Source organism: Pseudomonas sp. IT-P4 (assembly GCF_949767755.1).
Classification (GTDB): Bacteria; Pseudomonadota; Gammaproteobacteria; order Pseudomonadales; family Pseudomonadaceae; genus Aquipseudomonas; species Aquipseudomonas monachiensis.
The window spans coordinates 1-57,671 of the sequence record NZ_CATKPX010000022.1 but is presented as its reverse complement, the minus strand read 5'-3'; the positions used below and the strand labels follow the sequence as shown (position 1 = coordinate 57,671).

The following is a 57,671-nucleotide window of genomic DNA, read 5'->3' as shown; positions in this document are numbered from 1 at the left end:
GCCCAGTCGTCTGGAGGATGATTCCATAATGGAACAAGTTGGTTGTTACCGTCGCAAAATGCCGATTACCTTAGGTTTTTTTGTTGATATCAGGCAACACCCGGGTCAAGGCAGGTGCGCAATTGTCGATGGGCAAGAGTGGTTGTTTAATGATGTCGCTTATAGCTATGAAACATTCATTTGCGACCTGTGCGCACTCAAGTTAGAGCGCGATATTGATAACCGGAACACGCCATACGGCATGGTTTGGCAAGTTCAGGCCTGCCGCTCCGAATAGGATACGAGGGTGAAGGGCCTGGCATTGACCGGTGGTTGAAACCGGCTTTGCCCGACTTGAAAGGCAAAGGCTTCGATCAGGGTGGCCTGTTCGCTGTCGTCGAGACTGAGCTGTCCGGTGGTCTGGTCAATGAGTTCGAGTTGCCAGGCAATCAGGGTCAGGCAGTCTTTCAGGGCACTCAGCGCCTCGTCGTGCAGGCTCATGGTGTTCTGTGCGTGGTTCAGCAGGCCATGAATATGCAGGGAGAATTCAGACACGGCCGCCAACGCCAGGGCATCGGCCTTGTTGGCCAGCTTGAGCAGTGTGCTGAGCAGACAGTCGATGGCGTCCTTGTCATTGCTGATGAGTTGCAGATGACTCAGGCATTCCTCGGTTTTAGCCAGGAGTGTTTCAGCCTCGACTAGAAACTCCGGGAGCCTCAGGGCCCACTCTTTACGGTCGTTCGGCATACTTATCTCCACAGCGTCATATCAAATGAGGGGATATCGTGTGTGTCGACGAGGGCGGTCGGAACCCCGGCATTGCCGAGTCGTCGGGTGAACGACTTGCGGCTGGCCCGCAGGCAGGCTGGGGAACACGAGAGGGTGGTTGGCCACTGGCTTGCGATCGCACACAAAAGCCTGACTCCGTTCATGCAATGAGAATGGCGTCACATTAATGGCTATTGGATATTGCGAATATCAGGTTGTACCTGATTGTTGGTAGGGGGATCCCTTACGCAGGGGAACCTTTCGCGAGAACCGGGGTCGCGTGGCGCGGAAGTACGGCAGATGTAATCACAGCGCCAGTAAAGCATGATGTTAATGTGACATCAATGGCCGGGCGTGGCATTTTAGAGAGGGTCAAGCTTCGGCAAAAACAGCCGATAACCTTCCTTAAGTGAATTCATCCGAACAAGACCTGGAGTCATTGATGGCCGGCATTCTCGACACGGTAGACCAACGCACGCAACTGGTGGGTGAGAATCGCCTGGAAATTCTCATGTTCCGGCTCGCCGGACGGCAATTGTTCGCGATCAACGTCTTTAAAGTGCAGGAAGTCCTGCAACTGCCAAAGTTGACGCTGATGCCGCAGCGCCATCCGTTTGTGTGCGGCGTGGTCAACCTGCGTGGCCAGACCCTGCCGGTGATCGACCTGTCCCAGGCCATCGGCATGCGCCCGTTGGTGCCGGGGCCAGGCAGCACGATTATCGTCACCGAATACAACCGTTCGGTTCAGGCCTTCCTGGTCGGTGGCGTGGACCGGATCGTCAACATGAACTGGGAAGCCATCCTGCCGCCCCCGAGCAGTGCCGGCCGCCAGCACTACCTGACGGCCATCAGCAAGGTCGATGACCAATTGGTGGAAATCATCGACGTCGAAAAGGTCCTGGCCGAGATCGTCCCTTACAACGCCAAGGTCTCCCGCGCCAAGCTCGAAGATCCGGTTCTGGAACGTGCCCGTGGCCGTGAGGTGCTGCTGGTGGATGACTCCAACGTGGCCCTGACGCAATTGCGCGATACCCTGGGACAACTGGGTGTGAAGATGCACATCGCCAGCGACGGGTTGAAGGCCTTGAACATGCTCAAGGCCTGGGCTGATACCGGCGTGGACATGACCGAAAAACTGCTGATGGTCTTCACCGATGCGGAAATGCCGGAAATGGATGGCTATCGCCTGACCACCGAAATTCGCAACGACCCGCGCCTGCGCGGCTTGTACGTGGTGCTGCACACCTCGCTGTCCGGCAGCTTCAACGACTCGATGGTGAAAAAGGTCGGTTGCGACAATTTCCTTTCCAAATTCCAGCCGGACAAACTCGTCGACGTGGTTCGCCAGCGCCTGATGCTTGACGAAGTACCGGCCTGATCAGGCCTGCCCCCCACCGGGGCAGTGTTTGCTCGTCAGCCTTTGATTCGGCCGTAAAGCTCGTATAGGGTGGCGTTTTTACCTGACAGGGAGTGGCCATGTTGCGACTGAGCGCGCTGTATCGTTATCCGTTGAAGTCCGCCAAGGGCGAGACCTTGCAAGCGATCGGTCTGGATAAGCTTGGGCTGGACGGCGATCGCCGCTGGATGCTGGTGGACGAGGCCAGCGGGCGCTTCCTGACCCAGCGTGCGGTAGCGCAGATGAGCCAGTTGTCGGCACTGTGGAATGCCGAAGGTGGCTTGACCCTCAGCGCGCCTGGCCATTCGCCGATCGACATTGCCTTGCCCGGTAACGATGCAGAGTTGCGTGGCGTGACGATCTGGCGCGATACCTTGCGAGTCCCCGATGCAGGTGATGAAGCAGGGGCCTGGGTCAGCCGATTCATCGGCAAACCGACACGCCTGGTGCAAGTGCCGCTGGATCGGGCGCGGATGACGGAGGCTGGCTACGGCAAGGATGACGACCAGGTGGCGTTCGCCGATGGCTATCCGCTGTTGCTGATTGGCCAGGCCTCTCTCGCGGATTTGTCGCAACGGGTCGGGCGTCCGTTGGAGATGCTGCGTTTCCGGCCGAACCTGGTGATCGAAGGCAGTGAGGCGTTCGCCGAGGATGGCTGGAAGCGTATCCGTATCGGCGAACTCGAGTTCCGCGTGGTCAAGTCCTGTTCACGCTGCATCCTGACCACCATCGACCCGCAGACCGGGGAGCGCAGCGACGACCGCGAACCCTTGGCCACCTTGCAGAAATACCGTGCCCAGGCGGACGGGGCAATGTTCGGCCAGAACCTGGTCAACGATGGCAACGGTCGACTCGAAGTCGGCATGCCGGTGGAGATCCTCGAGTAACTTTGCGCAGAATAAAAAATGCCCGTGTCGAAAAACACGGGCATTTTTATTGCGGCGACTTTTTGGTGCAGGCCCCGCAGGCTTAGCCGCGGTATTCGCACAGGTAAGCGGTGTCGACGGCGACTTTCAGCTGGAACTTGCTGTTGGCCGGTACGTTGAACTGGCTGCCGGTGGCGAAGGTTTCCCAGTCGCTGCTGTCTGGCAACTTGACGGTCAATGCGCCGCTGACCACGTGCATGATTTCACGCTGGCTGGTGCCGAATTCGTACTCGCCCGGTGCCATGACGCCGATGGTCGCTGGACCTTCTGCGGTGCCAAAGGCGATCGACTTGACGGTGCCGTCGAAGTACTCGTTGACTTTAAACATGGGCGATTCCTCGAAAAGGGCTAAAAAGGGCTGGCCAGTATGCACAAGGCCCCGGGAGTCGTCACCTGTCTAAAGCGGAAGAACCAGCGGCAGCAGGCGCGCGGTATTGCGCGCATCCTCCAGCGCCCGGTGTTGCTGGCCGGTGAACTGCAGGCCGGCCAGTTGCAGGGCGCCGTTGAGCCCCAGCGGGCGTTCCAGGCGTCGGGCCTTGGCAAAGCGCTGTTTGAGGTTCATGTGCGGCACGTTGGCCAGCACGCTGGCGAGTCCCAGGCGCTGCCACTCCTGAAGCAGTTGTTTGCGATCGTAATCGCCCCAGCTGACCCAGCCTTCCAGTCGTGTGTGGTGATGGCCAAGCCAGCGCTCAAACGCCGGCCAGACTTCGCCCAGCGGTTGTGCGGCATCGATGTTGGCTTGGGTGATGTGCGTCAGCTCGCGGCAGAACGGCGTCAGTAACGGCCGTCGCAAAGGCCGGACGAAGCGCTGGAAGTGGTCCAGTTCACGTCCCTTGCGGTCCACCAGGGTGGCGCCGATTTCAATGATTTCCATATCTGTTACGGGCCATCCACCCTCATCGGTGGTGGCCTCCAGATCAATGACCAGCCAATGAGGCATTGCAGGGTTCCTGATATCCGCGTCCTGTAGGGTTTGAGCGTAGCCAAACCCGGCGGTTCCGCCTAGCGCCTTATTCGACCTCCAACAGAATCTGCCGGTTTTTCACCTGATCCCCGACTTTGACCTGCAAGCGTTTGAGCACACCGTCGATGCCCGATTTCAATGGGTGCTCCATTTTCATCGCCTCCAGTACCACCAGCAGTTGGCCCTTGGTCACTTTGCTGCCTTCGTTGACCAGGACGTCGACAATCGCCCCGTCCATCGGTGCCTTGAGGGTGCCGGAGCTGACACTGGCCTGGCCGGTAACCTGCGCCTGAGTGCGATCCACGAACTGCAGACTGCCCGGCCGGGTAAACAGCCAGAGGCGCCCGGCCTCCAGGCGATAAGCGTGGCGTTGGCGAACGCCTTCGATTTCCAGGCTGACCCAGCGTCCGTCGCTGTGGATGATCTTCAGTTCGAGGCTGCGCTCGGCGACCTGAATGCACAACGGCTGGCCCGGGATCGCCTGTAACGCTACCGGCCAGTCCCGATCCTCAAGGCCGATGCGATAGTGCAGCGGCACACTGGCGTTGTTGCGCCAACCGCCAAGCGGGGCCGGGTGAGCCTGTGCCGCCGCCTGATAGAACAGGGCGGCGGCGATGGCCAAGTGCTGCGCGTTTGGGGGCTCGGGATGCAGGCAGGCGTGGTCGGCGAAATGCTGCGCGATGAAACCGGTACTGAAATCTCCACCAGCGAACTGCGGGTGTTCCAGCAGGCTGGCAAGCAGGCGTTGATTGCTTTGCAGCCCCAGCAGCACGCTGTCTTGTACCGCCCGCAGCAATTTGCGCCGGGCTTCTTCGCGGGTGGCACCGTGAGCGATGAGCTTGCCGAGCATCGGGTCGTAGAAGGGACTGATGACCTGGCCTTCGATCAGTCCGTGGTCGATCCGCACACCGTCCTGCAATGCCGGCTCCCAGGCCACGACTCGCCCGGTTTGCGGCAAGAAGCCTTGGGCCGGGTCTTCGGCATACAGGCGCACTTCCATGGCGTGGCCTGTGAGTTGCACCTGTTCCTGGCGCAAGGGCAGCGGTTGCCCTTCGGCGATGTTCAGTTGCCAGGCCACCAGGTCCAGCCCGGTGATCAGTTCGGTCACCGGGTGCTCCACTTGCAGCCGGGTGTTCATCTCAAGGAAATAGAACTGCCCACGCGCATCCAGCAAAAACTCCACGGTGCCCGCGCCCACGTACTTCACCGCTCGCCCGGCCTTGAGCGCCGCTTCGCCCATGGCCTGGCGCAGCTCAGCGGTCATCACCGGGCAGGGCGCCTCCTCAATGACTTTCTGATGCCGGCGCTGCACCGAGCAATCGCGCTCGCCGAGGTAAATCAAGTTGCCATGCCGGTCACCGAACAACTGGATCTCGACGTGGCGGGGTTCGATGAGTGCCTGTTCGAGAATCAGTTCAGCGCTGCCAAAACCGTTCAAGGCTTCGGAGCGCGCGGTGCGAATCTGTTCCAGCAAGTCGCTGGCGTCGTGCACCAGGCGCATGCCGCGTCCACCGCCGCCGGCGCTGGCCTTGATCATCAAGGGATAGCCGATGCGCTCGGCTTCGCGGCTCAGGGTGGCGTCGTCCTGTTCGGCGCCTTGATAACCGTTGATGCAGGGCACACCGGCTTCGATCATGGCGATCTTCGACAGGCGCTTGCTGCCCATCAGTTCGATGGCCTCGGGGCTGGGGCCGATGAAGGTGATGCCGGCATCCCTGCACGCGAGGGCAAACCCGGCGTTTTCCGAGAGGAAGCCGTAGCCCGGATGGATCGCATCCGCGCCTGTGCGCCGGGTTGCGTCGAGGATGGCCGGGATGTTCAGGTAAGACTGTTGCACCGGGGCCGGGCCGAGCTTGACCGCCTCGTCGGCCATCCGCACGTGCAGCGCATCGGCGTCGGCATCGCTGAACACGGCGACGGTGCGATAGCCCAGTGCCTGGGCCGTGCGCTGGATGCGGCAGGCGATTTCACCGCGGTTGGCGATGAGGATTTTTTTGAGTCCGGGCATGGTTAGGCTCTCTGAATTTCGCGGTGTCTGGTCGGGCCTCATCGTGAGCACGCTCGCGAAGCTTTTAAGAGGCCCACCCCGGTTTGCGTTTTTGCAAGAAGGCCATCGTTCCCTCGATGCCTTCGGCTCCGGTCACCGCTTCGCTGAACCATTCAGCCGCTTGATCAAGCAACTCATCCGACGGCTGTCCGGCACTGGCCAGCAAGAGTTTCTTGGTCGCCGCATTCGCCCCCGGCGCGCAACACAACACATGGGCCAACACCTCGTCGAGCCGTTCGGCCAGTGCCTGCGGATCATGCTCGACAAAATGCACCAGCCCCATGCGCCGTGCCTGAGTACCATCAAAACGTGCCGCCGTCAGGGCCAGGCGCCGGGTCTGGGTCAAGCCGATGCGTTGCACCACGAATGGCGCTATCTGCGCCGGCAGCAGGCCGAGGCTGGTTTCCGGCAGGCCGAATTGCGCCTGATGATCGGCCATGGCGATATCGCTGACACAGGCCAGGCCGAGACCGCCGCCGAGTACCGCGCCCTGCAGCACAGTAATCACCACTTGCGGTGCGTGTTGCACCTCCTGCAATAGCGCGCCGAACACCCGGTTCAGGTCCCGGTGCGCAGTTGGGCCTTGAGCGCGGGCATTGGCCATGTCCTTGATGTCGCCGCCGGCACAGAAGTGCCCGCCGACGCCGCCGATCACCAGTGCGCGAACCCCGGGTTTATCGCGTACCGCGGCCAGCACCGAGCGTAACTCGGCGACCATCTGCAAGCTCATCGCATTGCGGCATTCCGGGCGGTTGAGGGTGATGTGCAACACGCCGTTGTGCAGTTCCAGCAGCAAAGTCTGGCAAACCGGCAGGTTGTTCATTTCTTTTTCCCCGGCAGAATGCCCATGAGTTTGCAGATGATCCCCAGCATGATTTCGTCGGCGCCGCCGCCGATCGACACCAGACGTACATCGCGGTAAGCCCGGGCCACCGGGTTGTCCCACATGAAGCCCATGCCGCCCCAGTATTGCAGGCAACTGTCACTGACTTCGCGGCCCAGCCGCCCGGCCTTGAGCTTGGCCATGGAGGCCAGGCGCGTGACGTCCTGGCCTTTGATGTATTGCTCGGTAGCCTGATAGACCAGCGCTCGCAGGCATTCGATTTCGGTTTGCAGTTCCGCCAGGCGGAAGTGGATCACCTGATTGTCGATCAGCGCGTTGCCGAAGGTCTTGCGTTCCTTGCAGTATTCGATGGTGCTGTCGACGCAGTACTCCAGGCCCTTGATCATGTTGGCTGCGCCGAACAGGCGTTCCTCCTGGAATTGCAGCATCTGCATCATGAACCCCGCGCCTTCATGGCCGATGCGGTTGCGCTGCGGCACGCGCACGTTGTCGAAAAACACCTGGGCGGTTTCCGAGCTGCGCATGCCGAGCTTGTCCAGGTGCGAGCTCAAGCTGATGCCCGGTGTGTTCATCGGCACCATGATCAGCGACTTGTTGATGTGCGGCTTGTCGTCCGAGGTGTTGGCCAGCAGGCAGATGAAGTCGGCGCTCGGCGAGTTGGTGATCCACATCTTGCTACCGTTGATCACGTAGTCGTCGCCGTCCTTGCGCGCGGTGGTTTTCAGCCCGGCCACGTCGGAACCGGCGCCGACTTCGGAGACGCCGATGCAGCCGACCTGTTCGCCGCTGATGGCCGGGCGCAGGAATTGCTCGCGTAGCTCATCGGAACCGAACCGTGCCAGCGCCGGTGTGCACATGTCGGTCTGCACGCCGATGGACATTGGAATGCCGCCGCAACGGATAGTGCCGAACTCTTCGGCGGCGACGATCGAATAGCTGTAGTCGAGCCCCATGCCGCCGAATTTTTCCGGTTTGGAAATGCCCAGCAAGCCGAGGTCGCCGGCCTTGCGGAAGATGTCGTGGATGGGGAAGCGCCCGGCCTTTTCCCACTCATCGACGTGGGGGTTGATCTCGTGCTCGACGAACTGGCGCACGGTGCGGCGCAGTGCTTCGTGTTCCTGGGTGAAGATCATTTTTATTGTTCTCCTGTTAGTCGGCTTAGAACCGCGCCACACCAAAGCTGTTGGTTTGCAGAGGCCGCACTTCGGCCTCGTGACAGATATCCAGCAGATAACCCAGCAAGGTCCGGGTATCGCGCGGGTCGATCAAACCGTCGTCCCAGAGGTTGGCGCTGCCGTAGAGCGCCGTGGACTGGCTGTCGAGTTTCTGCGCGGTGACCTGTTCGAGCATGTCGAGCATTTTCGGGTCGGGCACCAGGCCGTCCTTGGCCTGTTTGGCCTCGGTGACGATGCGCAGCACCTTGCCCGCTTGCGCGCCGCCCATCACGGCGGTGCGGCTGTTGGGCCAGGCGAAGATGAAGCGCGGGTCGAGGCCGCGTCCGCACATCGCATAGTTGCCCGCGCCGTAGGAACCACCGACGACGATGGTCAGCTTCGGCACCCGGGCGTTGGCCACCGCCTGAATCATCTTCGCACCGTGTTTGATCACGCCTTGCTGCTCCGATTCGGTGCCGACCATGAACCCGGTGGTGTTGTGGAAAAACAGCAGCGGCGTCTGGCTCTGGTCGCACAGCTGGATGAACTGCGCGGCCTTGCTCGCGCCTTTTGGCGTGATCGGGCCGTTGTTGCCGATGAAGCCACAGGCGCGGCCCTGAATTTTCAGATGACCGCACACAGTCTGCTGATCGAACTCGCCCTTGAATTCAAGAAAGTTCGAAGCGTCGGCGAGACGGGTGATGATTTCGCGCACGTCGTAGGGTTTTTTCGGGTCATCCGGGATCAGGCCCAGCAACTCGTCGATGGGGTAGAGCGGCTCCTCCCAGCGACGTTCGGGGAGTGGGGGCAGTTGTTCGTTCCACGGCAACAGGCTGACAATCTCGCGTACCTGGCGCACGCCGTCGGCGTCGTTTTCAGCCAGGTATTCGGCGGTGCCGGCGGTTTGTGCGTGCATTTCGGCGCCGCCCAGTTCTTCATCGGTGGCGACTTCGCCGGTGGCGGCCTTGAGCAGTGGGGGACCTGCGAGAAACAGCTTGGCCTTGCCGCGCACCACCACCACGTAATCCGACAGCCCCGGCTGATAGGCGCCGCCCGCCGTGGCCGAGCCATGCACCACGGTGACTTGCGGCAAGCCCATGGCCGACATCCGCGCCTGATTGGCAAAGCTGCGCGCGCCTTCGACGAAAATCTCCGCCGCGTAATTGAGATTGGCGCCGCCACTTTCGGCGAGGGTGATCACCGGCAGTTTGTTTTCCATGGCGATCTGTTGCAGGCGCAGGGATTTCTTCAAGCCGCTGGGAGAGATGGTCCCGCCCCTGATCGCGCTGTTGTTGGCGACTACCAACACACGTACGCCGGACACATAGCCGATACCGCCGATCAAGCCGCCACCGGCGCAGCTGCCGTCCTTGTCATCATGCAGCTTGTAGCCGGCCAGGCTGGCCAGCTCAAGAAACGGCGCGCCGGGATCCAGCAGCAGATTGAGGCGCTCGCGAGGCAGCAACTGGCCGCGCTTTTCGAACTTCGGCTTCGCTTCGGCCGCCTTGTTCAGCAGGTTCTGTTCGAGCACGCGAACTTGCTCGATGGCGCTCAGCATTGCCGCACGGTTCTGGGCGAACGGCTCGCTGTGGGGGTCGAGTAACGACTGAATCACCGGCATGGGTTATTCCTTGTCCTTCAACACGTCTGGTATATAGGCGCGGTGGAAACCGTTGTACGACTCGCTGTTGGTCGCCTTGTGGATCGGCCAGGCGCGGCCGCCGAGGCTGGCGGCGCCATCGATGCGCAAGGTGCTGCCGCTGACAAACGCCGCTGCCGGGCTGAGCAGGAAAACAATCGCCGCGCTGACTTCCGATTCGGTGCCGATGCGCTTGAGCGGCACATGTTCGCGCAAGGTCGGGATCACGGCCTTGAAGGCGCCTTCGTAGGTGTCCATGCCGCTGGAGGCAATCCACCCCGGCGCCACGGCGTTGACCCGCACCCCGGCATGACCCCATTCGTACGCGGCAGTCTTGGTCAGGTTATCCATGCCCGAACGTGCCGCACCGGAGTGGCCCATACCTGGCATGCCGCCCCACATGTCGGCGAGCATGTTGACGATGGCGCCGCCGTGCTTGCTCATGGACTGGTTGAACACTTCCCGGGCCATCAGGAAACCGCCCACCAGATTGGTGCGCATCACGGTTTCGAAACCCTTCTGATTGATCGAGGCCAAGGGCGACGGGTACTGCCCGCCTGCATTGTTGACCAGGCCATGAATGGGGCCATGCTTGCGGATCAATTCGCTGACCAGGTGTTCTACCGATTCTTCCTCGCGGATATCGCAAACCGCCCAATCGGCCTTGCCACCGTCGTCGGCGATCTCCGCCGCAACGGTTTTCAGTTTGTCGGCCTTGCGCCCGACCAGCAGCACATGGGCGCCGAGGGCCGCCAGTTCGTGGGCGGTGCAGCGGCCGATGCCACTGCCACCACCGGTGACGATGATGTTTTGGCCGGCAAACAAATCGGCTTTGAAAATCGAATCGTAGGCCATGGCGGCAATCCTCTAGTTGAACTGGTCGGCGATGCGCTGCGGCACCGGGATCTGGATTTCCAGCAGTTGCTGGGCGAAGGCCTTGCCTTGCGGATCGATGCGCAGGCTGGCGACACCGCCGCCGCCGAGGGCGTTTTCCAGCAGGAAATTCAGGCTGTGGCTGGCCGGCAAGTACCAGCGTTCGACCCGCCCGTGGATGGGGTCGAGGACGTGGCCCATCCAGTCGACGATCACTTCCGGGGTCAAGGCCTCGGCAATCCATGGCAGGAACTCCGGCTCGCGGGCCATGACGCCGATATTGCTGTGGTTACCCTTGTCGCCCGAGCGTGCAACCGCCAGTTTGACCAGGGCCACGCTGGCGTCGGCCAGGCCAAGCGGTTTCGGCGGCGCGAGCGGGGCTGGCAGGTCCAGCGGGTCGAGCACATCGAGGGCGGGCAGGGCATACGGGTGGCGCTGGCCCATGAAATCAATGTCCAGCGTGCAGGCGGTTTTGTCGATCAGGAACGAGAACAGCCGGATCAGCGGATACACCGTCGGCCGGCCACCGACAATGCCGGTCAGCCCCGGCGCCATGCCGGTGGCGGCCTGGGCGATTTCCCGGGAGAACACGATCAATGCCTGCTTGTCCGGATGACGCACCGCGAGTTTGATCACCACTTCGCGGCTGTCATGGCGCTGGCCGTGGGGGCCGTAGGTGGCCTCGCTGCCCAGCAACTCGATACTCACGTCGCTGTAGGGCGCCCAGCCGCGCTGGCGGAACATTTCCGAGGTCTTGTTGATGATCGCGTCACCGACCCGTCGCGCCTTGTCGACGGCATCGATGCCGGCGATCAGGCAACTGGCGGTGCAGCGGAAACCATCGGGGTACGTGGCGCTGACCTTGTATTGAGCGGTCGGCGGCAGGCCTCTGGCGCCGTGCACCTGCACCGCGTTCCTGCCCTGTTGCAGCAGTTTGACCTGAGTGAAATCGCACACCACGTCGGGCAGCAGGTATGCGCGAGGGTCACCGATTTCATACAGCATCTGTTCGCCCACCGTCAGCGGCGTGACCAGCCCGCCCGTACCTTCAGGTTTGCTGACGATGAACTGGCTGTCGGCGCTGACTTCGACGATGGGAAAACCGATGTGTTCGTAGTCGGGCACGGCGCGCCAGTCGGTGAAGTTGCCGCCCGTGCACTGGGCGCCGCATTCGATGATGTGCCCGGCCAGTGCCGCCTGGGCGAGCTTGTCGTAGTCATGCCACGACCAGCCGAACTCATGCACCAGCGCGGCGCTGACCACCGCACTATCGACCACGCGCCCGGTGATCACGATGTCCGCCCCCAGGCGCAGGGCTTCGACAATGCCGGGTGCGCCGAGGTAGGCATTGGTCGAGACGCACATCGATGGCAGGGGCGCGCCGCTGAACATTTCACGAATGCCCAGGTTGCCCAGCTGTTTGAATTGCGGCTGCAGATCGTCACCCAGCAGCACGGCGATCTTCAGCGCCACCCCGGCCTTGTCGCAGGCCGCTTGCAGGGCGGCGGCGCAGGCTTGGGGGTTGACCCCGCCGGCATTGCTGATGACCCGGATGTTCTGCTGCGCGAGCTGCCCCAGCAAGGGCGCGAGCACTTCGATGAAGTCGCCCGCATAGCCGGCCTGGGGATCTTTCATCCGTGCGCCGGCCATGATCGACAGGGTGATTTCGGCCAGGTAATCGAAGACCAGATAGTCCAGATGCCCGTGTTCGACCAGTTGCGCGGCAGCGGTCGAGGTATCGCCCCAGAAGGCGCTGGCGCAACCGATGCGAATTGTTTTAGGCGCAGTCCATTCCATAGCCACCTCCAACCGAAGTGTGTCGACATTACCAAGCAAGCGCTTGGTTTGTAAATGACTTGATTTTCTTCTGCCCAAGCGCTTGCTTGGTTGCATCCTTGCGCTTAAATTGCCCGCGCAACCCCACTGTTTTCGGGGGGATCGGCGTTATTGATTGAACGACTGTAGGAGAGAACGGGTGGACGAGCAAAAAGCCCTGAGGGTGATGCGCCAATTGGTCGACGACGGCCAACTGACCGACCCGGACAGCGCCCGTGGCAAGCTGCTGCAAGTGGCGGCCCACCTGTTTCGCAATAAAGGCTATGAACGCACGACCGTGCGCGACCTGGCCGGCGCCGTGGGCATTCAGTCCGGGAGTATTTTCCATCACTTCAAGAGCAAGGACGAAATCCTGCGCGCCGTGATGGAGGAGACCATTCTCTACAACACCGCGTTGATGCGTGCGGCCATCGCCGAGGCCGGCAGTGTGCGCGAGCAGGTGCTTGCGCTGATTCGCTGTGAGTTGCAGTCGATCATGGGCGGCAGCGGTGAGGCCATGGCCGTGCTGGTCTACGAATGGCGCTCGCTGTCCGAAGAGGGCCAGGCCAAGGTCCTGGCGCTGCGGGACATCTACGAAGACATCTGGCTGCAAGTGCTGGGTGAAGCCAAGTCCGCGGGGTTTATCCGTGGCGATGTGTTCATCACCCGCCGCTTCCTGACCGGTGCATTGTCCTGGACCACCACCTGGTTTCGTGCCGGCGGCAGCATGAGTCTCGATCAGTTGGCCGATGAAGCGCTGATTCTGGTGCTGGAAGACCGGCAATAAGCTTGTATTGGCCAGCATTAAACTGGCTAACTTGTCGAAACCGCCTAGCTTGAATGCATGGGTACCGTTTTATTGGGGAGTGGGGCGTTTTGATGGGTTCGCCAATTCGGTCAGCCTCGCGGCTTTTGCTGGCGATGCTTACGGCGTCAACGATGATGCCGTCCCAGGCTGCGCAACTGGTGCGCATAGGTGCCGCGCACTTTCCGCCCTATACCGTGCGCCCGGAATCCGGGGCCGATACCGGGTTGCTGCCGCAACTGGTCGAGGCCCTGAATGCATCGCAAACTGACTACCAGTTTGTCCTGGTGCCCACCTCCATTCCTCGGCGCTTCGGTGATTTCAAGCAGGGCCGGGTCGACATGGCCATTTTCGAAAATCCCGCCTGGGGTTGGGAAGAGATCCCCCACACGGCCGTCGACATGGGGCTGGAGGACGCCGAGATTTTTGTTGCGCAACGCCTGCCCGATCGACAGCAAAGCTATTTTGCCGACCTGAAAGGCAAGCGCCTGGCACTGTTCAGCGGCTATCACTACGAGTTCGCCAACTTCAATGCCGACCCTCTGTACCTCGCGAAAAACTACAACGCCACGCTGACTTATTCCCATGACAGCAATCTGCTGATGGTTTTACGCGACCGGGCCGACATTGCCCTGGTCACACGTTCGTACCTGAGCGACTACTTCCTGCGCAATGAAAAAGTCGCCGGCAGTTTGCTGGCGTCCCAGCGCGTCGACCAGGTCTATCACCATTACGCCATTCTGCGTCCGACCGCACCCATCAGCGGCGAGGCATTCGGCAAGTTGTTGCAAGGCTTGCGGGACAACGGCCAGATGTTGAAGATTTTCGAGCCGTACAAGATTGCGCTGGTGCCGGTCCAGCGCAATGCACCGGTGCCCCAAGTTGCCAATTGACGGTTTTTGGCTAAATTTCCCGCCCTGGCTCACGTCACTTCGTTGAACTGTCGACGATTATCGTGAGCCCGCCCCATGCCCAATCTCAATGACCTGACTGCCCTGTGTCTGCCGACGGGCAGTTGTCTTGCCGCTGATGAAACCGATTGCCGCCTGAGCCTCAGCCTGGAAGGGCAACCGTTGCCCGCCTTGCGGCTCAGTCGTGGCCGGGAGTTGAACGTGCAACTGGAGGAGCGCTTCAGTCGCCCTGAAGGGCAGGCATTGTGGACGGCCTGTTACTGGCTGTTCGCTCGTGACCCTGACTGTCAGCGTCTGACCTGGCAACTGCAAGAGGTGCCGGACGAAGCCGTGTCCAGCGGTCTGCTGATTCCGACTCCCGTCAGCGGCCAGTATCACTGCGAGCGCACCGTGTTCTGGCAGTTGCCGCCGCCGTGGCTGGGGCATTCCCTGACCGGCAGCTACCCGCAGCAGATGCTCATCACCGACGGCAAGCGCCACCCACGGCGGCCGGTCAAGCCCCGGGGGGAAGTGTATCAACGCTTCGATGCGCGGCTGGGTGCCCGGGTTTCCCTGCGCACGCTGGACATCGAGCAAGACCTGGCACGCTTCAACCGCTGGCAGAACAGCCCGCGAGTCGCGAGTTTCTGGCAGGAGGAGGGCAGCCTCGACCAGCATCGCCAATACCTGAGCAAACTCGAAGCCGACCCGCACACGCTGACGCTGATCGGTTGTTTCGACGACCAACCCTTCGCTTATTTCGAAGCCTACTGGGCCAAGGAAGATCGCATCGCACCCTTCTATGAGGCCGGCGATTACGACCGTGGCATTCACATGCTGGTGGGCGAAGAAAATCACCGCGGCCCGCACAAGGTGGCGAGCTGGTTATCGGCGCTGGTGCATTACCTGTTTCTCGATGATCCGCGCACCCGGCGCGTGGTGGCCGAGCCCCGTGCCGATAACGCGAAGATGATCGGGTACATGCAGGAGCAGCGCTTTCACTGTGAGAAAGAGTTCGACTTCCCGCACAAGCGCGCGGCCTTGATGGTGTTGGGGCGGGAGCGGTTTTTTGATCGGTGCAGACTGGCTTGAAGCCTGAGACTCAAGATTCGTTGTGGTCTTGAGTCTCAGGCTTGCTCGCGAAGGGCGCGATGCAGATCCTGGATCTTATTGGCGAGCAGCCATATCACCCCGGTTGCCCGACACCTTGCGGCAATGCACCAACGCATCACGGATCATGAAGTTCACCAGGGTCGGTGAGACGCCGAGTTCCTTGGCGATGTCCTTTTGCGGTACGCCGTGCAGGCGATACATCTCGAAGGCGTAGCGGGTGCGGCTCGGCAACTCGGTCAACGCATCGGCAATGTGCTCCAGGGTCGAGAAATTGATGTGCGAGGTTTCCGGGGACGCGCCCTGGATCACCACATTCAGCCCTTCCTCTTCAGGACCGGAATACTTCTGCTCCAGCGCCTGCTTGCGGTAATGGTCGATCGCCAGGTTGCGCACGATCTGGAACAGGTAGCTGAGCTGGGCCTTGATCGAACTGGTGATGGGCGGGGCCGATTGCAGCCGGAAGAAAGCATCCTGCACAACATCTTCGGCACGTGAGCGGCAACCGGTAATTCGGGCTGCAATCTTCACCAGGATCAGTCGATTGTCGACGAATGCCTGAAGTAGCGGTGTATCGCACCTGCTTGTGGATACTGGTTCCATCATGGAAATCACCCTGCTGCCAAAAGGTTAGTGGGACGGGGAAAAAAACCGGGGGCCGTCCTACACATCGAGCGACAAATTAGGCTTAATGATAATTATTGTCAAATGAGAAGAAGAACTAATGGGCTGTAAAAGTGCAGAGTGAGAACTGCGACACGCTGACTCACTTGCGTCCACTTTGCGTTCCAGCCTGGCGACTAATTATTTCCAGGCGTCATCCGTTCTCATTGGTGAATGGAACCGGGCAGCAGCCCCGGTCACAACCGCATTGCCAATGCCTTGCGCGGTCGGCGAAGACCGTGTCCTGCGCGCCCTCGATCAGGGTGCGACGTCAGAAAACCGATTCCAATTGCAAGCCGAATTCAGGCAGGAAACCTCATGATCGACGCGTTCGAACTCCCCAGCACAATGGTCCAAGCCCTTCAGCGCCGCGCGGCCCTGACGCCGGATCGGGTGGCCCTGCGCTTTCTCGCCGAAACCCAGGACCAGGCGGTGCTGCTCAGCTATCGCGAACTGGACTTGCGGGCGCGGACGATTGCCGGCGCGTTGCAGACCCAAACGGATGTCGGCGACCGCGCGGTGTTGCTGTTCCCCAGCGGCCCGGATTACGTCGCGGCGTTCTTCGGTTGCCTGTACGCCGGGGTGATCGCGGTGCCGGCTTATCCGCCGGAGTCGACGCGCCGTCATCATCAGGAGCGCCTGCTGTCGATCATCAGCGATGCCCAGCCACGCTTGCTGCTGACCAGCGCCGGACTGCGCGAAGGGTTGCAGCAGATCGAAGGGGCGCCGCCGCTGCTGTGTGTCGATACCCTCGACGGCGCACTGGCCGAGCGCTGGGTCGCGGTGGACCTGCAGGCCGATCACATCGCCTTCCTGCAATACACCTCCGGCTCCACCGCGCTGCCCAAAGGCGTGCAAGTCAGCCACGGCAATCTGGTGGCCAACGAATTGCTGATTCGCCACGGTTTCGGCATTGACCTGAACCCCGACGACGTCATCGTCAGCTGGCTGCCGCTGTACCACGACATGGGCCTGATCGGCGGCCTGCTGCAGCCGATTTTCAGCGGCGTGCCCTGTGTGTTGATGTCCCCGGCGTATTTCCTCGGCCGGCCGTTGCGCTGGCTGGAGGCGATCAGCGAATACGGCGGCACCATCAGCGGCGGGCCGGATTTTGCCTATCGCTTGTGCAGCGAACGGGTCAGCGAGTCAGCCCTGGAGCGGCTCGACCTGAGTGGCTGGCGCGTGGCGTATTCCGGTTCCGAACCGATCCGCCTCGATACCCTGGAACGCTTCGCCGGGAAGTTCGCCACCTGCGGTTTCACCGCGGACAGCTTCATGGCCTCCTATGGTCTGGCCGAAGCCACCTTGTTCGTGGCCGGCACCGCGCGCGGCAAAGGCATCGGCAACCTGCGGGTGGACGATCAGGCCCTGGCGCAGAACCGAGTCGAAGCGGGCGAGGGCAGCGCGATCATGAGTTGCGGTATCAGCCAACCGGCGCACGCGGTGCTGATCATCGACCCGGTCTCCCTCAGCGAGCAGGCCGACAACGTCGTCGGCGAAGTCTGGGCCAGCGGGCCGAGCATCGCCTCAGGCTACTGGCGCAATCCCGAGTCGTCGGCCAAGGCCTTCGTCCGGCACGCCGGCCAGACCTGGCTGCGCACCGGGGACCTGGGTTTCCTGCGCAATGGCGAGCTGTTCATCACCGGGCGCCTGAAGGACATGCTGATCGTGCGCGGGCACAACCTGTACCCGCAGGACATCGAGCAGACCGTCGAGCGCGAAGTGGAAGTGGTGCGCAAAGGCCGGGTTGCCGCCTTTGCCGTTACGGTTGATGGTCAGGAAGGTATCGGCATCGCCGCCGAAATCAGCCGCAGCGTGCAGAAAATCCTGCCACCGGAATCCTTGATCAAAGCCATTCGCCAAGCCGTCGCCGAGGCGTATCAGCAAGCGCCGAGCGTGGTGGTGCTGCTCAATCCGGGCGCGCTGCCCAAGACCTCCAGCGGTAAATTGCAGCGCTCGGCGTGTCGCAATCGTCTGGCGGACGGCAGTCTCGACAGCTACGCGATGTTCCCGTCGGCCGCCACACAAAGTGCAGGCCGGATCGAGTCGGGCTCCGAGCTGCAAAGCCTGATCGGCCAGATCTGGTGTGAGCAGTTGCAAGTGACGCAGGTGGGCGCCGATGATCATTTCTTCCTGCTCGGCGGCAACTCCATAGCGGCGACGCAAGTGGTGGCGCGCCTGCGTGAAGAGCTCGGTCTGGAGTTGAACCTGCGTCTGCTGTTCGAAGCGCCGACCCTCGGCGCATTCGCCGATGTCGTGGCCCGTCTGCAACAGGACGGTGGCCTGGCCCAGGGCGCGATCACGGCGCTGTCGCGCCAGCAACCGATGCCGCAATCGCTGGCACAAAACCGCCTGTGGATCACCTGGCAACTCGACCCGCAAAGCAGCGCCTACAACATTCCCGGTGCCTTGCGCCTGCGCGGCGAACTGGATGAGGACGCCTTGCGCGCCAGTTTCCAGCAGTTGATCGAGCGCCACGAATCCCTGCGCACGCGATTCTTCGAGCGCGACGGGGTGGCGCTGCAACAGGTCGTTGCGGCGGCCGGGTTCAACCTGCAACTGATCGATATCAGCGACCTGCCGACCGCCGAGCGCGAGGCCCGGGCGCAGCAGATTCGAGAGGACGAAGCGCGAACCCAATTCGACCTGGAGAAAGGCCCGTTGCTGTGGGTGACGCTGGTTCGCCTCGACGACGAAGACCATCAGTTGCTGGTGACGATGCACCACATCATCGCTGACGGCTGGTCGCTGAACGTGCTGATCGACGAGTTCTCGCGCCTGTATGCGGCCGCCTCCCAGGGCCAGCAAGCGGAGCTGGCGCCGTTGCCGACGCAGTACGCCGATTACGGCAGCTGGCAGCGGCAATGGCTGGCGCAAGGGGAAGGCGAGCGTCAACTGGCCTACTGGAAAGACCGCTTGGGTGATGAGCATCCAACCCTGAGCCTGGCCACCGACCATCCACGTGCTGCCCAACAACTGCACAGCGCCGCTCGCCACACCGTGCGTCTGGGCGCTCCCCTGAGCGATGGGATTCGCCAGACCGCCCAGGCCCATGAATCGACCGCCTTCATGCTGTTGCTGGCTGCGTTCCAGACCTTGTTGCACCGCTACAGCGGCCAGGGTGATATCCGTATCGGCGTGCCCAATGCCAACCGTCCGCGCCTGGAAACCCAGGGCCTGATCGGTTTCTTCATCAATACCCAGGTGCTGCGTGCCGAGGTGGACTCGCGCCTGCCATTCGTTGAGCTGCTGGCGCAGACCCGTCAGGCGGCGTTGGGTGCGCAGGCGCATCAGGACCTGCCGTTCGAGCAACTGCTGGAAGCCTTCCCGCAAGCCCGTGAACAAGGTCTGTTCCAGGTCATGTTCAACCACCAGCAACGGGACCTCGGCGCATTGAAGCGCTTGCCGGGGTTGTTGGCCGAAGAGTTGCCCTGGCATAGCCGCGAAGCCAAGTTCGATTTGCAGTTGCACAGTGAAGAAGACCGCAACGGTCGCCTGACCCTGTCCTTCGACTACGCCAGCGAATTGTTCGAGGCCGCCACCATCGAGCGCCTGGCCGAGCATTTCAGCAACCTGCTGCGCGCTGTCTGCGATCAAACGGACACCGCCATCGGTGACCTGCCGCTGTTGACCGCTGCCGAGCACCATCAGCAATCGGACTGGGCCAGCGCACCCTGCGCAGCGGCCAGCCAATGGCTGCCGGAGTGGCTCACTGAGCAGGCGCGCCAGACCCCGCAGCGCATCGCGCTGGTGTGGGACGGTGGCCAGATGGACTTCGTCGAACTGCACACCCGGGCCAACCGTCTGGCCCATTACCTGCGCGACAAAGGCGTTGGCCCGGACGTTTGCGTGGCCATCGCCTGCGAACGTTCGCCGCAACTGCTGATCGGCCTGCTGGCGATCCTCAAGGCCGGTGGAGCCTACGTGCCGCTGGACCCGGAGTACCCGGCCGAACGCCTGGCCTACATGCTCAGCGACAGCGGTGTTGAATTGCTGCTGACGCAAACCCGATTGCTTGAGTGCCTGCCAGCGACTGACGGCGTCAGCGTGATCGCCATGGACACCCTGCACCTGGACGGCTGGCCGAGCCATGCGCCGGGGTTGCACCTGTACGGCGACAACCTTGCCTATGTGATTTACACCTCCGGCTCCACGGGCCAGCCCAAAGGCGTCGGCAACACCCACGCCGCGCTGGCCGAGCGCCTGCAATGGATGCAGGACACTTACCGCCTGAACGAAACCGATGTGCTGATGCAAAAGGCGCCGATCAGTTTCGATGTGTCGGTGTGGGAGTGCTTCTGGCCGCTGATCACTGGCGCACGTTTGCTGATCGCCGGTCCCGGCGAACACCGCGATCCGCATCGCATCGCGCAGTTGGTGCAAGCGTACGGCGTGACCACGTTGCACTTCGTGCCGCCGCTGCTTTCGCTGTTCATCGAGGAGCCGCTGAGCGCTGAATGTACCAGCCTGCGCCGGGTGTTCTCCGGGGGCGAGGCCTTGCCGGCGGAGCTGCGCAACCGGGTGCTGGCGCAACTGCCGGCAGTGCAATTGCACAACCGCTACGGACCGACTGAAACCGCAATCAACGTCACCCACTGGCAATGCTCCAGCGCCGATGGCGAACGCTCGCCGATTGGCCGGCCGCTGGGCAATGTGATTTGCCGCGTGCTCGACAGTGATCTCAATCCCGTTCCGGTCGGTGTGCCGGGTGAGTTGTGCATCAGCGGCGTTGGCCTGGCCCGTGGTTACCTCGGTCGCCCGGCGTTGACCGCCGAACGCTTCGTGGTCGATCCGTTGGGCGAGCCGGGCGCGCGCCTGTATCGCACTGGCGACCGGGCGCGCTGGACGGCGGATGGGGTGATCGAATACCTCGGCCGTCTCGATCAGCAGGTCAAGTTGCGCGGGTTCCGCGTCGAGCCGGAGGAAATCCAGGCGCGCCTGCTGGCCCAGGACGGCGTTGCGCAAGCCGTGGTGCTGGTGCGCGACACCGTGGCCGGGGCGCAGTTGATCGGTTACTACACCGCAGCGAACCATGCCGGGGAGGAAGCCGGGCAAACCGCACGCCTGAAAAGCGCTTTGGCCGCCGAACTGCCCGAATACATGGTCCCGGCACAATTGATGCGCCTGGAACAAATGCCCCTCGGCCCGAGCGGCAAACTCGATCGCCGCGCCTTGCCGGAACCGCAGTGGCAGGTTCGCGAACACGTCGAGCCAGTGACTGAACTGGAGCAACACGTCGCCGGAATCTGGCGCGAAGTGCTGGGCCTGGCGCAAGTCGGTTTGCGCGATGATTTTTTTGCCCTCGGCGGCCACTCGCTGCTGGCCACGCAAATCATCTCCCGCACCCGCCAGGCCTGCGATGTCGAGTTGCCGCTGCGGGTACTGTTCGAACACAGCGAACTCGGTGCATTTGCCGAACAGGTTCGCCTGATCCAGGTCAGTGGCAGCACCAACAAGCAGCCGCCCATTGAAAAAGTCGACCGCAGCCAACCGGTGCCGCTGTCCTATTCCCAGCAGCGCATGTGGTTCCTCTGGCAGATGGAGCCGGACAGCCCGGCCTACAACGTCGGGGGCATGGCGCGGTTGTGTGGCGTGCTCGACGTAGCGCGTTTCGAGGCGGCGCTGCAAGCCCTGATCCTGCGTCACGAAACCCTGCGCACCACGTTCCCGAGCATCGACGGCGTCGCCCGCCAGCAAGTACACGGGCAAACCGGCGTGCGCATGGATTGGAAGGATTTCACCGCGCTGGATGACGAAGTCCGCGAGTGGCAGGTCCAGCAACTGGCCGACGATGAAGCGCACCAGCCATTCGATCTGGAAACCGGACCGCTGCTGCGCGCCTGTCTGGTCAAGACCGCCGAACAGGAACACTACTTCGTTCTGACCCTGCACCACATCGTCACCGAAGGCTGGGCAATGGACATTTTTGCCCGGGAACTGAGCGCGCTGTACGAAGCGTTCGTCGATGATCGTGAATCACCGCTGGCGCCATTGCCGGTGCAGTACCTGGATTACAGCGTGTGGCAGCGTCAGTGGCTGGAGTCCGGCGAGCGTCAGCGCCAGCTCGATTACTGGAGCGCGCAACTGGGCCGCGAACACCCATTGTTGGAGTTGCCGACCGACCGTCCGCGTCCGCCGGTGCAAAGCCATCAGGGTGAGTTGTATCGCTTTGACCTCAGTGATGAGCTCGCGGCACGGGTTCGCGCCTTCAACGGGCAAAACGGCCTGACCCTGTTCATGACCATGACCGCCGCCCTGGCCACGCTGCTGTACCGCTACAGCGGCCAGACCGACCTGCGTATCGGCGCGCCGGTGGCCAACCGCATTCGTCCGGAAAGCGAAGGGTTGATCGGTGCGTTCCTCAATACCCAAGTGCTGCGCTGCCGGCTCGACGGGCAGATGTCTGTCGGCGAGTTGTTCGAGCTGGTGCGCCACACGGTGATCGAAGGCCAGTCCCATCAGGACCTGCCGTTCGATCATCTGGTGGAAGCCTTGCAACCACCCCGAAGCGCGGCCTACAACCCGTTGTTCCAGGTGATGTGCAACGTGCAGCGCTGGGAGTTCCAGCAAAGCCGCACCCTGGCCGGCATGACGGTCGAGTACCTGGCCAACGATGCCCGCGCGACCAAGTTCGACCTCAACCTGGAAGTCACCGACCTCGACCATCGCCTGGGTTGCTGCCTGACCTACAGCACCGATCTGTTCGACGAAGCGCGTATCGCGCAAATGGCCCGGCATTGGCGCAATCTTCTGCAAGCACTGATTGCCGATCCGCAGCAGCGCTTGAGTGAGTTGCCGCTGCTGGCCAGTGGCGAACAACAACACCTGCTCGACAGCCTTGGCGTCGAGCCGGGCGAACATCGGCTGGATCAGTGCATCCATCACCTGTTCGCCGAGCAAGCCTTGACGCGCAAAGACGCTCCGGCCCTGACCTTCGCCGGGCAGACCTTGAGCTACGCCGAACTCGACAGTCGCGCCAACCGCCTGGCCTGGATGCTGCGTGAACGCGGTGTCGGTCCGCAGGTGCGCGTAGGCCTGGCACTGGAGCGCTCGCTGGAGATGGTTGTCGGCCTGCTGGCGATCCTCAAGGCTGGCGGCGCCTATGTGCCGCTGGATCCGGAGTACCCGCTGGACCGCTTGCACTACATGATCGAAGACAGCGGCATCGGTTTGCTGCTCAGCGATGCGGCGATGTTCAAGGCTTTGGGCGAGTTGCCGGCGACCGTCGGCCGCTGGTGCCTTGAAGAAGACGCGGCGGCACTGGTCAGTTACCCGGCCACCGAGCTGCCGCTGATCAGCCTGGCGCAGCATCAGGCGTACCTGATCTACACCTCGGGCTCGACCGGCAAGCCGAAAGGCGTGGTGGTGTCCCACGGCGAAATCGCCATGCATTGCCGCGCGGTGATCGAGCGCTTCGCCATGCGCGCCGATGACTGCGAACTGCACTTCTATTCGATCAACTTCGACGCTGCCACGGAGCGTTTGCTGGTGCCGTTGCTCAGCGGTGCGCAAGTGGTGCTGCGGGCTCAAGGGCAGTGGGACGCGGAAGAAATCTGCGGCCTGATCCGTCGTCATCACATCAATGTCCTCGGTTTCACGCCGAGCTACGGCAGCCAGTTGGCGCAATGGCTGGCAACGCAAAATGAAACCCTGCCGGTGCGCATGATCATTACCGGCGGCGAAGCGCTGACCGGTGAACACCTGGCACGCATTCGCGCAGCCTTCCAGCCGAGCCAGTTCTTCAACGCCTACGGCCCGACCGAAACCGTGGTCATGCCGCTGGCCGGTCTCGCCCCTGAAGTACTGGAAGAGGGCGCCGCAAGTGTACCGATCGGCAGCGTGATCGGCGATCGCGTGGCCTACATTCTCGACGCCGACCTGGCGTTGGTGCCGCAAGGCGTGACGGGCGAGTTGTACGTCGGTGGCGCGGGCCTGGCCCAGGGTTATCACCAGCGTCCGGGCATGACCGCGGAGCGCTTTGTCGCCGATCCGTTTGTCGCCGGCGGCGGGCGTATCTACCGCACCGGCGACCTGGTGCGCCAGCGCGTCGATGGCCTGGTGGAATACCTCGGTCGCATCGACCATCAAGTGAAGATTCGCGGCTTCCGCATCGAGCTCGGTGAAATCGAAACCTGTCTGCTGGAGCACGAATCGATCCGTGAAGCGGTGGTGCTGGCGCTCGATGCACCGAGCGGCAAGCAACTGGTCGGCTATCTGGTGACTGACGTCGCAGAGCTTGGCGAGGCGCAGCAGGCTGAACTGCGTGAAGCGCTCAAATCGCATCTCAAGTCGCAACTGCCGGACTACATGGTGCCCACGCACCTTATCCTGCTGGCGCGCATGCCGCTGACCACCAACGGCAAGCTCGACCGCCGTGCTCTGCCGGCACCGGACCCTGAGCTGAACCGTCAGCAGTACGTGGCGCCGAGCAACGAGCTTGAAGTCACGCTGGCGCAGATCTGGTGCGAAGTGCTCAACGTCGAACAGGTAGGTCTCAATGACAACTTCTTCGAACTGGGCGGCGACTCGATCCTGTCGATCCAGGTGGTCAGCCGGGCGCGGCAGCAGGGCATCCATTTCAGCCCCCGCGACCTGTTCCAGCACCAGACCGTGCAGACCCTCGCCGCCGTGGCCAGCCGCAGCGAGCTGGTCAGCGCCGAGCAGGGCCTGATCATCGGCGAGTCGCACCTGACACCGATCCAGCACTGGTTCTTCGACACCGACATCCCGCAACGCCAGCATTGGAACCAGGCGTTGTTGCTGCACCCGACTGTGGCCCTCGAACCCCATCGTCTGGAGCAAGCACTGCTGGCGGTGATCGAGCAGCACGACGCCTTGCGCCTGCGTTTCAGCAAGGTCGCCGGCCAATGGCAGGCCACGCACCAGTCGATGTCCGAAGCGCCGGTGTTGTGGCAGGTGCGCGTTTCGTCCATGGACAAATGCGCAGCCTTGTTCGCCGATGCCCAGCGCAGCCTCGATCTTGAAGAAGGGCCGTTGCTGCGTGTGTTGCTGGTCGATGGTCCCGACGGTCAGCAACGGCTGTTTATCGCGATTCACCATTTGCTGATCGATGGCGTTTCATGGCGCGTGCTACTGGACGATCTGCAAACCGTGTATCGCCAACTGCACGCGCAGCAGTCGGTGAAACTGCCAGCGAAAACCAGCGCCTTCAAAGACTGGGCCGCTCGCTTGCAGGCCTACGCCGGCAGCGATTCCTTGCGCGAGGAACTGGATTGGTGGCAGGCACACCTGGCCGGACCAATTGCCGATCTGCCCTGCGATCACCCCGAGGGCGGGCGGCAGAACCGGCATGGGCAAAGCGTCAGCGTGCGTCTCGACAGCGAGCGTACCCGGCAGTTGCTGCAACAGGCACCGAGTGCCTATCGCACCCAGGTCAACGACTTGCTGCTGACCGCATTGGCCCGCGTGCTGTGCCGCTGGAGCGGTCAGCCATCGGCGCTGATTCAACTGGAAGGCCACGGCCGCGAAGCGCTGTTCGACGACATCGACCTGACCCGCACCGTCGGTTGGTTCACCAGCGCTTATCCGCTGCGCCTGACCCCGTCGAACATCGAAGAAGCGGCCGGGCAGGGCGCGTCGATCAAGGCGATCAAGGAGCAACTGCGTGCCGTGCCGCACAAAGGCCTGGGCTATGGCGTGCTGCGCTATCTCGCCGATGACCGGAGTCGCCAGCGCATGGCCGGGTTGCCGGTGGCGCCGATCACCTTCAACTACCTCGGCCAGTTCGACCAGAGCTTCGGCGCGGACGCGCTGTTCCATCCACTGGATGAAGCCCTTGGCGCGGCCCACGATGGCAATGCCCCGCTACCCAACGAGCTGAGCGTCGACGGTCAGGTGTATGGCGGTGAACTGGTACTGCGCTGGACTTTCAGCGCAGAACGCTTCGATGGGCAAACCATCAACGAGTTGGCAGATGCCTACCTCGGTGAGTTGAGCAGCTTGATCGAGCATTGCCTGCGCGACGACGCGGGCGGCCTGACGCCGTCGGACTTCCCGCTGGCGAATCTCAGCCAGACGCAACTGGATGCGCTGCCGGTCCCGGTCGCCGCCATCGAAGACGTCTACCCGCTGACCCCTATGCAGGAAGGCATGCTGCTGCACACCTTGCTGGAGCCGGGCACCGGCCTGTACTACATGCAGGACCGCTACCGCATCAACAGCGAGCTCGACCCGCAGCGTTTCGCCCAGGCCTGGCAAGCAGTGATCGCCCGCCACGAAGCCTTGCGCGCGTCCTTCTGCTGGAACGTCGGCGAAGACATGCTGCAAGTGATCCACAAACCGGGCGACACGCCGATCGAATACCTCGACTGGAGCGATCTCGCCGAAGCCGAGCAGGAGCCGAAACTGCAATCCCTGCTCAAGACCGAACGCGAGGCCGGGTTCGATCTGCTCAACCAGGCGCCGTTCCAATTGCGTTTGATCCGTGTGGGCGAGGCGCGCTACTGGTTCATGATGAGCAACCACCACATCCTCATCGATGCCTGGTGCCGTTCGCTGCTGATGAGCGATTTCTTCGAAATCTACAGCGCCCTCGGCGAAGGCCGGGAAGCGCAGTTGGCGATGCCGCCACGTTATCGCGACTACATCGGCTGGCTGCAGCACCAAAGCCTGGCTGAAGCACGGCAATGGTGGAAAACCAATCTGCAGGGGTTCGAACGGACCACGCCTATCCCGAGCGACCGGCCATTGCTGCGCGAACATGCCGGCGACAGCGGCGGCATGATCGTCGGCGACCGCTACACAAGGCTCGATGTCCGGGACGGCGTGCAATTGCGCGAACTGGCCCAGGCCCATCAGCTGACCATCAATACCTTCGCCCAGGCGGCGTGGGCACTGGTGCTGCGACGCTTGAGCGGGGATCGCGACGTGCTGTTCGGCGTCACCGTGGCCGGGCGTCCGGTGGACATGCCACAGATGCAGCGCACCGTCGGCCTGTTCATCAACAGCATCGCGCTGCGGGTGAAAATGCCCGAGGACGGCCAGCGTTGCAGTGTGCGCCAGTGGCTCAGCGGTCTGCTCGACCACAACATGCAACTGCGTGAATACGAATACCTGCCGCTGGTGAACATCCAGGAGCAAAGCGAACTGCCCAAGGGCCAGCCGCTGTTCGACAGCCTGTTCGTGTTCGAAAACGCCCCGGTTGAAGTCTCGGTGCTGGACCGTGCGCAGAGCCTCAACGCGACCTCGGATTCGGGGCGGACCCATACCAACTTCCCGCTCACGGCCGTGTGCTATCCGGGGGATGACCTGGGCTTGCACCTGTCCTACGACCAGCGCTACTTCGATGAGACCACGGTCGAGCGCATGCTCGGTGAGTTCAAGCGTCTGCTGCTGGCGTTGGTGGAAGGTTTCCATGGCGACATGGCTGACCTGCCGTTGCTGGGGGCCGAGGAGCAGGATTTCCTCATCCAGGGCTGCAACCAGAGCGAGCAGGATTACCCGCTGGAGCAGAGCTACGTTGCACTGTTTGAAACCCGGGTTGCCCGGAACCCGCAGCGGATTGCCGCCAGTTGCCTGGACCGCCAGTACAGTTATCTGGAGCTGAACCAGCGCAGCAACCGCCTCGGCCATGCATTGATCGCCGCCGGTGTCGGGCGCGATCAGCCAGTGGCCTTGCTGGCCGAACGCAGCCTCGATTTGCTGGGCATGATCATCGGCAGCTTCAAGGCGGGGGCGGGTTACCTGCCGCTGGACCCGGGTTTGCCGAGTCAGCGTCTGAACCGGATCATCGATCTGAGCCGCACGCCGTTGCTGGTGTGCACGCAAGCGTGTCGTGAGCAGGCGCAGGCCTTGCTTGAGGCGTTCGGCTGCTCCAGCCGGCCACGGCTGCTGGTCTGGGAGGAGGTCCAGACCCTGGCGCTGTCGGCGGACAATCCAGGCCTCTACAGCGGCCCGGACAACCTCGCCTACGTGATCTACACCTCCGGCTCCACCGGTTTGCCCAAAGGCGTGATGGTCGAACAGCGCGGCATGCTCAACAACCAGTTGAGCAAGGTGCCGTACCTGAACCTGAGCGACGCCGACGTGATCGCGCAAACCGCGTCGCAAAGCTTCGATATTTCGGTGTGGCAGTTCCTCGCCGCGCCGTTGTTCGGCGCACGGGTGGACATTGTGCCGAACACCATCGCCCACGATCCCCAGGGGTTGCTGGCCCATGTGCAAAGCCAGGGCATCACCGTGCTGGAAAGCGTGCCTTCGCTGATCCAGGGCATGCTCGCCCAGGAACGCATGAGCCTAGACGGCTTGCGCTGGATGCTGCCGACGGGGGAAGCGATGCCGCCGGAACTGGCGCATCAATGGTTGCTGCGCTATCCGCAGATCGGCCTCGTGAATGCCTACGGCCCGGCGGAGTGCTCGGATGACGTGGCGTTCTTCCGCGTCGATATGGCTTCGACTCGCGGCAGCTACCTGCCGATCGGCACGCCGACCGACAACAACAAGTTGTACCTGCTCGACGGAGCGCTGGAACTGGTGCCGCTGGGCGCGGTGGGTGAGCTGTGCGTGGCGGGGACCGGGGTCGGTCGCGGCTATGTCGGCGATCCGCTGCGCACCGCCCCGGTATTTGTGCCGAACCCGTTCGGCGCACCGGGTGAGCGCCTGTATCGCACCGGCGACCTGGCCCGCCGTCGCAGTGACGGTGTGCTGGAATACGTCGGCCGTGTCGATCATCAGGTGAAGATCCGTGGTTACCGTATCGAACTGGGTGAAATCGAGGCTCGCCTGCATGAACAAGCGGAAATTCGTGACGCAGCGGTCAGTGTGCAGGAGGGGGCGAACGGCAAGCATCTGGTGGGCTATCTGGTCGCGGCGGATGTTGCGTTCGATCCGGCTGAACGCCTGGAGCGCATCAAGCAACGCCTGCGTGCCGAACTGCCGGAATACATGGTGCCGCTGCACTGGCTGTGGCTGGACAAGCTGCCGCTCAACGCCAACGGCAAACTGGACCGCAAGGCTTTGCCTGCGCTGGAGATCGGCCAGCTGCAAAGCCAGGATTACCAGGCACCACGCAATGAGCTGGAGCAGGCCCTGGCAGACATCTGGGCCGAGGTGTTGAAGGTCGAGAAGGTGGGCGTTCGCGACAACTTCTTCGAGTTGGGCGGGCATTCGCTGCTGGCCACGCAAATCGCCTCGCGGGTGCAGAAAACCCTGCAACAGGAGGTGCCGTTGCGGGCGATGTTCGAATGCAGCACGGTGGAAGAACTGGCCCGGTACATCGACGGGTTGGCGGCCAGCGAGCTCACCGGGGAGAAGGTGGATCGCTTGAATGATTTGATGGCGGAGCTGGAGGGGTTGTGAGGCTGAGATAGCAGCGCAGTGCAAGCTGCCAGTCATGCATGACTGACAGCTTGTATGGGCGATTCAGGAAGGGGTTGATTTCCAGCTCCACCGGGTTTGGCTCATATCCAGGCCCAGGGCCTCGAGTTTTTCAGATACATACTGTAAACAATTACGCCCATCTGGTTGATAGTGTCCCGAAGCATCATTAACCATCGTAACAATGTCCTCGATGACATAGCTTTTGTTCATTCGGTTAATTCTGAACTCGCCTGCGCAGATGACTGGTTTACCACTGCCAAGTTGGCTGTGTCTCGTGTAATCAGCGCGAAGGGCATGGTTCCATCGTTTGTAAATGATCGAGCCTTCGGGTGTATAGACCCACGTGTAACTATCGTTTGGTCCATTGCTCTCAATAATTTCGCTTTTGTTGTTTTTTAGAATTGTTCCAATCAGGTGCCCGTCGATCATCCCAACTAACTGTCCTGCACCATCGATTTTCGAAGGGTCATAAGTTCGCCAGGACTTCAGGTCCGCCAAGTAGGGCATCCACCTGACGGGGTAAGTATGGGCGTTGAGGTCGATGGGGCGCCCGTCAGAATTGCACCAGTTTGCACGATTGATATACCCGCTCCATACGATTTGATAATGACTTGAGGTTGTAGTAATCCATTCATTTATCTTGTTTAATGAAATGTTCGAAAAAATATCATTGACAATAATTGTCAGAGATTCGAGTTCCCAGTCATCACTGGCGATTGGATGGACACCTGGTAACTGATGCAACACGATCCGGGTCAATTGGCCAAGGCGCAGGCTCTTGGCGCCAAAGACGCGGGGCAGGTCAATGTCGATCGAGATGTTTTGCCCGACTCTCGGTGCTTTACAAAAAAGATCGACGTCTGATTCATTATTAAAACTTATGTAAATGTCGTCGTCGGTGCCCGCCCAGTATTCATTTTTTATTTTGGCGATAATGGTGAGCTTGGTGATTTCTGTAGTGAGGTCTTTAGCTGGGGTGAAAGTGCACGTCATTTTTTCATCCTTGAAATGTTTTGCTTGAGGCTGTGTTTGGTGTCGCTAGATTAGATTATATTTTTGATGCTGGTTGAATTGTGTTTTTATGGGTTTGTTGCTGTTTGTTGGTGGCTTTGTAATTGGTTGGCGCTGGAAGTCGGCTAATGGCTAAGTCGGAACTAACAGGCGTCGCGCATTAAGCATGAGCAAATCTTGGTGGTTGTTTGTATCGAAGTGTCGAAGTATTGAAGTATTGAAGTGTTGAAGTGTTGAAGTGTTGAAGTGTTGAAGTATTGAAGTATTGAAGGTTGAGAGGGTGGGCGTTCGCGAAAATTTTTCCGAGTTGAGCGGGCATTCGCTGCCGACCACGCAAATACACCTCCTCAGCACACTGCCAATGCCTTCTTCTCAAGCATTCTGTCTGTATGTCGGCGATTGCGACAGTGGTTAGATTTCCATTCGAAACAAGGTGGTGGCTACTGTCGGACTTGACAGTTTGCTGACGAAAAAAAACGGTATTTCCGACCAATGGCTCCGAGAGCCTGCTCACGGTGGCGGTTATACAAACGTATACATTCTCGCGATTGACTGCTATCCGTCAGCCGCTCAGTCTTCCGGTTCAATTTTTCCGCGGAAACAGTCGATGCCCTTCGTAACGATAGACGGACAGGCCCTTCACTACATCGATCAAGGCACCGGCCCGGCGGTTCTGCTGGCCGGTAGTTACCTGTGGGACCAGGCCATGTGGGCGCCGCAGATTGCTGCGCTCTCGCAGCAGTATCGTGTGATCGCCCTGGACCTGTGGGGGCACGGCCAATCCGGGCCGTTGCCTGTCGGTACGACGTCCCTGGATGACCTGGCGCGTCAGGCCCTGGTCCTGCTCGATCATCTGGATATCGAACGGGTCACGCTGGTCGGCCTGTCGGTTGGCGGCATGTGGGGCGTGCGCCTGGCCTTATCGGCAGCGCACCGGCTCAATGGCCTGGTGTTGATGGACACCTACGTCGGCGCCGAACCGGAGCCGACTCGCCAGTATTACTTTTCACTGTTGAAGCAGATCGAGGAGGCGGGTGTTATCACGCCAGCGTTGCTGGATATCGTGGTGCCGATTTTCTTCCGGACAGGCATTGATCAGCAGTCGGCGCTCTACCGGGATTTTCATGCTTCCCTCGCGGCTCTACCTGCGGATCGCCTGCGTGAAAGCATCGTGCCGATGGGGCGGATTACGTTTGGGCGCGATGATCAGTTATCGCGTCTGGGCGAACTGGATGCAGCGAACACACTGGTGATGTGCGGTGATCAGGACAAACCTCGGCCACCGGGTGAAGCCCGTGAAATGGCCGAGCTGATTGGCTGTCCTTGGGTGCTGGTGCCGGAGGCGGGGCATATTTCCAATCTGGAGAATCCGGACTTTGTCACCCAAGCGCTGCTGGAGTTTTTGGCTGAGCGCAATCCGGCGTAGGGTTTGCAAAAAAGATCGTCCGAAGGCTCGGGCCGCGTTCGGACGATCTTTTGATCTTGCTTACTTCGGTCCGAGAATCTTCGCCAGTTTGTCCGGCGACGGCGCGCCTTGCTGCTGTTGCAGATTGCCCTTGTCGTCCATATAGAAAATCGCCGGAGTCGCCTGCAACTCCAGTTCTTCCATCAATTGCATGTTGGCCGCGAACTTTGCCTGAATCGCCGGCGGCACTTCCTTCAAGGCCTTGAGCGAACTGTCCTTGCCGGAGGCTTCGTGGTCCTGCAGGGCTTTTTCCGGGTCCTTGGCTGCGAGCAGTGCGGCGGATTTCCCCGGGCTGTCTTCACGGATGATGCCCACCATGATGTGGCGCAACTGCACCTTGCCAGCCTTGACCCACGGCCGGGCCTGTTCCCAGAACATGTTGCAGTATGGGCAGTTCGGGTCACTGAACAGGTACACCACGCGCGGTGCATCCTTCTTGCCGTCGCCGATCCAGTTGCTGGTTTCGAACTTGGCCCAGACTTCCTTGGCCATCGGGGCATACACCAGTTTCTGCAATGGCGCGCTGCTCAGGTCATTGCCCTCGGCGTCATACAGGTTGCCCAGCAACACGTGTTTGCCATCCGGGGTCAGGTACAGCGCCATGCCGCGGTTCTGGTATTGCGCGGCATAACCGCGCAAGCCGTCGGGGGCGTCGAACTGGCCGACGATTTTCGCGCCCTTGGCCTCGATTTTCTTGATCGCATCGGGCAACTCTTCGGCCTGCACCGATGGCAGGTGCAACAGGGCAGCACCGAGGCTCAGGGTCAGCAGGTGGCGGAGGCGGGACATGGCAGTTTCCTTGAAGAGGTGACGGGTACGGTGTCGAAGTTTTCCAGCGCGCGGGCCAGGCTGGCTTCCGACAACTCGCCCAGATGGCTGCCCAGCAGGCGACCCTCGGGGTTGTAGAACAGCGTAGTCGGTAGCGCCATGGAACCGACGGCCTGGCTCAGGCGTCCGCTGCCGTCGAACAGCACGTTGGACAGGCTCAGGCCCTGGGTTTCCAGAAAGGTCGCGACGCTTTGCATGCTTTCCGCCTGATTGACGAACAGGAACGTCAGGTCCGGCCGTTGTTGCTGGGCGTTTTCCAGCACCGGCATTTCCCGGCGGCACGGCGGGCACCAGGTGGCCCAGAGATTGATCACCAACGGGCCGCCCTTGTAGTCGGCCAGTTGCACGGTTTCGCCGGCGGCGTTGCGCAAGGTGATTTCCGGCAGGCGTGTGCCTTGTTCATAAATTGACAGGGAGAACGTCGCCAACAGCCAGAACGCCAGGCCGCAGGCCACGCCAAAGCCCAATGGACGGCGCAGACCCGGGCGACGCCAGCCGCGATACAGCGTGGCGAGCAGCACCACGACCACCCCCGGCCAGGCGAGAAAACCGCCATCGCGCAGGTCGATGACCTGCCACGGATCATTGCGATAGTGCACCCAATAGGCCGCCACGAAACTGATTCGGGCCGCCAGCATGCCCAGCAGAAACAGGCTGAACAGCACCGACTCGGGGTTTTCACCACCGCGCTTGGCAACCCGCCAGCCGACAAAGGTGGCCAGCGCCAGCGCACTGATCAGCAGCAGGTGATTAAGCGCAATGGCAAAGGTGCCGAGGGTGAAGGTCAGCATTAACGGGCGTCTCGGGTGATGGTCCAGCGTTGCAGGAAAGTGTCGGCATCGACCTCGCCGGTGATGCGCTGGCTGCGCCGTTCTTCGCCGTCCGCGCCAATCCACAGCAGGCTCGGCGGCCCTGGCACTTTGTAGCGGCCGAGCAGTTCGCGGCTGGCGGCATTGTCGGCGGTGACGTCCAGTCGGAGCAAGCGCACATCGCTCAAGGCTTCGAGGACATGAGGTTTGCCGAAGACCTGCTTTTCCATGACTTTGCACGACACGCACCAGTCGGCGTAGTAGTCCAGCAGCACCCACTGGCCCTGAGCGTGTGCGGCGTCGAGTTCCCGTTGCAGTGCCTGCGGATCCTTGACGGTGGTGAAGGCATCGTGGCCAACCGGCACGGTGGCCACAGCCTGGTTCGAGGCGCGGTAGACCAGCAATGGCTTGAACGGATCATCACTGCCAGCGGCCGCACCGATCACCAATAGGCCACCCCATAAACCGAGCAGCAACGAACTGGCGCCAAACAGGTGCGCGATACGACCAAAACCTTCGGACTGTTTCCAGGCGCTGTAGGCCGCGATCAACAGCAGCGCACCGCACAATCCGACCCACAGGGATTCGTCCAGCACCGGGCGCAGCATCAGCAATGCAGTGGCGAGGAACAGGAAGCCGAAAATGCCTTTGACCAGGTTCATCCAGGCGCCGGGCTTGGGCATGAAGCGATTGCCGACGGTCACCAGCAGCAACAGCGGTACACCGATGCCGATGCCCATGGCGAACAGAATCAACCCGCCATGCAGCGCGTTACCGCTTTGCGCGATGTAGAGCAGGGCGCCGGCCAGTGGGGCGGTCATGCACGGTCCCACCAGCAGACCGGACAGCGCCCCCAGCACCCCGGCGCCGATCAGGTTGCCGCCGCGTTGATTGCGCGAGACGTTTTCCAGGCGATCACGCACGGCCACCGGCAGTTGCAGTTCGAAGAAGCCGAACATCGGCAGCGCCAGCAGTACGAATATCGCCGCGAAACTGCCCAGCAGCCAAGGGTTCTGCAACCAGGCTTGCAGGTTCGCCCCGAGAGAGGCGGCCAGTACACCCAGCGCCGCATACACTAGCGCCATGCTGATTACGTAACTGCTGGCCAGGGCGAATCCACGTCTGGGTGTGGCGCCGCTGCCAACGATCAATCCAGCCAGAATCGGCAGCATCGGTAATGAACAAGGCGTGAAGGCCAGCAACAGGCCCAGGCCGAAGAACAGCAAAAGGCTCCAGCCCAGCGCCCGTTGTTGCAAGCTGCTGGCTAGCGCCTGGTCCGGTGCTTCAGTGGCTGCATTCAGCGCATTGGTGTTGCCCAGGTCCACGACCCTGGTCTGTGGCGGATAACACAAGCCGGCATCGGCGCAGCCCTGGTAACTGACCGTGACCTGACCGCTGGCGCCAGCGGGAATCTTCAGCTCCAGGCCTTGGCGGTAGACTTGCTGTTCACCGAAAAACTCGTCGCTGTGCGCTTCACCTTCCGGCAGCGGGGGGTGCTGTTCGACAGGCAATCCGTCGAACTTCAAGCGTTTTTGGTACAGGTAATAGCCGTCGGTGATCTGCCAATAGAGCTGGGTTTCACCGGATTCCAGACGTTCAGAGGTATACGTGAAGGCTTTATCAACCGGGAGAAATTCAGGTTTGGTGTCGAACGGATTGGTTCCGGGCGCCGCTTGAACCAGGCAGGTAAATAGCCAGAGGAAAAAAACAAAAATACCGCGCATCGAAAAAGCCTTAAAAACTGCTATTGCCGAGCACGATGATGGCCGCCGATTAACCGGATGTTAACGAACTGATTCGCGCTGAAAACCGGGTTCACAGCGCGAATCGTCGTCACGGGATTAACGAGGGTCGCTATAGGTCAATCGGTATTCCGACATTGGCGGATGCGTGCGTTTCCACTCCTGTGCAAATGCTTTGCCGGCTGCTTTATCTGTTTCGGACAACGTTTCGGCAATCTGTGAAAAAACATCTGAGATGTTTTGGTATCCCTTGAACTCTTTGTGGCTTTCCATAATCAGCCACATGAGGCCGTAGGCGTTGACTAGATTCTCTTCGAGGCCGTACTCGACATCGATGCCATTTTTATCGTGGTATGCACCGCCAAGCGCATACGCGTAATAGCGCAGAGACCAAACGTCGTTTGTTTCCGTCCATTTAAGCAGCCATTCCTTTCTGACGGGAAGATCATGGCTGATGTGCGGACGATTGCTGTACCAATGTATCGCTTTCGGGAACCCGGCATCGGCTGCACGTTTGAGCCAGCCATCGATAGCCGTTTCGCGTTCATCCGTGTTCGGAATGAGGGAATGATCGTTGTCATAATGCACAGCAAGACTGTATTGCGCTTCGAGAAATCCTGCTTCTGCAGATTTTTTCATCCATTCGATATCTTTGGTTAGTTCATAAAGTTGCAGCATGGCTTCGCTGTCGCCGTGATCGGCGCGCTCCTCTGCAAGCTCTTTCGCTTTGGCAAGCGAGGTTTCATCAGCTAATCGCAGTAAGGCACGGACGTCGCCCTGGGCGCCGGCCTTTACGTACCATTCTCTCTCTGCATGGGTTTTATCCTCCTCTTTGAGACTTCTTTCCCGGAGTGTGATGACCTGTGCGAGTGCATACTGCGAATCGCGGTCCCCTGCGGTGGCGGCAATCATGAGATAGGCCTCCGATTCCCGATATTCCCCCAGGTTGTAAAGTTGCAGACCTTTTTTCCTGGCGGCTTTTTGCTCATCGTTCAGTTGGGTGATCAGTGAGCCAAGCGTGTTGAGCAAATTGAACAAAGACGTCAATGCGTCCGCGTGTATATACATGGTCAATACCTGTGTTGATGGAAGTTTGGGTGGTACGTCACACAGGTTATTCAGGCAGGAGGGTGCAGGTGCGGTACATATTTATAGGATGCCCGACAAACCATCAGTCTTGAGAAATGACTGTCAGCAGCCGGTCAAGGCATAATCCTGGCTTAACCCGGTGTCTTTTTAATCAATGTCTTTCGACAGGGTTTTCCATGCACATACTGGTTTGCGAAGACGATGAATTGATCGCCAGCGGTATCGTCGCCGGCCTGACCGCCCAGGGCCTGACCGTGGAACACGTCGCCACGGCGTCCGCCGCACGGGCGATGCTCAAGGTCGCGGAGTTTGATGTCATGGTGCTCGATCTCGGCCTGCCCGATGAAGATGGCCTCAAGTTGCTGCAGCAGTTGCGTCACCATGGCCTGGAAATCCCGGTGCTGATCCTCACCGCCCGGGACTCGGTCACTGACCGCGTCGATGGCCTGCAAGCCGGCGCCGACGATTATCTGCTCAAGCCGTTCGACTTGCGCGAGCTCGCTGCGCGCTTGCACACGCTGTTGCGGCGGGTGGCGGGGCGCAGCGTCAACCTGATCGAGCATGGTGCCCTGACCTACGACCCGAGCAGCCGCGAAACCACGCTCGCAGGGCAGCCGGTGGACCTGTCGCGTCGTGAACAATCTTTGTTGCAGGCCTTGCTGCATAACCGTGGCCGCGTGTTATCCACCGAGCAACTCAAGGACAGCGTCTACGGTTTCAACGACGAGCTGGAGAGCAACGCCCTCAACGTCCATATCCATCACCTGCGGCGCAAGCTCGGCAACGGCATTGTCGAGACCGTGCGCGGCCTGGGCTATCGCCTGGGGCCGGCTGATGGCGGAGAAGAATCGAAGTGATGAGCCTGCGTTTGCGCCTGAGCCTGACGCTCGGCGCCGCCTTTGCCTTGATCTGGGCCCTGGCCGCGGCCTGGATGCTCAGCGATTTGCGCAATCAAATGATGTTTTCCCTCGACCAGCGGCTGGTGGCGTCGGCGCGCATGGTCGCCGGACTGATGGAGCAACTGCCGCCCGTGCCGAGCAAGGGCGAGGGCACTCATTTCAGCGCCGAACAACTGAACATTCCGGGCGGCATGGCGTGCCAGGTCAGCTCGTTGCGCGGTGAGATCCTCGCCCGCAGTCACACCGATCCGCAGCAGACCCTGGAGGCCGAGAAACTTGGTTTTCACGATCAGATGATCGACGGCGCGCCGTGGCGCAGTTTTACCCTGGCCCGTGGCGATCTGCGCATCACTACCGCCGACCGGCAGATCGAGCGCGAGGCGTTGAACATGTCGATTCTGCTGGCCGCTTCGGTTCCGGTGGGCGTGGCGCTGCTCGGTTGCCTGTGTTTGCTCTGGCTGGGCATCGGCCAGGGGCTGGCGCCCCTCAACCGCATGCGCGACGCCTTGATGCGCCGCAGCGCCGACTCCCTCGAACCGTTGCAGATCCAGCCACTGCCCAGCGAGCTGCAACCCTTGCTGGAAACCCAGAACCAATTGCTCCAGCGCATCGGCAAGACCATCGAGCGCGAACGTCGCCTGACCGGTGACGCGGCCCACGAACTGCGCAGCCCGCTGACCGCGATCAAGACCCACCTGCAAGTGGCGCGGATGACTGACGGCAGCGCCCGGGACCAGTCCCTGGCCCGGGCCGAAGAGGGTGCCGACCGCATGCACCGGACCCTCGAACAATTGCTGTTGCTGGCGCGCGTCGAAGGCAGTCTGTCGTTTGACGACGGTGTGCAATGCAACGCCGAGCAAGTGGCGAAGCTGGCGATCCAGGACGCGGCGAGCGGCGATCGCCGGCGCATCAGGTTTCAGGCACCGGGCAAGGTATCCGCCGCGCCGGTACAAATGCCCGCCGTGTTGTCGATTGCCGCGCTGCGCAACTTGCTCGACAACGCACTGCGCCATACCCCCGCCGACAAAACAGTGGAGTTGAGCCTGGAGACCACCGGCAATCGTGTGCAGTTCGTGGTGCGCGATCATGGGGCGGGGATTGCCGAAGAAGACCTGCAACACCTGACCCAGCGCTTCTGGCGCAACGGCCAGAGCACCGGTTGTGGTCTGGGACTGGCGATTGTCCAGGCCATCGTTCAGCGTTGCGGTTGCACCCTGCATTTCGATAGCCGGCCGGACGGCTTGCGGGTTGAGCTGACGATGCCGCTGCAACCGGTCTGAAAAACACCGCTGAACCCTGTGGGAGCGGGCTTGCTCGCGAAGGCGGCGTAACAGTCGACATAAATGTTGAATGTGATGGCCTCTTCGCGAGCAAGCCCGCTCCCACAGGGTATTGTGGTGAACGCCAAGAAAGCGGATTGAAAGTCTAAATCCCCGCCTCGCTGATGCGTTTCCAGAACAGGAAAACCTGACAAGTGCGCCCCATGACCGGAGCGCGCACCTGCCCGGTGTGCAGTTTTGGTCACTATCCACAGCGTATTGAGGGGTCGAGAGATGTCAGTCGCTACCAGCCTTATCGAAGAGCAGCCGGCGACGTCCGCCGAGACGCTTTATCAATTCAACGAATCGCCGCTGCTGGCCCGTCAGAGCCGGCAGGAATCCAACGCCCGCAGCTATCCACGACGCATCCCCTTGGCACTCAAGCGCGCCAAGGGCATCTACGTCGAGGATGTCGAAGGCCGAACCTTCATCGATTGCCTGGCCGGAGCCGGAACCCTGGCCCTGGGGCACAACCACCCGGTGGTGATCGAAGCCATCCAGCAAGTGCTGAGCGATGAACTGCCGCTGCATACCCTCGACCTGACCACGCCGGTCAAGGACCGGTTCGTCCAGGACTTGTTCGGCTTGCTGCCACCAGCCCTGGCCGCTGAAGCGAAGATCCAGTTCTGCGGCCCGACCGGTACCGACGCCGTGGAAGCGGCACTGAAACTGGTGCGTACCGCCACTGGGCGCAGCACCGTGCTGTCGTTCCAGGGTGGTTACCACGGCATGAGTCAGGGCGCGTTGAGTCTGATGGGCAGCCTGGGGCCGAAAAAGCCTCTGGGCGCCTTGCTCGGCAGTGGCGTGCAGTTCATGCCGTACCCTTACGATTACCGCTGCCCGTTCGGGCTTGGCGGCGTGCAAGGGGTCAAGGCCAACCTGAGTTACCTGGAAAACCTGCTCAACGATCCCGAGGCTGGCGTGCAATTGCCGGCGGCAGTGATCGTGGAAGTGGTGCAGGGCGAGGGCGGGGTGATCCCGGCGGATCTGGACTGGCTGCGCGGTCTGCGGCGGATCACCGAACAGGCGGGTGTCGCGCTGATCGTCGATGAAATCCAGAGTGGCTTCGCCCGCACCGGCAAGATGTTCGCCTTCGAGCACGCCGGGATCATTCCCGATGTCGTGGTGCTGTCCAAGGCCATCGGCGGCAGCCTGCCGCTGGCGGTGGTGGTCTATCGCGACTGGCTCGACACCTGGCTTCCGGGCGCCCATGCCGGGACGTTCCGTGGTAACCAGATGGCCATGGCCGCCGGCTCCGCGGTGATGCGTTATCTGGTCGATCACAAGGTCTGCGAGCATGCCGCCGCGATGGGCGAGCGCCTGGCCGAGCACCTGCGCATCCTGCAGCGGGACTTCCCGCAACTGGGTGACATTCGCGGGCGTGGCTTGATGCTCGGCGTCGAACTGGTCGACCCGACGGGCGCGCTGGATGCCCAAGGCCATCCGCCGGCCTTCGCCCGCCTGGCACCCCTGGTGCAGCGCGAATGCCTCAAGCGTGGCTTGATCCTGGAACTCGGTGGCCGCCATGGCGCGGTGGTGCGCTTCCTGCCGCCGCTGGTGATTACTGCTGCGCAGATCGATCGCGTGGCCGAAATCTTCGGCCGGGCCCTGGTCGCCGCCACTGCCAATCCCTAAATTTCCCGCCCGGCGGAACGTTCTTTCTACATAACGGCTGCGCACACGGCGCAGCCCGCCCGAAAACGATGGAGAGACAGCATGACGTCAGTATTCGACCGTGAGGACATCCTCTTTCAGGTCGTGGTCAACCACGAAGAGCAATACTCGATCTGGCCCGACTACAAAGCCGTGCCACAAGGCTGGCGCACAGTAGGCAAAGGCGGGCTGAAAAAGGAATGCCTGGCTTACATTGAAGAGACCTGGACCGACATGCGTCCGTTGAGCCTGCGGCAGAAAATGGACGAGCAGGCGGCTGTGGCGCACTGAACCGTCATGCAAAAAGAAGCCCGCTGGACTGGTGACAGTCAGCGGGCTTTTTCAGGTCTGGAATTTGTGTTGTCTGTAAGACCGCCTTCGCGAGCAAGCCCGCTCCCACATTTGGAATGCGCTGCCCTGTGGGAGCGGCGGTGCGACGATTCGACTTGCTCGCGAAGAACGATAACGCGGTCCAACCGAGGTTACACGCCACTAAGGCCCTTGATGACCAGATCCACATTCCCTTCCAGCTCCGCCACCGGATCCTCGGCATCGGTGCTCAACACCACCAACCGGCTACCCGACCCGGCAATCACCGCTTTGAGTGCATCCGACGGCTGCCGGTGATGCAGCACCACCGCCACGTCATTGTCCTTGAGCGTCGTGGCCAATTGCGTGAGCGCTTCGGGTGTCCACTCGGCATCGGCGCGTGTGTCCTGGCCGATCAATTCCAGATTGAGACTGCCGATCAGGTAGCCGAAGTGATCGCTGAGGCTCATCACACTCAAGTTGTCCGCATTGGCCAGCCCCGCTTCGCTGTCGGCACTGAGCTTGAGCAAACGCTGCTTGAGCGCTGCCAGGTTGGCGTCGATTTTCGGCTTGGCCTCGGGAGCCAGGCGTACCAGGTCCGCCGCCATCACATCGGCCATGCGTCCCATGTTATTGCTGGAGAACCACGGCTGACTGTTCAGCCCGTCGACCTTGTTGTCGGGCTGTACGGCTATGCCGGGCAGGGCGCCGTCCACCGGGCGGGCGGCGTCGACTTCGACGATGCGGATATTGCTGCGCCGGGAGACCGGGTACAGCGGGTCATCCGGCCACAGTGAACGCAGGCCGATCACCGCATCGGCATCGTCCGCCAGCCTGGCCAGTGCCGGGGCGCCACGGCCGGTGAAGTAGGCGGTCTGGCGGCTGCCGGGCAGGTTGGCCGGGGCCGCGCGTTCGAGGCTGACATCGGTGCCCTTGAGCAAGGCTTCGCCCAGGCCATAGGTAATCGGCAAGGAGGCCAGCACGCGCAGCGGTTTGCCGTTGTCGGCGGCGCTGGCCGTTGTCGCCAGTCCACACAGGGCGATGGCGAGGGTCAGTTGGCGCAGTGGAAAAGTCATTTATCCAAGGTTCCCTTTCAGACTGGGGACGACGCCGCGCGCGAGGGCGGCCAGGGCGAAGGCGATACCGGCCACGAGGATGATCGCGGCGCCGGACGGGATCGGCAGGTCGAAGACGATCGGCGCGAGAATCCCGCACAGCGTGCTGACCGTGGCGATCAGCACCGAACACCAGAAAAAGCCCTTCAGCGATTGGCTGAGCAGGCGTGCCGCGGCGGCCGGAATCACCAGCAGGGCGCCCACCAGAATCGCGCCGATGACCTTCACGGCGGCGACGGTGATCAGCGTCACCAGAATCACGAACAGATAATCCAGGGTTTTCACCGCCACCCCGCGTACCGCCGCCAGCTGCGGATTGAAACTGGCGAGCATGATGCGGTTGTACAACGGCAAGGCCAGGGCCATGACCAGCGAACCGACGATGGCCAGCACCAGCAGGTCATTGCCGTTGACCGTCAGCACCGAACCGAACAGTACGTTTTCCAGAATGTGCACGTTGATCTTGCCCGCCAGAATCAGCAGCAGGCTCGCGCCCAGGGCGAGCGACACCGACAGAAACACACCGATCAAGGTGTCCGGCGCCAGGCCGGTGCGGTTGCGCAGGTAATTGAGCAGGATGCCGAACAGCAGGCAGTAGCCGAACAGGCTGCCGTAAGGCCCGGTGTAGGGTTCGCCGAGCAGGATGCCAATGGCCACGCCAGTGAGCGCAGCATGACCGACCGCCTCGGAGAAAAACGCGAAGCGCTTGACCACCACCAACGTGCCCAGGCCTCCCAGCACCGGGCCAATCAGCAGGCCGGCGATCAAGGCGTTGACCACGAACCCATAGGCCAGCGCCTCGGGCAGATAACCCGACGACGCCCAGCCCTGGACCATCAGGCGAAAAGCTTCGTAACTCATCAGGCAAGGCTCCGTGGGTGGGTCGAGAACAGGGTCAACAGACGCTCCGGTGTCAGCGCCTGTTGCGGCGTGGCGTCGAACAGCACCCGGCGATTGAGCCCGGTGACGTGATCGGCCAGGCGCCCGACCGCTTCCAGGTCGTGCTCGATCCACAGCACGGTGATGCCCGCCGCTCGCCAGTCGCCGAGCAAACGTTCGAACACCCGGATGCCGGCCTCATCGAGGGCCGACATGGGTTCGTCGAGCACCAGCAATTGCGGAGGCGGAATCAGCCCCTGGGCCAGCAACACCCGTTGCCGTTCGCCGCCGGACAGCGCGCCCATGCGGCGCTTGCGTTTGTCCTGCATGCCGACCCGCTCCAGCGCCTCGCCAATCGCCGCCGCGTAGTGTGTGCTCAAGCCGAGAAAGGCCGGGCGACGCTGGCACATGGCGGCCATGAAATCGTCGACGGTCATCGGCAAGCCCCGGTCGAACTCCAACGCCTGTGGCACATAGCCGATGGTCCCTGGTTCAGCGGGCCATTGCAGGCTCAAGCGGCCCTGGTGGGGCATCTGCCCGAGCAGGGTCTTGATCAGCGAACTCTTGCCGCCGCCATTGGGGCCGACCAGTGCGTGCACACTGCCGGGGCGGACCTTGAAGGTCACCTGGTCGAGGATCGTCGTGCGGCCAAGGGTCAGGCAGACGTCAGCAAAATCCACGGTCGGTCCGAGAACCTGTGGGAGCGAGCTTGCTCGCGATTGCGGTGTGTCATTCAGTGATGATGTTGCATGGCCGGACGCCTTCGCGAGCAGGCTCGCTCCTACCGGGGATTCTGCATCGGCCAGAATGGTTTCTTTCGATGTCATTGGCCGGACTCCTGAATCGCCCGCACCACGGTGTCGAGGTTGCCGGTCATTTCCTTTTCGTACTTGTCGGCGCTGTATTCACCGTAGGAGATGTGCGACAGCGGATACAGCTTCACCCCGGATTCACGCTGGATGGTGTCGACGTAAGTGGAAGGGAAGTCCATCTCCGAGAAGATCACCTTTACGTCCAGCTCACGCAGTTGATCGATGGTTTTTTTCAGCTGGCTCGGGCTTGGCTCGATACCGTGGGCCGGCTCGACCACAGCTGTCACTTCGAGGCCGAACTCACGCAGCAGGTAGTCGTAGGCCGCGTGCACCGTGGCCACCCGCAGTTCGGCGCTCGGTGCCTGGGTCAGTTTGGCCAGGGCGTCGGCGCGCATCTTGCGCAAGCGCTTGCCGTAGGCGCGGGCATTTTCGGTATAGGTCTTGGCATTGACCGGATCGAGCTTGCCCAGCTCCCGGGCGATGTTGTTGACCTGGGCAATCGAGGCGCTGATCGACAGGAAGGTGTGCGGGTTCACCACTTTGCCGGCACCGCGAGCGGCCACGCCGGTGGCGGCCAGCAGCGGTACGTTTTCGTTGGCTTCGATCACCGGGACCCTTGGGGTTTCGCTGGCGGCGATCATGCGGTCGGCGAAATCGTCATGACCTACGCCGTTGAGCACGATCACGTCCAGCCCGCTGATGCGCTTGATGTCTTCGGCGCGGGGCTCGTAGGCATGCGGGTTGAAACCGGCCGGAATCAGCGGCACCACTTCGGCCTTGTCGCCGACGATGTTCGCCACGTAGCTGTAGTAGGGATGCAGGGTGATGCCGATGCGCAGACGCTTGGCTTCATCAGCGCTGGCCAGTGAGGGCAGCAGGCAGGCGAGCAAGCCGACCAGCAGCAGGCGTAAAAAACAACGGTGAGATGAATTGGGCATGGGAAAGCGGTCTTCTCTCGGAAAAAGGCGAGGGTTCAGTGCCGGTGCTGGCGGGTCACGCCGGCATCGAATTGCGCGACGACCTGCTGCCAGCCAGCGCTTTCGAGCGCGGCGTCGCTGAGGTCGGCTGGTGCCGTGAGCTTGCTGGCGCGGTTGAGCCAGATGTCCGGTGCATCATTGGCTACGGCCAGGCGCATCAGGAATGAGCCGGCGACCGTCGGCGCCTGGCTCTGGCCGAAATAGGCCTTGGCGTCGAGCAATTGCCAGGCATGGCCGCCCCGACTGACGGCGCTGGCGTCCCGGGCAAACGGGGCAAACCCTTCCTCGGCCAGCACTTCGGGTGTCGGCAACGTTTGCTGCTCCTGGCGCAGCAGCTGGATCTCGTCCAGCGTCACCCGCAGATCGGCGTAGATACCTTGCTCGGATGGACTGAGGTCACGGCGCGCATCCAGTTGATGGCTGCTGACACTGCTTACCTCATGGGATTCGCCGCGCCAGAGCACCACCGAGCCGGCCACCGCCAGGATCATCAGGCACAGCAACAGAACGTAGAGGGTTTCGTGACCGGCCCCGGCCGGGCGCACGACTTGGGTCGTTGGAGTGCTCATGGTGCCTCGATGTCCGCTTGGTCGATTTCCACGACGTGACCGGGGCCGGCATCGAACAGCACATAGAATTCGGCGCCGGGCTTCTTGAAGGTCAGGGTCGAATCAGGCCCGAGCTTGCCCGGCACCAGAATGGTTTCGTCGTAGCCGATCACATCGAGGGTCACACCCGGAGCACCGCTGCCGTCGGAAAAACCGCCGGTGCACTTGATCTGCTCCGCGTCGATGGCCTTGCACTCGCACATCGGGTTGTGGGCCAGGGCGCTGGCGCTGAAGCCGGCGCAGAGCACCAGCAACATGGCGTTGAGCGGGCGAAGAGGGTTGATCATGGTTTGCCTCCTTGTTTGTTCAACCAGGCGATGGTGGCGGGGGAGGCCTGGCTCAAAGGAATGGATGCCTGATGCATGGCGCCGTCCCAGCCTTCCATGGTGATCCACAGTTCGGCGTCGGCCCTGGTCTTTTCCGGGACGGGCAGCGAAGCGCCCATGCGGTAGGGCGTGCCGAAGAAAATCACCCCGGCGGCGCGCAGGCTGCGGGGCTTGCCGATGCGCAGGTAAGTGGCCTTGACCTGGTCGATACAGGCCTCGCACAGTGCTGCGTTGAAACCCTTCATGTAGCCGGCTGGGCCTTCGAGCATCGGGGCTGAATTGCGCAATTCAGCCAGGCGCAAGCTCCAGGGGCCGATCCGGACTTCGCCGACTTCCCGTTCGCCAAGGCCGCTGTCGCCGCGCATCAATGCCTCGTCGGCGAAGTACTTGGGCATGAAGCCGAGTGGAATCAGCAACAACAGGACGTTCAGGTGAAAGCGCCATTTGTGCCAGAACAGGCTCAGGCGCGAAGGTTGCGGGGCTGCAATGTCTTTGCTCACAGTTCGACCTCCGACACTTCGTGGTTCGTGGCCGGTTGCGCCGCGGTGTCGCGTTGTTTTTTGTTGCTGCGTTTGAAGGCATTGGCCGTGGCCAGCGCCGTGCGCCTGGTCCAGATCAGCAGACCGCTGAGCACCATCATGCTCAGCAGCAGGCCGAAGAATGCCCAGATCAGCTTGATCCACAGTCCGCCGAAGTCGCCGGTGTGCAGCGGGCGCATGGACTCGGTGACGAACTCCAGGGCCGAGCGGTCCGAAATCAGGCGCGAGGCGGCGATTTCGCCGTTGTACGGGTTGATCGTGGCGGTCTGGAACATCAACGGATACCAACCGCGCCCACCGACATCCAAGTGGCTGTAGGCATTGCCCGGCAGGCTGACGAAACTGGCCTCCAGTCCGGAAATTTTCTGTGTGGCGATTTCAACCGCACGGTCAAGGTCGATACGCGGCGGGGGCGAGCCATCGGCTGACAGCGGCACCGCTTCGCGGGACATCGCCGGGATGATCTTTTCCGTGGAAATGGAAATCTGGTTATCGAACAGCAATGCCTGGATCAGGAACCAGGTGCCGGTGACGGAAATCACCGCGATGAACCAGATCGACCAGATGCCGCTCAAGCGATGAAAGTCACCCCAGAAAATTCGCGCGCCGTGACGAATGCGCAGGGTCGGACGGAAAAAGCCTTTCCAGAAGCGTTTGTAGACCACCAGTCCCGTGACCAGCGAAGCCAGCAACGGCAGGCCAAGAAACGACACCAGGTACCAGCCCCAACTGTAGCCATTGGTAAAAGGCACCAGCCACCAGCCGTGCAGCGCCCGGGTGAAGGCGCGGAAGTTGAACTGCGGCGCGATACCCTGGATCACGCCGCTGTACGGATTGACATAAATCACCACCGAGCGCCCGTCGGGGTAGCTGACTTCGACATCCAGGGCGAAGTGCGACTCGTCGGGGCGGCTGATGCTCTGCACCACGGTCTGCGGTTCGGCCTTGTTGATGGCCTCGATGACCTGCTGGTAGCTGAGCAGCGGAGCATCGTCCGAGGGTTGGCTGGCGCGCATTGGCGGGTTGGCCAACCAGACAATCTCCTGGCTGATGACGGCCAGGGTGCCGGTTACACAGACGATCAGCACGAAAAACCAGATCGGCAATGCCAGCCAGCTATGGACCAGGAACCAGATCTTTGAACGGGACTTCTTTGACATGTTGGAGGTCTTGGCTGGATGAGAGGCGGCTCGGCTGCGGGCTTCGCAGGGATGAGCGCCCTGAAGGTCCAGTCGTGGCTTTTGCCTACGCGAAAGGACTGCATCTATGTAGGACGGATGAGCAGGGGAAATCCCGAAAGGGGAAATGAAAGAAAATGTTTCTCATTGCCGACGGCTGTGGGCGGGCTTGCTTGCGCAAGTGATCAGCAAGTCGGCGGTGCTGCTGAAGGCGGGGCCCTTGTGGGAGCGAGCCTGCTCGCGAAGAGGCCCGCTCCATCACCAGGGATTTCAACTCTGGGCGAACATCTCCTTGGCCCGTTGCTCGATCTGCTCCTGGGTCAGGTCTTCCTTGTGCGTGGCCAGGAACCACAGGTGCCCGTAGGGATCCTTCAAGGTCCCTGAACGGTCGCCGTAAAACTGATCCTTGACCTCCGATACAACGGTTGCACCGGCATCGATCGCCTGTTTGTAGGACTTGTCGACATCTGTCACATACAAATGCAGACCCACGGACGGCGAATTGTCCGGGTTGCTCAGCGGCCCCTGATCACACGGTGTGCCCAACATGATCGGGCAATCGCCGATGCGCAGTTCCGCGTGGCCGACACCGCCATCGGGCGTGTCCAGGCGCATGATTTCAATGGCGCCGAAGGCTTTTTTGTAGAAAGCGATGGCTTCGGCGGCTTTGTTGATGCCCAGATAGGGGGTGACGCTGTGATACCCCTCTGGAATGGGTTTGACGCTCATGATGGATCTCCCTGTTGTTGTTTTGTGAATGGAAAGTACCTGTGTCGTTGTACGACCGAATAAATATAGGCCAGCCTCTTTCGCACCCACCGAGTGCCCGACGAGCAGCAGCGCCACACAATTGCCATCAAGTCGGCTCCAACCAGTGCGCGTCCGGCCCGCGTTCTCCCGGCACATCGACAATGATCGCCATTTCTTGATAGCCACTATTGAAAGCGTTGATTTCTGCTGTCCGGGAGGCGCGGGTAGCCTGTGTTCATTGCTTCGAACCCAGTCGCCAGGACGCCAGAAATGAAACCGATGATTGCTGCTTTGCTGATGCTCGCCGTCTCCGTACTCGCCGGATGTGCCAGCCATGTTTCCCCTGAGCTTCGGCCTTACACGGCTGAAGAAAGCAAGGAACTGGCACTGGAGGCGCTGAACCGCCGTGGGTTGTCCTTCGACGAATACCACGCGAAAAAAGCCGAACTGCTCGGCCAGCCGCAAAAGTCGTTCAACTTCGACAACCACGGTGAAATGAACGCCGAGCGGTCTGTACAGCCTCACGGTCGTCCAAGCTGAGGCAAAACTGTACTGCTCCAAGTTTCGCGCAACTGTCCATGGGTTTCGCCCAAGGGGTGCGATAGGGTCAATACCTGACCGACCCTGACGGACTGCCACCCATGACGCTCTCTCTCGACCTGCTGCTGGGCTTCGCCCTGTTTGCCCTCGTTACCTCGATCACACCCGGCCCGAACAACACCATGTTGCTGGCCTCCGGGGTGAACTTCGGCTTCAACCGCACGATTCCGCACATGCTCGGCATCACTTGTGGCTTCTTTGTACTGGTGGTGGCGGTCGGCTTTGGCCTTGGCGCGGTGTTCCAGACTTACCCTTTGCTCTACACCGTGCTGCGTTATGCGGGGGCGGCGTATTTACTTTATCTGGCGTGGAAAATCGCCCATTCCGGACCCATGTCGGAGAATCAGCAGGGCGAGGCGAAACCGATCAGCTATCTGGGCGCCGCCGCGTTCCAGTGGGTCAATCCCAAGGCCTGGATCATGGCCATTGGCGCCATCAGCACCTACACGCCGATGCAGGGTTATTTCACGAATGTGATCGTGATCGCGGCCGTCTTTGCGATCATCAACCTGCCGAGTGTCGGTGTCTGGGCCGCGTGCGGCACGCTGTTGCGCAATGTTCTGAAGGATCGTCGCTGGTTGCGCCTGTTCAATTGGGGCATGGCCGCGCTGCTCGTGGGTTCGCTGTATCCGCTGTTGCTTGAAAGCTTTAGCTGACGCATTGCTTCAACCGGTTGCCCGATGCCTGTTAAGCTGACTTTTCAGGAGCGTTCCTACGCACTTTTAAATGAAGTAATTCTTCTTTAACGGCATCCGATCAGGTATTGGTAGCGTTCTGAAAACAGCGCGCAGCTCACGAGGCTGCGCTTTGCCGTTTGCAGTCACGAGCTTCCTGATCCCGGAACACGCTCTGCGAGTCTTTTTATGAATAAACGTCCGTTGTATTTCGATTACGCCGCCACCACGCCGGTGGATGAGCGGGTCATCAAGGTGATGGTCGAGTGTCTGGGTTTTACCGGCAATTTCGGCAACCCGGCCTCCAGCTCCCACGTCTTCGGCCAGCAGGCCCGGCAATCGGTCGAACAGGCGCGACGCCAGGTCGCCGAACTGGTCGGCGCGACGCCCGGGCAGATCGTCTGGACCTCCGGCGCCACCGAATCCAACAATCTCGCGCTCAAAGGCGTGACCCAGGCCCGCGGCACTGGCGGCGGCCATATCATCACCAGCCAGATCGAACACAAGGCCATTCTCGATACCGCCCGGCAACTGCAGGAGGCCGGAGTCGCGGTGACCTACCTGGTGCCGGACGCCGAGGGCCTGATCACGGCGCAAGCGGTCAGCGAAGCCATGCGCGAGGACACCTTCCTGGTGTCGCTGATGCTGGTCAACAACGAACTGGGCACCCTGAACGACATTCCCGCCATCGGTCAGGTCGTGCGTGATCGCGGGGCGTTGTTCCATGTCGACGCCGCACAGGGCGCGGGCAAAGTGGCGATCGATCTCGCGCAGTGGCCGGTGGATCTGATGTCGTTTTCCGCGCACAAGCTCTACGGCCCCAAGGGCATCGGCGCGTTGTACGTCGGTCCGCGTGCACAACAGCGTTTGCAGGCGCAGATCCATGGCGGCGGGCATGAGGGCGGTTTACGCTCCGGCACGCTGGCGACCCATCAGATCGTGGCCATGGGCGCGGCCTTTGCACTGGCAGCGGCTGCGTTCGATGAAGAGAAAGCTACCATCGTGCGCTTGCGTGAACGCTTGCTCGAGCAATTGCGGAGCATTCCCGGCATACGTCTCAACGGCAGCCCGACCCGGCGTATTCCCCATACCTTGAGCCTGACCTTCGACGAGGGCGAGTTCAACCCGGCGGCGTTACTGGCCTCGATCGCGTTTTCCGCGACCTCGGCCTGCAATTCCGCGAGCAATACCCCATCCCATGTACTGCTGGCCCTGGGGCACGATGCCCGCTCCGCCAGTCGCACCATCCGCTTGAGCCTCGGGCGTTTCACCACCGAGCAGGACATCGACCAGGCGGTTCAACTGATCAAGGCAGCCTGCGTCAGTGCTCCGGCTTTCTGGCAATAGGGCAACGAAGCGCCGACGTTGATCGGCACTCAACAATAATGATGACGTGGTTAGCAGGAGACACGATGAATACGCAGCTTTCGATCAATGGATCGGTGCCCCAGCGCCTGGCGCAAACCCGCGAACTGATGAGCCGGGAGGGCATTCACGCCTTGCTGGTGCCGTCGGCCGACCCGCACTTGTCCGAATACTTGCCGGGTTACTGGCAGGGGCGCCAGTGGTTGTCGGGTTTCCATGGTTCGGTCGGCACCCTGATCGTGACCCCGGACTTTGCCGGCGTCTGGGCCGACAGCCGTTATTGGGAGCAGGCGACCAAGGAACTCAAGGGCAGCGGCATTGAACTGGTCAAGCTGCAACCGGGTCAGCCCGGGCCACTGGAGTGGCTGGCCGAGCAAACCCCCGAGGGGGGCGTTGTCGCGGTCGATGGCGCGGTCATGGCGGTGGCATCGGCACGGACCCTGGGCACCAGGCTTGAAGAGCGCGGCGCTCGCCTGCGCACCGACATCGACCTGCTGAGCGGCGTCTGGACCGACCGTCCAGGGCTGCCGGACGAACCGATCTATCAGCACTTGCCTCCACAGGCGACCGTCAGCCGTGGCGAAAAACTTGCCAAACTGCGTGAAACCCTTCAGGCACGGGGTGCCGACTGGCATTTCATCGCCACCCTCGATGACATCGCCTGGCTGTTTAACCTGCGCGGTGGCGACGTGTCGTTCAACCCGGTGTTTGTTTCTTTCGCCTTGATCAATCAGCAACAGGCCACGCTGTTTGTCGCCTTGAGCAAAGTCAGCGCCGAGCTGCGTGCCATCCTCGAACAGGACGGTGTGACCTTGCGCGATTACAGCGAAGTCGCTGCTGCACTGCGTGCCGTGCCGAGCGGCGCGAGCGTGCAGGTCGACCCAGCGCGGGTCACAGCGGGGTTGCTGGATAACCTCGACAGCGGGGTGAAGCTGATCGAAGGCCTGAACCCGACTACCCTGGCCAAATCGCAAAAGAGCCTGGCCGATGCCGAACACATCCGTCAGGCCATGGAGCAGGACGGCGCAGCGCTGTGCGAATTCTTCGCCTGGCTGGACTCGGCGCTGGGGCGCGAGCGCATTACCGAACTGACCATTGACGAAAAACTCACCGCCGCCCGTGAGCGCCGTCCGGATTATGTGTCGCTGAGTTTCAACACCATTGCCGCGTTCAACGCCAATGGCGCGATGCCGCACTACCATGCCACCGAAGAAGAACACGCGGTGATCGAAGGGGACGGCCTGTTGCTGATCGACTCCGGCGGCCAGTACCTGGGCGGTACCACCGACATCACGCGCATGGTTGCGGTGGGCACGCCGACCGATGAGCAAAAGCGCGATTGCACCCGTGTGCTCAAGGGCGTGATTGCATTGTCCCGCGCGCAGTTCCCGAAAGGCATCCTGTCACCGCTGCTCGATGCCATCGCCCGTGCGCCCATCTGGGCGGAAAGTGTCGACTACGGTCACGGCACCGGTCATGGCGTCGGTTACTTCCTGAACGTCCACGAAGGTCCGCAAGTCATCGCTTATCAGGCCGCACCTGCACCGCAAACCGCTATGCAACCCGGCATGATCACGTCCATTGAACCGGGCACCTATCGTCCGGGTCGTTGGGGTGTGCGGATCGAAAACCTGGCGATGAACCGTGAGGCAGGCAAAAGCGAATTCGGCGAGTTCCTCAAGTTCGAAACCCTGACCCTGTGCCCGATCGATACTCGCTGCCTGGAAATCTCTCTGCTGTCGGACGAGGAAAAGCAGTGGTTCAACGCCTACCACGCCGAAGTGCGCGAGCGCCTGAGTCCGTTGGTCGAAGGTGCTGCACTTGAGTGGCTGAACACTCGTACTGCGGCTATCTGATCGGTTTGCTGCTATAGCTATTTGTTTATGTGCAGCTCAGGCGCTTTATCCAGCGCCTGAGCCATATAGTCGACAAAGGCTTTGACCCTGGCGGATTGGCGACGATTCGCCGGGGATACGGCATAAATTGGCAGCGACAACGTACTGTAGTCCTGCAAAATCGCGCTCACCCGGCCGGCGCTCAGGTCCTCGCTGAATAGCCATATCGGTGACAGTGCAATCCCCAATCCCCCCAGCACCATTTCGCGGATCGCCTCGGAATTGTTGCTCTGCGCATTGCCCTTGATCCGCACTTCGTGGCGTTGGGTGTCTTTTGTGTACAGCCACAGGTTTTGACTGCTCAACAGGTTGAACATCAGGCAGTTGTGCCTGCCCAGTTCCTCCGGTGTTTGCGGTTGACCGTTTTGCCTGAGGTAGTCAGGTGATGCGACGGTGACACGGTGGGTATTGCCGACAAGGCGAGCAATCAGGCCACTGTCGTTCAGGGCTCCGATCCTGAACGTCACGTCCAGCCCTTCGCTGACCAGATCCTGGTTTTGATCGCTCAGTTGCAGGTCGATCTGTACGTCAGGGTAGTGTTTGAGAAAGTCCGGCAAGCGGGGGGCGATCTGCAAGCGTCCGAAACTGACCGACGAGCCGATTTTCAACGGTCCGGTGGCCCTTTCCCGACCGGATTGAAAGCTATGTTCCGCCGCGTCCACGGCGGCGAGGATGAGTCTGCATTCGTTGTAGTACCGCTGACCTTCGTCCGTCAGGGACAACTTGCGGGTACTGCGGGTAATCAGCTTTCCGCCCAATCGGGCTTCCAGTGCTTGCAACACTTTGCTGATGGTCGGCTGGCTGGTCTGCAACTCCCGGGCAACGGCGGAAAAACTGCCCCGTTCGACCACCCGCACGAAAATCGCCATTGCATTGAGTTTGTCCACGGGATCGCTCATTGATGCCGTAATGGAATGATCACTATAGCGGCATGGCGTCTTATCGGCATGAATTGAGCAAGACAAAATCAGTCCTGCATTCACTACTGATGGGACATGGCGAAATGACTGACTTACTGAATATGCGCGCTCTGATGGTTGACTCGGCCAATGCGCCGTTACGTCTGGTTTCCATTGCACGGCCCGTGCCGCAGGCGGGGCAGGTACTGGTCAGGATCAGGGCCAGCGGTGTCAATCCGCTGGACGGCAAAATCCGCTCCGGGCAGGCGACCCATGCGGCTCAACCATTGCCGGCGATAGTGGGGATGGATCTGGCCGGAACCGTAGCGGCGTTGGGGGAGGGCGTCAGCGGCTGGCTGCCGGGAGATGACGTGTATGCGATGGCCACTGGTATTGGCGGTATTCAAGGTTCATTGGCCGAGTACGCGGTGGTCGACGCGCGACTGTTGGCTCGCAAACCACACAACTTGAGCATGCGTGAGGCTGCCGGTTTGCCGCTGGTGCTGATCACCGCTTGGGAAGGTCTGGTCGACCGGGCTCGCGTTCGGCCCGGGCAAAAGGTATTGATCCATGGTGGTGCCGGTGGTGTTGGCCATGTCGCGGTGCAAATCGCCCGCGCTTTTGGCGCAGAAGTTTTTGCTACGGGCTCTGCCGGGCAGCAGTCGATTATCGAAGGGTTCGGCGCGACGTTTATCGATTACCGCAAGTCTTCGGTTGAAGACTATATGGCTGAGCATACGGCCGGTGAGGGCTTCGACATTGTTTATGACACAGTGGGGGGTGAAACGCTGGATGCGTCATTCAAGGCGGCACGGATGTATCACGGCCATGTGCTCAGTTGCCTGGGGTGGGGTCAGCACAGCCTGGCACCGCTTTCCTTTCGGGGAGCGACATACTCCGGTGTCTTCACTTTGCTGCCGCTCCTGACCGGCAAGGGGCGTGAGCATCACGGCGAGATTCTGCACGAGGCGGCGCGGTTGATTGAGGCGGGCAAGCTCGCGCCGTTGCTTGACCCGCACTCGTTCACGCTGGAATCCGCAGAAGCCGCCCATGTACTGCTCTTGTCAGGAGAGGCAAAGGGGCGGTTGGTGGTCGAGATTTAAATCAGGGCTTCGAGCACGAAGTCCAGTCGATCCTGGCCGAAATACAGCTGGTCATCGACAAACATGCTTGGTACGCCGAATACGCCGCGCTGCACCGCTTTCTCGGTGTTGTCCTTGAGCGTTGCCTTGACTGTTTCGTCGGCGGTCAATGCCAGCACCTCGTTGGGATCGAAACCGTTGTCGCTCAGCACCGCCGCCACGGTGGCCGGGTCATTGAGGTTGCGGCCGTCGACCCACAGGGCGTTGAACAGGCAGTCAATGAAGGCGACAAAACGCTCGGGGTGGTGCAACTGAATGCCGGTCACGGCACGCATCAGCATCAGGGTGTTGATCGGGAAATGCGGATTGAACTTCAGTGGTACGCCGTAGCGCCGGGCATAACGGTCGAGGTCCTGAATCATGTGGCGGCCCTTGGCAGGAATGGTCGCCGGGGAGGCGTTGCCGGTGGCCTTGAACACGCCGCCGAGCAGGATCGGGATGTAGATCAGTTGGCTGTCGGTTTGCTCACAGATTGTCGGTAGCTGGGTATAGGCCAGGTAAGTGGTGGGGCTGCCCAGGTCAAAAAGGAATTCCACGGTTTTGCTCATGTTCGATGCGCTCTGCTTATTGTTGTGGGGGAGGGCTTACCAGCGTTCGCTCCAGGGGCGCAGGTCCAGTTCGAAAGTCCAGGCGTCGCGGGGCTGGCTGTGCAGGTACCAGTAATTCTCGGCGATGTGTTCGGGGTCGAGAATGCCGTCCTGATCCTTGGTCGCGTATTTCTCGGGGAAGCTGTCGCGGATGAAGTCGGTATCGATGGCGCCGTCGACGACGACATGGGCAACGTGAATGTTCATCGGGCCGAGCTCTCGGGCCATGCTTTGCGCCAGTGCTCGAATGCCGTGCTTGGCGCCGGCAAATGCGGCGAACCCGGCTGCTCCACGCAGGCCTGCAGTGGCACCGGTGAACAGGATCGTGCCTCGCTGGCGCTTGGCCATGCGTTTGGCCACTTCACGGGCATTGAGAAAACCGGAAAAACAGGCCATTTCCCAGATCTTGAAATACTTGCGGGCGGTTTCTTCGAGAATGCTGCACGGTACATTGGCGCCGATGTTGAAGACAAATGCCTCGATGGGACCGATCTCGTTTTCGATCTGCTCGACCAGTGCTACCACATCATCTTCCTTGCGGGCATCGCAGGCGAAACCGTGGGCCTCGCCACCGTCGGCCTTGATGGCATCCACCAGTGGCTGGAGCTTGTCCGCACTGCGGCGGGTGACGCAGGCGACAAAACCCTCCTGGGCAAAACGCTTGGCAATGGCGCCGCCCGTGGAATCACCTGCACCGACGACCAGTACGACCTTCTTGTTATTCATGGGTAGATCCATTTTGGTAAACGATCGTTAACTAAACGAACGTTATGCTATGATTCGACAGACGTCAAGGCGAGCAATTTAGGGAGAAGGGCAATGCGTTATTCGGCCAGTCACAAGCTGGAAACCAGGCAAAGGCTGCTGGAAAGCAGTGCGGTATCGGCCAAGAAGTCTGGATTTTCAACGGTCGGCGTGGACGGCCTGATGAAAGCGATTGGCTTGAGTGGCGGCGCCTTCTATAGCCATTTCTCGTCGAAAGACGAGTTGTTCGCCAGCATCGTCGAGCGTGAGTTGGGGCAAAGCCTGACGCGACTGGGGGAGGGACAGGACCGTGACAAGCTTGAGCGTTGTTTGAAACAGTACCTGAGTATGTCTCACGTCGAGAATCCGGAGACCGGTTGTGCATTGCCGGCATTGGGGGCGGAAATTGCCCGATCCGGCCTGATGGTCCGTCAACAGGCCGAGCACTGGATTTGTCGGCTTCAGGAACGTTGGGCGGGTGTTCTGCAAAGCGACAGCCTGGCGTGGGCGATTCTGTCGCAATGTATTGGCGCGCTGGTGGTAGCGCGCATGCTGGCTAGCCCTGATATCCAGCGCACTGTGCTGAAGTCCAGCTACGAGGAAATCGGCCGTCAGATCGCAAGTCCGAGAACCTGAGGCGACGGCCCTGTCTATTTGCAGATGACAATCATGCTGCGGCTGGTATAACCCGCAGGATTGAGACCAAACGGATAATCGCCGGGCTCTTCCACGGCATCTCCCGATTTGGCGATGACCTTGTATCCCTTGGGGGCGCAGGAGTTGGCTGCGCTGGCGTAGCACTTGTCCCAGGATGAAGACAGTCCGGAACAGTTGATGTGTAGCCCTTTCTTACCGTGCTTGATCTGAGTTTCCGAGGTCGCTGCGCAGCCCGCAATTGCAAGTACGGCGACCAGTATCAAAAATCGTTTCATTACTGTCCTTATAGCGTCCCCGGATCTTGTGCCCGGGTCTGGCTGCATTCGCTTTCGCTTGACGCGTACCGATATCCCTATCTGAAATGGTCCATGGCATGACTCTGGGGTGCGGGCTAAACATGGCCTAATTGAGCGGCAAATACCAGAGCCGTGTCATATCTGCTTTCAATCTGCCGCTACTGCTGGCCTGGTGGCAGAGCTCATGGTCATGGTTGCACCGACAGATGCCAGAATGATGCACATGATTGCCATCCATTGTGACAACGAGAGGTATTCATGAAGGAACAGCAAGCCAGATAGCGCGCCGAAGGCAGGCTCGATACTCATCAGTGTGCCGAAGGTTCTGGCCGGCATACGGGTCAGGGCGACCATCTCCAGGGTGTAGGGAAGAGCGGTGGACAAGATGGCGACGCCGAGGGCCACAGGGATCAAAGATGGAGTCAGCAGAGCGGAACCGGCATGGACAATACCGATGGGGGCTACGAAGAGCGCAGCGATCATTACGCCCAGCGCGGCGGTTTGCACGCCATTGTCGGCCCCGGCTTTTTGCCCGAACAAAATGTACAGTGCCCAGCAGACTCCGGCACCCAAGGCATAACCCGCACCTACCAGATCGATGCCGGCGGTCGCTTCTCCCGTCGGTATCAGTAACAGTAAGCCGACGGCAGCCAGGGCGATCCATAAGAAGTCGATCGCGCGACGCGAGGCGTAGATCGCCACCGCCAGTGGGCCGGTGAATTCAAGTGCAACCGCGATGCCCAGCGGGACGGTTTGCAGCGACATATAGAAGAGGAAGTTCATGCCGCCCAGCGCCATCCCGTAGACGATGACGGTGCGCAGGGACCTGGCGGTGAGTTTGGCCCGCCATGGACGCAGTATCAGCATCATGATCACACTGGCAAAAATCAGTCGTAATGTTGTCGTCCCCTGAGGGCCGACAACCGAGAACATGCTTTTGGCCAGGGAAGCTCCGGACTGGATCGACGCCATGGCTATGAGCAGCAGCCCAACCGAGAACAGGGTAGAGGCTAGGCTGCGAGGCTGGTCATTCATTGCGTGGCATCGTCCGAAATATAGGTGTCAAGGGTATTTCTATTTGTGTTGGGCAATATACTGCGCATTCCCTGCAGGCGCGTCTATATATAAGCAGTGTTTTTGCACATATCGGTAGAAACTCGAATCAGTGCTTGACGGCAGATTCTGGAAGCCTATAATTCGCCCCACTTCCGGCGCAGTCGAAACGGAAAACTCCTTGGTAAACAATGAGTTACGCAGTTTTCGGCAGCAGGTTGCTTCAGTTCATCGAAGCCG

General features: G+C 61.2%; 47 protein-coding genes. 18 read left to right on the top strand and 29 right to left on the bottom strand.

The window, feature by feature from the left end:
* Positions 1-28: 28 nt before the first annotated feature.
* Positions 29-277, top strand: a complete 249-nt coding sequence (locus ACM6IT_RS06170; RefSeq protein ID WP_414917708.1) for a hypothetical protein — start codon at positions 29-31, stop codon at positions 275-277.
* On the opposite strand, the gene ACM6IT_RS06165 is transcribed toward ACM6IT_RS06170, so the two are convergent.
* Complete coding sequence (locus ACM6IT_RS06165; protein WP_056727075.1) at positions 256-726, bottom strand: hypothetical protein; 471 nt, start codon at positions 724-726, stop codon at positions 256-258. The genes ACM6IT_RS06170 and ACM6IT_RS06165 overlap by 22 nt on opposite strands.
* 463 nt (positions 727-1,189) lie before the next feature.
* Between ACM6IT_RS06165 and ACM6IT_RS06160 the strand changes: the two genes are divergently transcribed.
* On the top strand, positions 1,190-2,125 hold the full coding sequence (locus tag ACM6IT_RS06160) for a chemotaxis protein CheV (protein ID WP_056727074.1): 936 nt from the start codon (positions 1,190-1,192) through the stop codon (positions 2,123-2,125).
* Positions 2,126-2,223: 98 nt separating this feature from the next.
* Positions 2,224-3,030 carry an MOSC domain-containing protein gene (locus ACM6IT_RS06155; protein WP_223541687.1) on the top strand — a complete coding sequence of 269 codons (807 nt, stop codon included), beginning with the start codon at positions 2,224-2,226 and terminating at the stop codon, positions 3,028-3,030.
* Between the two features lie 82 nt (positions 3,031-3,112).
* On the opposite strand, the gene ACM6IT_RS06150 is transcribed toward ACM6IT_RS06155, so the two are convergent.
* From ACM6IT_RS06150 to ACM6IT_RS06115, 8 genes are all read right to left on the bottom strand, one after another.
* Positions 3,113-3,397: a pyrimidine/purine nucleoside phosphorylase gene (locus tag ACM6IT_RS06150; RefSeq protein ID WP_102672105.1), complete on the bottom strand. Its 285-nt coding sequence runs from the start codon at positions 3,395-3,397 to the stop codon at positions 3,113-3,115.
* 69 nt (positions 3,398-3,466) lie between these two features.
* A complete protein-coding gene (locus ACM6IT_RS06145; protein WP_056727072.1) occupies positions 3,467-4,009 on the bottom strand; it encodes an exonuclease domain-containing protein in 543 nt (180 codons plus the stop codon).
* 70 nt (positions 4,010-4,079) lie between these two features.
* Entirely contained in the window at positions 4,080-6,041 is a 1,962-nt protein-coding gene (locus tag ACM6IT_RS06140; protein WP_056727071.1) for an acetyl/propionyl/methylcrotonyl-CoA carboxylase subunit alpha, read from the bottom strand.
* Between the two features lie 64 nt (positions 6,042-6,105).
* Positions 6,106-6,903, bottom strand: a complete 798-nt coding sequence (locus ACM6IT_RS06135) for an enoyl-CoA hydratase/isomerase family protein (protein WP_414917707.1) — start codon at positions 6,901-6,903, stop codon at positions 6,106-6,108.
* Complete coding sequence (gene atuD / locus ACM6IT_RS06130) at positions 6,900-8,057, bottom strand: citronellyl-CoA dehydrogenase (protein ID WP_223541684.1); 1,158 nt, start codon at positions 8,055-8,057, stop codon at positions 6,900-6,902. The genes ACM6IT_RS06135 and atuD overlap by 4 nt, the downstream gene beginning before the upstream one ends.
* A gap of 25 nt (positions 8,058-8,082) precedes the next feature.
* Entirely contained in the window at positions 8,083-9,699 is a 1,617-nt protein-coding gene (gene atuC, locus ACM6IT_RS06125) for a geranyl-CoA carboxylase subunit beta (RefSeq protein ID WP_414917706.1), read from the bottom strand.
* 3 nt (positions 9,700-9,702) lie between these two features.
* Entirely contained in the window at positions 9,703-10,572 is an 870-nt protein-coding gene (locus ACM6IT_RS06120) for an SDR family oxidoreductase (RefSeq protein WP_056727067.1), read from the bottom strand.
* A 12-nt stretch (positions 10,573-10,584) separates the two neighbouring features.
* On the bottom strand, positions 10,585-12,387 hold the full coding sequence (locus ACM6IT_RS06115; protein WP_414917705.1) for an acyclic terpene utilization AtuA family protein: 1,803 nt from the start codon (positions 12,385-12,387) through the stop codon (positions 10,585-10,587).
* Positions 12,388-12,565: 178 nt separating this feature from the next.
* Here ACM6IT_RS06115 and ACM6IT_RS06110 point away from each other — a divergent pair, with 178 nt between their 5' ends.
* From ACM6IT_RS06110 to ACM6IT_RS06100, 3 genes are all read left to right on the top strand, one after another.
* Positions 12,566-13,192, top strand: a complete 627-nt coding sequence (locus tag ACM6IT_RS06110; protein ID WP_223541681.1) for a TetR/AcrR family transcriptional regulator — start codon at positions 12,566-12,568, stop codon at positions 13,190-13,192.
* A gap of 92 nt (positions 13,193-13,284) precedes the next feature.
* A complete protein-coding gene (locus ACM6IT_RS06105; protein ID WP_414917704.1) occupies positions 13,285-14,103 on the top strand; it encodes a substrate-binding periplasmic protein in 819 nt (272 codons plus the stop codon).
* 75 nt (positions 14,104-14,178) lie between these two features.
* Positions 14,179-15,192, top strand: coding sequence for a GNAT family N-acetyltransferase (locus tag ACM6IT_RS06100; RefSeq protein WP_414917703.1), 1,014 nt, complete (start codon positions 14,179-14,181; stop codon positions 15,190-15,192).
* A 75-nt stretch (positions 15,193-15,267) separates the two neighbouring features.
* Here the strand turns inward: ACM6IT_RS06100 and ACM6IT_RS06095 are convergent, their stop codons facing one another.
* On the bottom strand, positions 15,268-15,816 hold the full coding sequence (locus tag ACM6IT_RS06095) for an RNA polymerase factor sigma-70 (protein WP_095946262.1): 549 nt from the start codon (positions 15,814-15,816) through the stop codon (positions 15,268-15,270).
* Positions 15,817-16,191: 375 nt separating this feature from the next.
* Here ACM6IT_RS06095 and ACM6IT_RS06090 point away from each other — a divergent pair, with 375 nt between their 5' ends.
* Positions 16,192-29,190 (top strand): non-ribosomal peptide synthetase, encoded by a 12,999-nt coding sequence (locus ACM6IT_RS06090; protein WP_414917702.1) that lies wholly within the window; start codon positions 16,192-16,194, stop codon positions 29,188-29,190.
* Between the two features lie 63 nt (positions 29,191-29,253).
* Here the strand turns inward: ACM6IT_RS06090 and ACM6IT_RS06085 are convergent, their stop codons facing one another.
* The gene (locus ACM6IT_RS06085) at positions 29,254-30,204 is read right to left on the bottom strand and encodes a hypothetical protein (RefSeq protein WP_414917701.1); all 951 of its coding nucleotides are present in this window, start codon (positions 30,202-30,204) and stop codon (positions 29,254-29,256) included.
* Between the two features lie 625 nt (positions 30,205-30,829).
* Here ACM6IT_RS06085 and ACM6IT_RS06080 point away from each other — a divergent pair.
* The gene (locus ACM6IT_RS06080) at positions 30,830-31,648 is read left to right on the top strand and encodes an alpha/beta fold hydrolase (RefSeq protein WP_414917700.1); all 819 of its coding nucleotides are present in this window, start codon (positions 30,830-30,832) and stop codon (positions 31,646-31,648) included.
* A 60-nt stretch (positions 31,649-31,708) separates the two neighbouring features.
* On the opposite strand, the gene dsbG is transcribed toward ACM6IT_RS06080, so the two are convergent.
* From dsbG to ACM6IT_RS06060, 4 genes are all read right to left on the bottom strand, one after another.
* The gene (gene dsbG, locus ACM6IT_RS06075) at positions 31,709-32,476 is read right to left on the bottom strand and encodes a thiol:disulfide interchange protein DsbG (protein WP_056727059.1); all 768 of its coding nucleotides are present in this window, start codon (positions 32,474-32,476) and stop codon (positions 31,709-31,711) included.
* Positions 32,452-33,306 carry a prolipoprotein diacylglyceryl transferase family protein gene (locus ACM6IT_RS06070; RefSeq protein ID WP_414917699.1) on the bottom strand — a complete coding sequence of 285 codons (855 nt, stop codon included), beginning with the start codon at positions 33,304-33,306 and terminating at the stop codon, positions 32,452-32,454. Before ACM6IT_RS06070 ends, dsbG begins: the two co-directional genes overlap by 25 nt.
* On the bottom strand, positions 33,306-35,048 hold the full coding sequence (dsbD, locus tag ACM6IT_RS06065; RefSeq protein WP_414917698.1) for a protein-disulfide reductase DsbD: 1,743 nt from the start codon (positions 35,046-35,048) through the stop codon (positions 33,306-33,308). The genes ACM6IT_RS06070 and dsbD overlap by 1 nt, the downstream gene beginning before the upstream one ends.
* A gap of 117 nt (positions 35,049-35,165) precedes the next feature.
* Entirely contained in the window at positions 35,166-36,134 is a 969-nt protein-coding gene (locus ACM6IT_RS06060; RefSeq protein ID WP_414917697.1) for a tetratricopeptide repeat protein, read from the bottom strand.
* A 197-nt stretch (positions 36,135-36,331) separates the two neighbouring features.
* Between ACM6IT_RS06060 and ACM6IT_RS06055 the strand changes: the two genes are divergently transcribed.
* From ACM6IT_RS06055 to ACM6IT_RS06040, 4 genes are all read left to right on the top strand, one after another.
* Positions 36,332-37,012 (top strand): response regulator, encoded by a 681-nt coding sequence (locus ACM6IT_RS06055; protein WP_056727055.1) that lies wholly within the window; start codon positions 36,332-36,334, stop codon positions 37,010-37,012.
* Positions 37,009-38,334, top strand: coding sequence for an ATP-binding protein (locus tag ACM6IT_RS06050; RefSeq protein WP_414915007.1), 1,326 nt, complete (start codon positions 37,009-37,011; stop codon positions 38,332-38,334). Before ACM6IT_RS06055 ends, ACM6IT_RS06050 begins: the two co-directional genes overlap by 4 nt.
* A 273-nt stretch (positions 38,335-38,607) precedes the next feature.
* Entirely contained in the window at positions 38,608-40,008 is a 1,401-nt protein-coding gene (locus ACM6IT_RS06045; RefSeq protein ID WP_409079365.1) for an aspartate aminotransferase family protein, read from the top strand.
* 81 nt (positions 40,009-40,089) lie between these two features.
* Complete coding sequence (locus tag ACM6IT_RS06040) at positions 40,090-40,317, top strand: MbtH family protein (RefSeq protein WP_056727052.1); 228 nt, start codon at positions 40,090-40,092, stop codon at positions 40,315-40,317.
* 191 nt (positions 40,318-40,508) lie between these two features.
* Here the strand turns inward: ACM6IT_RS06040 and ACM6IT_RS06035 are convergent, their stop codons facing one another.
* The 9 genes from ACM6IT_RS06035 to ACM6IT_RS05995 all read right to left on the bottom strand — a co-directional run bounded on the left by ACM6IT_RS06035 (position 40,509) and on the right by ACM6IT_RS05995 (position 47,498).
* The gene (locus ACM6IT_RS06035; protein WP_414917696.1) at positions 40,509-41,411 is read right to left on the bottom strand and encodes a metal ABC transporter substrate-binding protein; all 903 of its coding nucleotides are present in this window, start codon (positions 41,409-41,411) and stop codon (positions 40,509-40,511) included.
* A complete protein-coding gene (locus ACM6IT_RS06030) occupies positions 41,412-42,311 on the bottom strand; it encodes a metal ABC transporter permease (protein WP_056727050.1) in 900 nt (299 codons plus the stop codon).
* A complete protein-coding gene (locus ACM6IT_RS06025) occupies positions 42,311-43,156 on the bottom strand; it encodes a metal ABC transporter ATP-binding protein (protein WP_414917695.1) in 846 nt (281 codons plus the stop codon). Before ACM6IT_RS06025 ends, ACM6IT_RS06030 begins: the two co-directional genes overlap by 1 nt.
* Positions 43,153-44,079: a metal ABC transporter substrate-binding protein gene (locus ACM6IT_RS06020; RefSeq protein ID WP_056727048.1), complete on the bottom strand. Its 927-nt coding sequence runs from the start codon at positions 44,077-44,079 to the stop codon at positions 43,153-43,155. Before ACM6IT_RS06020 ends, ACM6IT_RS06025 begins: the two co-directional genes overlap by 4 nt.
* A 35-nt stretch (positions 44,080-44,114) precedes the next feature.
* Positions 44,115-44,687 carry a DUF6162 family protein gene (locus tag ACM6IT_RS06015; RefSeq protein ID WP_414917694.1) on the bottom strand — a complete coding sequence of 191 codons (573 nt, stop codon included), beginning with the start codon at positions 44,685-44,687 and terminating at the stop codon, positions 44,115-44,117.
* Positions 44,684-45,013, bottom strand: a complete 330-nt coding sequence (locus ACM6IT_RS06010) for a hypothetical protein (RefSeq protein WP_056727046.1) — start codon at positions 45,011-45,013, stop codon at positions 44,684-44,686. The genes ACM6IT_RS06015 and ACM6IT_RS06010 overlap by 4 nt, the downstream gene beginning before the upstream one ends.
* A complete protein-coding gene (locus tag ACM6IT_RS06005) occupies positions 45,010-45,552 on the bottom strand; it encodes a thiamine pyrophosphate-binding protein (protein WP_414915011.1) in 543 nt (180 codons plus the stop codon). Before ACM6IT_RS06005 ends, ACM6IT_RS06010 begins: the two co-directional genes overlap by 4 nt.
* The gene (locus ACM6IT_RS06000; RefSeq protein ID WP_414917693.1) at positions 45,549-46,751 is read right to left on the bottom strand and encodes a PepSY-associated TM helix domain-containing protein; all 1,203 of its coding nucleotides are present in this window, start codon (positions 46,749-46,751) and stop codon (positions 45,549-45,551) included. The genes ACM6IT_RS06005 and ACM6IT_RS06000 overlap by 4 nt, the downstream gene beginning before the upstream one ends.
* A gap of 288 nt (positions 46,752-47,039) precedes the next feature.
* Complete coding sequence (locus ACM6IT_RS05995; protein ID WP_414915012.1) at positions 47,040-47,498, bottom strand: VOC family protein; 459 nt, start codon at positions 47,496-47,498, stop codon at positions 47,040-47,042.
* Positions 47,499-47,789: 291 nt separating this feature from the next.
* Here ACM6IT_RS05995 and ACM6IT_RS05990 point away from each other — a divergent pair, with 291 nt between their 5' ends.
* The 4 genes from ACM6IT_RS05990 to ACM6IT_RS05975 all read left to right on the top strand — a co-directional run bounded on the left by ACM6IT_RS05990 (position 47,790) and on the right by ACM6IT_RS05975 (position 52,014).
* Positions 47,790-48,059, top strand: coding sequence for a hypothetical protein (locus ACM6IT_RS05990; protein ID WP_414917692.1), 270 nt, complete (start codon positions 47,790-47,792; stop codon positions 48,057-48,059).
* A 101-nt stretch (positions 48,060-48,160) separates the two neighbouring features.
* Positions 48,161-48,775 (top strand): LysE family translocator, encoded by a 615-nt coding sequence (locus ACM6IT_RS05985; protein WP_414915014.1) that lies wholly within the window; start codon positions 48,161-48,163, stop codon positions 48,773-48,775.
* A gap of 207 nt (positions 48,776-48,982) precedes the next feature.
* A complete protein-coding gene (locus ACM6IT_RS05980; protein ID WP_409079363.1) occupies positions 48,983-50,140 on the top strand; it encodes a cysteine desulfurase family protein in 1,158 nt (385 codons plus the stop codon).
* A 65-nt stretch (positions 50,141-50,205) separates the two neighbouring features.
* On the top strand, positions 50,206-52,014 hold the full coding sequence (locus tag ACM6IT_RS05975) for an aminopeptidase P family protein (protein ID WP_414917691.1): 1,809 nt from the start codon (positions 50,206-50,208) through the stop codon (positions 52,012-52,014).
* Between the two features lie 17 nt (positions 52,015-52,031).
* On the opposite strand, the gene ACM6IT_RS05970 is transcribed toward ACM6IT_RS05975, so the two are convergent.
* Positions 52,032-52,952 (bottom strand): LysR family transcriptional regulator, encoded by a 921-nt coding sequence (locus ACM6IT_RS05970; RefSeq protein ID WP_414917690.1) that lies wholly within the window; start codon positions 52,950-52,952, stop codon positions 52,032-52,034.
* A gap of 104 nt (positions 52,953-53,056) precedes the next feature.
* Here ACM6IT_RS05970 and ACM6IT_RS05965 point away from each other — a divergent pair, with 104 nt between their 5' ends.
* The gene (locus ACM6IT_RS05965) at positions 53,057-54,055 is read left to right on the top strand and encodes a zinc-dependent alcohol dehydrogenase family protein (RefSeq protein ID WP_056727433.1); all 999 of its coding nucleotides are present in this window, start codon (positions 53,057-53,059) and stop codon (positions 54,053-54,055) included.
* On the opposite strand, the gene ACM6IT_RS05960 is transcribed toward ACM6IT_RS05965, so the two are convergent.
* Together ACM6IT_RS05960 and ACM6IT_RS05955 are read right to left on the bottom strand one after the other, a co-directional pair.
* Positions 54,052-54,642: a 2-hydroxychromene-2-carboxylate isomerase gene (locus ACM6IT_RS05960; RefSeq protein WP_056727038.1), complete on the bottom strand. Its 591-nt coding sequence runs from the start codon at positions 54,640-54,642 to the stop codon at positions 54,052-54,054. The genes ACM6IT_RS05965 and ACM6IT_RS05960 overlap by 4 nt on opposite strands.
* Positions 54,643-54,678: 36 nt before the next feature.
* Complete coding sequence (locus ACM6IT_RS05955) at positions 54,679-55,407, bottom strand: SDR family oxidoreductase (RefSeq protein WP_414915018.1); 729 nt, start codon at positions 55,405-55,407, stop codon at positions 54,679-54,681.
* A 93-nt stretch (positions 55,408-55,500) separates the two neighbouring features.
* On the opposite strand from ACM6IT_RS05955, the gene ACM6IT_RS05950 reads away from it, so the two are divergent.
* Complete coding sequence (locus ACM6IT_RS05950; protein WP_056727036.1) at positions 55,501-56,061, top strand: TetR/AcrR family transcriptional regulator; 561 nt, start codon at positions 55,501-55,503, stop codon at positions 56,059-56,061.
* 14 nt (positions 56,062-56,075) lie between these two features.
* Here ACM6IT_RS05950 and ACM6IT_RS05945 read toward each other — a convergent pair whose 3' ends face one another.
* On the bottom strand, positions 56,076-56,357 hold the full coding sequence (locus ACM6IT_RS05945) for a hypothetical protein (protein WP_008054256.1): 282 nt from the start codon (positions 56,355-56,357) through the stop codon (positions 56,076-56,078).
* Between the two features lie 168 nt (positions 56,358-56,525).
* Positions 56,526-57,413: a threonine/homoserine exporter RhtA gene (gene rhtA, locus ACM6IT_RS05940; RefSeq protein WP_056727035.1), complete on the bottom strand. Its 888-nt coding sequence runs from the start codon at positions 57,411-57,413 to the stop codon at positions 56,526-56,528.
* Positions 57,414-57,671 lie beyond the last annotated feature (258 nt).

Coding starts and splice junctions, on each gene's coding strand:
- ACM6IT_RS06000 (WP_414917693.1), bottom strand. CDS start 46,751: ATGTCAAAGAAGTCCCGTTCAAAGATCTGGTTCCTGGTCCATAGCTGG.
- atuD (WP_223541684.1), bottom strand. CDS start 8,057: ATGATCTTCACCCAGGAACACGAAGCACTGCGCCGCACCGTGCGCCAG.
- ACM6IT_RS05995 (WP_414915012.1), bottom strand. CDS start 47,498: ATGAGCGTCAAACCCATTCCAGAGGGGTATCACAGCGTCACCCCCTAT.
- ACM6IT_RS06115 (WP_414917705.1), bottom strand. CDS start 12,387: ATGGAATGGACTGCGCCTAAAACAATTCGCATCGGTTGCGCCAGCGCC.
- ACM6IT_RS05975 (WP_414917691.1), top strand. CDS start 50,206: ATGAATACGCAGCTTTCGATCAATGGATCGGTGCCCCAGCGCCTGGCG.
- ACM6IT_RS06030 (WP_056727050.1), bottom strand. CDS start 42,311: ATGAGTTACGAAGCTTTTCGCCTGATGGTCCAGGGCTGGGCGTCGTCG.
- ACM6IT_RS05965 (WP_056727433.1), top strand. CDS start 53,057: ATGACTGACTTACTGAATATGCGCGCTCTGATGGTTGACTCGGCCAAT.
- ACM6IT_RS06135 (WP_414917707.1), bottom strand. CDS start 6,903: ATGAACAACCTGCCGGTTTGCCAGACTTTGCTGCTGGAACTGCACAAC.
- ACM6IT_RS06150 (WP_102672105.1), bottom strand. CDS start 3,397: ATGTTTAAAGTCAACGAGTACTTCGACGGCACCGTCAAGTCGATCGCC.
- ACM6IT_RS06010 (WP_056727046.1), bottom strand. CDS start 45,013: ATGATCAACCCTCTTCGCCCGCTCAACGCCATGTTGCTGGTGCTCTGC.
- ACM6IT_RS06170 (WP_414917708.1), top strand. CDS start 29: ATGGAACAAGTTGGTTGTTACCGTCGCAAAATGCCGATTACCTTAGGT.
- ACM6IT_RS05945 (WP_008054256.1), bottom strand. CDS start 56,357: ATGAAACGATTTTTGATACTGGTCGCCGTACTTGCAATTGCGGGCTGC.
- ACM6IT_RS06040 (WP_056727052.1), top strand. CDS start 40,090: ATGACGTCAGTATTCGACCGTGAGGACATCCTCTTTCAGGTCGTGGTC.
- ACM6IT_RS06120 (WP_056727067.1), bottom strand. CDS start 10,572: ATGGCCTACGATTCGATTTTCAAAGCCGATTTGTTTGCCGGCCAAAAC.
- ACM6IT_RS06155 (WP_223541687.1), top strand. CDS start 2,224: ATGTTGCGACTGAGCGCGCTGTATCGTTATCCGTTGAAGTCCGCCAAG.
- ACM6IT_RS06095 (WP_095946262.1), bottom strand. CDS start 15,816: ATGATGGAACCAGTATCCACAAGCAGGTGCGATACACCGCTACTTCAG.
- ACM6IT_RS06145 (WP_056727072.1), bottom strand. CDS start 4,009: ATGCCTCATTGGCTGGTCATTGATCTGGAGGCCACCACCGATGAGGGT.
- ACM6IT_RS06025 (WP_414917695.1), bottom strand. CDS start 43,156: ATGACATCGAAAGAAACCATTCTGGCCGATGCAGAATCCCCGGTAGGA.
- ACM6IT_RS06015 (WP_414917694.1), bottom strand. CDS start 44,687: ATGAGCACTCCAACGACCCAAGTCGTGCGCCCGGCCGGGGCCGGTCAC.
- ACM6IT_RS06060 (WP_414917697.1), bottom strand. CDS start 36,134: ATGTATATACACGCGGACGCATTGACGTCTTTGTTCAATTTGCTCAAC.
- ACM6IT_RS05955 (WP_414915018.1), bottom strand. CDS start 55,407: ATGAATAACAAGAAGGTCGTACTGGTCGTCGGTGCAGGTGATTCCACG.
- ACM6IT_RS06080 (WP_414917700.1), top strand. CDS start 30,830: ATGCCCTTCGTAACGATAGACGGACAGGCCCTTCACTACATCGATCAA.
- ACM6IT_RS06045 (WP_409079365.1), top strand. CDS start 38,608: ATGTCAGTCGCTACCAGCCTTATCGAAGAGCAGCCGGCGACGTCCGCC.
- ACM6IT_RS06165 (WP_056727075.1), bottom strand. CDS start 726: ATGCCGAACGACCGTAAAGAGTGGGCCCTGAGGCTCCCGGAGTTTCTA.
- ACM6IT_RS06055 (WP_056727055.1), top strand. CDS start 36,332: ATGCACATACTGGTTTGCGAAGACGATGAATTGATCGCCAGCGGTATC.
- ACM6IT_RS05960 (WP_056727038.1), bottom strand. CDS start 54,642: ATGAGCAAAACCGTGGAATTCCTTTTTGACCTGGGCAGCCCCACCACT.
- ACM6IT_RS06140 (WP_056727071.1), bottom strand. CDS start 6,041: ATGCCCGGACTCAAAAAAATCCTCATCGCCAACCGCGGTGAAATCGCC.
- dsbG (WP_056727059.1), bottom strand. CDS start 32,476: ATGTCCCGCCTCCGCCACCTGCTGACCCTGAGCCTCGGTGCTGCCCTG.
- ACM6IT_RS05985 (WP_414915014.1), top strand. CDS start 48,161: ATGACGCTCTCTCTCGACCTGCTGCTGGGCTTCGCCCTGTTTGCCCTC.
- rhtA (WP_056727035.1), bottom strand. CDS start 57,413: ATGAATGACCAGCCTCGCAGCCTAGCCTCTACCCTGTTCTCGGTTGGG.
- ACM6IT_RS05980 (WP_409079363.1), top strand. CDS start 48,983: ATGAATAAACGTCCGTTGTATTTCGATTACGCCGCCACCACGCCGGTG.
- atuC (WP_414917706.1), bottom strand. CDS start 9,699: ATGCCGGTGATTCAGTCGTTACTCGACCCCCACAGCGAGCCGTTCGCC.
- ACM6IT_RS05950 (WP_056727036.1), top strand. CDS start 55,501: ATGCGTTATTCGGCCAGTCACAAGCTGGAAACCAGGCAAAGGCTGCTG.
- ACM6IT_RS06035 (WP_414917696.1), bottom strand. CDS start 41,411: ATGACTTTTCCACTGCGCCAACTGACCCTCGCCATCGCCCTGTGTGGA.
- ACM6IT_RS06090 (WP_414917702.1), top strand. CDS start 16,192: ATGATCGACGCGTTCGAACTCCCCAGCACAATGGTCCAAGCCCTTCAG.
- ACM6IT_RS05990 (WP_414917692.1), top strand. CDS start 47,790: ATGAAACCGATGATTGCTGCTTTGCTGATGCTCGCCGTCTCCGTACTC.
- ACM6IT_RS06105 (WP_414917704.1), top strand. CDS start 13,285: ATGGGTTCGCCAATTCGGTCAGCCTCGCGGCTTTTGCTGGCGATGCTT.
- ACM6IT_RS06020 (WP_056727048.1), bottom strand. CDS start 44,079: ATGCCCAATTCATCTCACCGTTGTTTTTTACGCCTGCTGCTGGTCGGC.
- ACM6IT_RS06100 (WP_414917703.1), top strand. CDS start 14,179: ATGCCCAATCTCAATGACCTGACTGCCCTGTGTCTGCCGACGGGCAGT.
- ACM6IT_RS06085 (WP_414917701.1), bottom strand. CDS start 30,204: ATGACGTGCACTTTCACCCCAGCTAAAGACCTCACTACAGAAATCACC.
- ACM6IT_RS06160 (WP_056727074.1), top strand. CDS start 1,190: ATGGCCGGCATTCTCGACACGGTAGACCAACGCACGCAACTGGTGGGT.
- dsbD (WP_414917698.1), bottom strand. CDS start 35,048: ATGCGCGGTATTTTTGTTTTTTTCCTCTGGCTATTTACCTGCCTGGTT.
- ACM6IT_RS05970 (WP_414917690.1), bottom strand. CDS start 52,952: ATGAGCGATCCCGTGGACAAACTCAATGCAATGGCGATTTTCGTGCGG.
- ACM6IT_RS06070 (WP_414917699.1), bottom strand. CDS start 33,306: ATGCTGACCTTCACCCTCGGCACCTTTGCCATTGCGCTTAATCACCTG.